Below are 57671 nucleotides of genomic sequence, written 5' to 3' on the forward strand. Positions count from 1 at the left end.
ATGGAAAATTTTTGGACTCACTGTCTCGAACGCTTTAAAAAAGAGCTCTCCGCTCAGCAATTTAATACCTGGATTAAGCCACTTAGGTTCGAACACGACCAAGATAAAATTAAAATATTAGCCCCCAATAAGTTTGTGCAACAGTGGGTAAAAGATCGCTTTGCACAAAAAATTGAATTACTAGCTAAAGAACTGCTACCCCAGGTCACTAAAGTAGAATTCGCTATACGCGCTATTAAAGAATCTATATTGCCTAAAAAAGAGGCAGTTTTATCAAAAGCTTTAGCCATATCTCCCCAAAACAATGTAGCCGATGCACCCCCTCATGAAACAACCAAAAAAAGTGCGGGTGGCACGCTCAAAGAAGTCAAAGCATCTGGTCTGAATCCTCAATTTACATTTGAAAGCTTTGTGACAGGCAAAGCCAATCAATTAGCTTGCGCTGCAGCAATGCAAGTAGCTGAAAATCCAGGCAAAGCATATAACCCGCTTTTTATATATGGCGGCGTGGGCTTAGGTAAGACGCACTTAATTCAAGCGATTGGTAATCATTTAAAACATATCCAGCCTGACGCAAAAATTAAATATCTTCACGCCGAGCGCTACGTATCCGATGTAGTTAAAGCTTATGAAAATAAAGCTTTCGATGCTTTCAAAAAAAATTATCATTCATTAGATTTGCTATTGATTGATGATATTCAGTTTTTTTCGAAAAAAAATCGCACGCAAGAAGAATTCTTTTATGCATTCAATGCACTGATTGAAAATAAAAAACAAATTATTATTACATGCGACAGCTATCCAAAAGAAATTGAAGGTGTCGATGAGCGCTTGAGAACCCGATTTAGCTGGGGACTTACAGTGGCAATTGAACCGCCTGAACTTGAAATGCGCGTTGCCATTCTGCTAAAAAAAGCAGAAGAAAATAAAATGAAAATTTCTGAAGAGGTTGCATTCTTTATTGCAAAACAAATTCGCTCTAACGTGCGGGAATTAGAAGGCGCATTAAATAGAATATTAGCGATGTCTAATTTTACAAAGTCAGCGATTGATATTCATTTAGCCAAAGATGCATTGAAAGATTTAATTGCAGTACGCGGACGTCAAGTGAGTGTTGAGAACATCCAAAAAACAGTGGCCGAGTATTTTAAAATTAAAATATCTGACATGTTAAGTAAAAAACGTTCGCGCAATTATTCAAAACCAAGACAGCTTGCTATGGCATTAACAAGAGAGCTAACTAATTTAAGCTTTCCAGAAATTGGTGAGGCTTATGGGGGTCGACACCACACAACCGTTATGCATGCATGTGAGGAAATTGAGCAATTACGCTTAAGCAATCAATCGATTGCACAAGACTTAGGAATACTTAAACAAGTACTCAAGGGCTAATTAAACCCTGTGGAATGGCTGTGGACGAGTTGTGGGTAAGTCGTATTTTTAAAAAATATGTGTTTTTTATCCACAATTCATCCACAGGTAATTACAATAGAAATGCATAGTTATTCACAAGATAACCATATGTTTATATTAAGGTTTATAAGGTTATCCATAGAAAACCTCACTATTATTACTATTATTAGATTTATATATTAAAAAACATTAAATAAAGAAGAACGATATGAATATAAAAATTAATCGAGATGCATTACTTAAACCTCTCGCTAATGTTGCAAGTATTGTGGAACGTAAACACGCACTTCCAATTCTTTCGAATATTTTAATTCAAGGTAAGGATGGTCAGGTGCAACTCACCGCTACTGATTTGGAGATGCAGGTATCTTTAAGTTTTAAAGCGGACTTAAAAGAAGAGATTGCTACTACCATATCTGCAAGAAAATTTTTTGACATCACAAGATCATTACCTGATGACTGTGTAATTGATATTGCAATTAAAGATAGCCGTGTTGCAGTTAAGGCTAATAAGAGTCGTTTTGCTATTCAAACATTACCCGCAAAAGATTATCCAGTAATGACAAAAGCCTCAAGTGAAGCTGTGGTAATTACAATTTCTCAAATTCAACTCAAACGTTTATTAAAGCAAGTTGAGTTTGCAATGGCACAACAAGATATTCGATATTATTTAAATGGTTTGTTATTTGAAGTGAACGGCAATCAACTTAATATTGTAGGCACTGATGGCCATCGTTTAAGTTTTACATCAATTCATTTAGATCAAAACTACAATAAAACAGAAGTGATTCTTCCTAGAAAAACAGTGATTGAATTAATTAAACTTCTTAACGAAACAGAAGAGTTGGTGTCAGTCGAGCTTTACAAGGGTCAAGTTAGTTTTAATTTTAATGACATACAGCTTATTTCAAAAGTTATTGATGGTAAATTCCCAGATTACACTCGTGTTATTCCTGAGGGGCACAACAACCAATTCACAATTGATCGATCACAGTTTTTAACCTCATTGCAGCGCGCATCAATTTTATCAAACGAAAAATATCGCGGCATTCGCATGATGATTGCAGATAATAATTTGAAGTTAATTAGCACAAATACAGAACAAGAAGAAGCTGAAGAGGAATTAGAAATCCAATACCAACAAGATCCTATTGATATTGGTTTTAATGTGACATACTTAATTGATGTGCTCACAAACATTCAAGAAGACAAAGTAACTCTAGCATTCTTGGATACGAATAGTAGTTGCCTATTTACAATACCGAACAATAATGACTATAAATATGTAGTCATGCCAATGCGCATTTAATTAAATTTAAAATAAAGAGAAACTCATGGCTCAAAAGATAGACAATCAAGAATACAACTCAGACAGCATTAAAATCTTAAAGGGATTGGATGCGGTAAGAAAAAGACCGGGTATGTATATCGGCGACACTTCAGATGGCAGCGGTCTTCATCATATGGTCTTCGAGGTGCTTGATAATGCGATTGATGAGTCTTTAGCGGGTCATTGCGACGATATTAAAATTATTATACATCCAGATAATTCTGTGAGCGTTTCAGATAACGGTCGCGGTATCCCAACAGACATTAAAGAAGACGACGAATTTAAACGATCTGCTGCTGAAATTGTAATGACAGAATTACACGCAGGTGGAAAGTTTGATCAAAACTCTTATAAAGTATCTGGTGGCTTACACGGTGTAGGTGTATCTGTAGTGAACGCGCTATCAGAATGGTTACGCTTAAAAGTTTGCCGTAATGGCAAGGTGTATCAAATGGAATTTAAACGTGGCGAACGTGTAGCTCCTTTGGTTGAAATGGGCACCACAGATCGTCGTGGAACAGAAGTTCATTTCTTCCCGTCAGCTGAAACATTTACCAATATAGATTTCCATTATGAAATTCTAGCTAAACGTATACGCGAATTATCATTTCTTAATAATGGCGTCAAAATGGAATTGATAGACCAAAGAAATAACAAGTCAGAAAACTTCGCATATTCAGGCGGGGTAAAAGGCTTTGTAGAATACATGAATCGATCTAAATCTGTGCTACATAAAAAACCATTTCATGCGATTGGCGAAAAAGAAGGTATTAGCGTTGAGGTGTCGATGCAATGGAATGATTCCTATGGAGAAAATGTCCAGTGCTTTACAAATAATATTCCTCAAAGAGACGGGGGCACACACTTAACAGGCCTGCGCACAGCCATGACAAGAACGCTCAATAATTTTATTGAGCAAAATGAGCTCGCTAAAAAAGCAAAAGTTGAAACAACAGGCGATGATATGCGAGAAGGCCTCACATGTATTCTTTCGGTAAAAGTGCCAGAGCCTAAATTTTCTTCACAAACAAAAGATAAATTGGTTTCAAGTGAAGTCCAACCTGTAGTATCTGACGTAGTTGCTTCAAAGCTCGCTGATTTCTTAGCCGAAAGCCCAGCAGATGCAAAAATTATTTGTAATAAAATTATTGATGCAGCTCGCGCTAGAGAGGCTGCACGTAAAGCACGTGATATGACAAGACGTAAAGGCGTTATGGATTCGATGGGCCTTCCGGGCAAATTGGCAGACTGCCAAGAAAAAGACCCGTCATTGTGCGAAATTTACTTAGTCGAGGGTGACTCTGCAGGAGGCTCAGCAAAGCAAGGCCGTGATCGAAAAAATCAAGCGATCTTGCCGTTAAAGGGAAAAATTCTAAATGTGGAGAAAGCGCGTTTTGATAAATTATTATCTTCACAAGAAATTGCAACCTTAATTACTGCGCTAGGTACTGGAATTGGTAAGGACGATTTTAATGTGGAGAAACTTCGCTATCATCGCATTATTATTATGACCGACGCTGACGTTGATGGCGCTCATATTCGTACCCTGCTATTAACTTTCTTCTATCGCCAAATGCCAGAGCTTGTAGAGCGAGGACATATTTATATTGCACAGCCGCCTCTTTTTAAAGTGAAACAAGGTAAGCATGAGCAATATCTCAAAGACGAACAAGAGCTTGACCAATACTTACTTGAATCTGCCATTAAAGATGCAACCTTGCTTACTAAAAAAGGCGGCAGCAATTTAACAGGCGATGCATTAGGGGAAATTGCAAGACAAATGGTGTTAACTGAAGCGGTCATTCGTCGCATTGCGCCGCATTATGATGAAGCGGTGTTACGCGCAATTCTTCATGTAGGCGCTATAGATTTAACAAGCGAGCCTAAGGTTGAAAAAGTCGCGCAAGCAATAAGAGAGCGCCTCATCAATAAGAGTACAGAAAAATCAGAAGTGATTGTATCGCTCGATGAAGAAACTAAAACTTATAAGCTAGCTGTTCATAAATTTGTTCATGGCAATTTAGAGAGCTGTGTGATTGATGCATTATTCTTGTCGAGTGGTGATTACCAGCAACTATTAAAAACATCACAAATGTTAGATGGTCTTGTGGGTGGGGGCGCTGTAATTCAACGCGGAGAAAAATCAGAATCAATTTCTAATTTTAAAGAAGCGCTTGATTGGTTGTTAGGCGAAGCAAAACATAATTTAAATATTCAGCGCTATAAAGGTCTGGGAGAAATGAATCCAGAACAACTTTGGGAAACAACGATGGATCCTAATGTACGTCGCTTACTTAAAGTACAAATTGATGATGCTATTTCAGCAGATGAAATATTTTCAACGCTCATGGGAGACCAGGTTGAGCCGAGACGTGCATTTATTGAAAATAATGCATTAGGAGCAAGTAACCTCGATATTTAGTTTTGGTTAATTTATGACGCTAAGTGAATTAAGATTTGTGGTGGCTTTGGCTAAAGAGAAAAATTTTAGACGTGCCGCAAACAAATGTTTTGTGAGTCAGCCAGCATTAAGCTTAGCAATTAAAAAATTAGAAGAAGAGCTTAATGTTTCCTTGTTTGAGAGAAGTCGCACCGAAGTTACTATCACTGAAATTGGCGAAAAGATTGTTGAGCAAGCCAATATTATTTTAGAGCAAGTTGAAAAGATAAAATCATTCGCCAAATCTGGCGGCGACCCTCTAGATGGATTAATTAAAGCTGGAATGATTCATTCGGTCGGCCCTTACTTGTTGCCGCAAATTATTCCTATCTTAAGAAAAATCGCGCCAAAAATGCCCCTTGAGGTCGAAGAAAATATTACCGCGAGTCTGGAGCTACAATTAAAAAATGGACAAATTGACGCAGCGATTGTGGCGTTGCCGTTTAACATTCCAGGTATACATGTTTTGCCGCTTTATAAAGAAGAGTTTGTCGTCGCTGTTCCGAACAATCATCCTTGGGCATCACGTAAAAATATTCACCCAAAAGAATTAAGCGACGAAAAAGTATTGCTTTTAAATAGTGGGCATTGCTTTAGTTTACAAGTGGTTGAGTCATGCCCAGATTTATCGAAAAAAGGAGAGGTGCTACAAGGTAATTCACTTGAAACAATTCGTAATATGGTGGCATCGAATTTGGGGATTACAGTGTTGCCGAAAAGTGCAACATCAGATCGCTACCAAAATCATTTAATAAAAGTCATTCCTTTTATTAAGCCTGTTCCTTCACGAACAATTGCCATTGCCTATCGAAAAAGTTTTGTGCGAATGAACGCTGTAGAAAAAATCTCAGAAGCAATACGATTGATTAAAACAGATACGATTGAAATTATATAAGAAGCGTTATTTATAGGTAACGCTTCTTAATATGGATAAGCGATTAACGAGCCGCGCGTCTTCTTTTTGGAGCCGCTTTACGTTTAGCTGGTTTTTTTGCAGCAACTTTACGAGCTGGTTTACGTCTAGCAGCTGGTTTTTTTGCAGCAGGTGATCTTGCAGGAGCTTTCTTAGAACCAAGACCTAAAACAGATTTGAGTGGGCATGAAGCTAAAACACCAGTGCCTAATAAGAAAACACCAACGACTTCATCAACAATACCATATTCAAAAACAGAGTAACCACCAATTGCTTGACCTAATACAGCAGCGCCAACAGCAATACGAACTACTCTTTCTAAACCTTTAACATTCGTCTTCATTTACTATCCTTTTTTATTAAGAGGAGTTTGCATCATAAACGAATTAAAAAATTTAGGAAATACTTTTTTTAGTGCCTGACAGCAAAATCCAGCCTTCGCGCTCAATAGGTTTGTTTAAATTAAACCATGTGCTATATATTTGAGTCAGCATCTCGACTTGTTCTTTCAATATACCAGATAACGCAATTTTTCCTTCTGGCCTGCAAGCCTTTGCTATGATGGGTGCCAGGACGGATAGCGCGCTTGATAAAATATTTGCAACCACTATATCAGCTTCAAAAGTTAGTGACGACTCTGAATTGTAAAATTGAATATCGACATGATTTTCTTGTGCATTATGTTTGCTTGCAATAATGGCTTGAGGATCAATATCAACACCTATTACTTCTTTTGCACCACATTTTTTTGCTGCAATAGACAAAATACCTGAACCACATCCGTAATCTAAAACACGATCATTAATATTCACTTCATTAATAAGCCACTCTAAGCATAAGTGTGTTGTAGGGTGACTTCCTGTACCAAATGCTAATCCAGGATCTAAGGTAATATTGATGGCATCAGGATTGGGTGAAGTATGCCAACTTGGTACGATCCAAAGCTTATCAAAAACACTGATGGGTTCAAATTGTGATTGAGTCAAAGCAACCCAATTTTGTTCTTCGACAGATTCAACTGTGAAATCAATATTAGATAAACCGGTAATAGTTTTCAGTTCATTGATGATAGTGTCGATAGATACATCGGCATTAAAAAGAGATTCAACCGTATTGTGTTGCCATATTGTGTTGCTTGGAATGTTAGGCTCACCAAAAAGTGCTTCTTCATTTTCACTATTAAGATAAGAGTCTTCGATAGAACATGAAAGAGCGCCGAGTTCAATTAAAGCATCACTCATGCTATGTGCATATGCTGCACTTGCTCGGATTTTAAGATTAATCCAAGCGGCCATTTATTTTTTTTGTATGCCGAGTTTTTTTTCTAAGTAATGAATGCTGACGCCGCCATTATTAAATGCAAGATCAGCCATGAGGTCTTTGTGTAAAGGAATATTTGTTTTAATGCCTTCGACGACCATTTCAGATAAAGCAACACGCATTCTCGCAATTGCTTGATCGCGCGTATCAGCATAGGTAATTAATTTACCGATCATAGAGTCATAATTGGAAGGGACTGTGTAGCCCCCGTAGGTATGAGTATCTACTCGCACGCCAGGGCCTCCAGGCATATGAAATGTAGTAACTTTTCCTGGAGATGGGACAAAGCTATAAGGATCTTCGGCATTAATTCGACATTCAATTGCATGGCCTTTAAAGACAATGTCTTTTTGTTTAAACGGTAATTTTTCACCGGCAGCAATCTTGATTTGTTGTTGAACAATATCAATGCCTGTTATGAATTCAGTGACAGGGTGTTCAACTTGTAATCGTGTATTCATTTCAATGAAATAAAATTCATTATTTTCATATAAGAACTCAAAAGTACCAGCACCACGATAGTTAATTTTTCGGCATGCTTCCGCACAGCGCTCACCAATTTTTTCACGAATTTTTTGTGATAAACCAGGCGCAGGGGCTTCTTCAATAATTTTTTGGTGGCGACGCTGAAGTGAGCAATCACGCTCACCAAGATATACAGCATTACCGTGCTCATCAGAAAGAACTTGAAATTCAATATGACGCGGCTTTTCTAAAAATTTTTCCATATACACAACAGGGTTGCCAAAAGCAGCTTGTGCTTCCTGTTTCGTCATATTCACTGAAGCAATTAAAGCAGCCTCCGTATGAACTACGCGCATGCCCCTGCCACCACCACCACCAGCAGCTTTAATAATGATGGGGTAACCAATTTTTTTAGCAATGGTGATTATTTCTTTGGGTTCATCAGGAAGTGCACCTTCAGATCCAGGAACACAAGGCACGCCTGCTTCTTTCATGGCATTTTTTGCGCTGACTTTGTCGCCCATGAGACGAATCGTTTCTGGACGAGGACCAATAAATACAAAACCACTTTGTTGAACCCGCTCAGCAAAATCTGCATTCTCAGACAAGAAGCCATAGCCAGGATGGATGGCTTCTGCATCTGTTACTTCTGCAGCGCTAATGACAGCCGGGATATTTAAATAACTTTGCGCAGAGGGTGCTGGACCAATACATACTGATTCATCAGACAATTTGACGTATTTTGCATCTCGGTCTGCTTCGGAGTGGACGGTCACTGTTTTAATGCCAAGCTCGCGACATGCGCGCAATACTCTCAGTGCTATTTCGCCGCGATTAGCGATCAGTATTTTTTCAAACATAAAATAAGTTAGCCGATAATAAAGAGAGTTTCGCCGTATTCGACGGGCTGGCCATTTTCAACCAAAATCTTTTTAATCGTGCCAGTAGCATCAGCCTCAATTTCATTAAGTAATTTCATAGCCTCAATGATACAAAGAGTGTCACCTTTAGTAACTTTAGATCCTACATCGACAAAAACTTTCGCATCAGGCGAAGGCGAGCGATAGAATGTTCCCACCATAGGCGAATTTACTGCATGACCATCTATTTTTTCTGCAACAGGTTTAGTTTCTGAAGTGGCTCCTTCTGATGGAGCAGCCATTTGAGGCTGATGGCTCATTTGTTGAGGCGCTTGTATATAGTGTGTCATCGGTGTTGCTTGGTTCATAAGTTGCCGGCTGATTTTTACCTTTTCCTCACCCTCGGTGAGTTCAAGTTCGGCGATACCAGACTCTTCTACTAAATCGATTAATTTTTTAAGTTTGCGTAAATCCATAATGACCTCTTTTTAAAACTTTAAGCGTTAATTGCAAAATTAAGGGCTGCTATATAACCATCTGCACCTAGGCCGCTAATAACTGCGACTGCGATATCAGAAAAATAGGAGTGATGCCTAAAAGGCTCCCTTGCATATACATTAGATAAATGAACTTCAATAAATGGTACTTTGACAGCAGAGAGTGCGTCACGCATTGCAACGGATGTGTGGGTATAAGCTGCCGGATTAATAATTAGAAAATCAACTTTGTCATTGTGAAGCGACTGTATTTTGTTTACCAAGTCTCCTTCGCTATTGCTTTGCATCGTTTCAAGCTTAATGGACTTCGCTGATGCTATGGTTTTTAACGCTTGATCGATGTCTTCTAAGGTCTGTTTGCCGTAGTGTTGTGGCTCACGCTCACCTAGGAGATTTAGGTTGGGCCCATGCAAAACTAAGATTGATTTTGTTGCCATGTGTCGCGTTTTTCTTGAATCTATGGAAGTTAATTTTGCCGAAAATAACGTTTTTTGTCTACAAATTAGACGAAATTAAGGAAAATTAAAGGTTTTTTGAGGGTTGCAATAAAGGCTTGGTTATGGCATCCAATTGGTCTTTGTGTACGCGACCGAGAATTGTTTTTTGGATGTTACCTTCTGAATTGATGATTACAGTATAAGGCAAAATACCCTCCTTGTTCCCTAAATTTTTACTCAAAATCACCCCTTTATCTTCATCTACAAATATAGGATAAGTTACTTTGGTCTTTTTAAGATAGGATTGCACGGCTTTTTCCTCATCAATCGCGATGCCAACCACCACAAGGTTTTTAGACTTATTTTCAGTATAGAAATTAGATAATTCAGGCATTTCTTCGCGACAAGGCTCACACCAGGTTGCCCAAAAATTGAGCACAATGGTTTTATGTTGAAATTGTTTGAGGTTTTGAGGCTTGCCATCAGGATCATTTATGACCGATGCAAATAATGGGGCAGATGAGGAGCTGATTTTTTCTGCAGGTTTTAAAAAAATGCGAGAAAAAGAAAAACCTAAAAAAATAATAGCAACCACATAGATGGTTATATGTAGTTTAGTTTTATTGATTTTCATGTTGGAGCGTTTTAAGGTGATCTAGCATTTGGGATGCATTCTTGAAGCCTACAATTCTAAAAGTTCGTAATTCGTTATGCTGCTTATCAAAAAATAATATGGCTGGCGGGCCGTAAAGATTGAAATGTTTTAATAGGGCTTTATGTTGAGTAGTATTTTGAGTGACGTCAACTTGAAGCAAGCTATATTCATTAAGATATTCTTTGACCTTTGAGTTATTGAAAGTAAGTTTTTCGTATTCTTTACAAGATACGCACCAATCCGCATAAAAATCTAGCATGATCATTTTGTTATCGCGCTGATTTAGTTCGCGAGATAAATCATCAAGACTTTGAATTTGCTTAAAGGGTAAAACAGAAACGTGATTAGGTTTCGTGGTAATAGAAATGTTCTCATCATCAGATATATTCATTTTTTGAAGTGTTAGTCCAAAAAGTAAAATCGAAGCAATAAGTGTTACAAAGGCCAGTAGATGAACCCAAGACATCGATTTATATTTGAAGCGACGAACTGCAAAAAATAAATAAATTGAGAGTGCGAGCAATAAAGCGCTGTAAGCAATTTGATCGGTATTTTCAGGGAAAAGCGGGCTCATGATAAATAGGCCCATGGCAATTAATATAAAGCCAATCAGCTCTTTAATAATAATCATCCAATGACCACGCTTAGGCAGCCATTGATCGGAAAAAATACCAATGAGAAGAAGCGGTATGCTCATGCCAATAGAAAGTGTAAATAAAGCTATGCCGCCTAAGACAAAATCTCTTGATTGATTGATATAGATAATTGCTCCTGCCAGAGGAGGTGCAATGCAGGGGCTCAATACAAGCGATGAGATCATTCCGATAATAAATACATTAAGATACCTACCTCCTTCTACGCGAAGGATAGATGTCGCAATAAAATTTTCAATGAAGTGAGGTAATTTGAGAGCATATAAATCAAACATAGAAAGTGCTAAAAGAATAAAAACAACACCGAGAACAATCATGAGCAAAGGACTTTGAATACTTGACGTAATTAAATTGCCTGACAATCCCGCAAAAATACCTATCAAGGTATAAGTAAAAGAAACGCCACCCACATAACTGAAAGATAGAAAAAAATCTTTTAAGCGCGTTTGATGAGAGGGACGCTTATGTGAAGCAAAAATAATACTTGATAAAATAGGAATCATGGGAAGAACACAAGGCGTTAAAGAAAGCAAAAGCCCCGCAATAAAAAACCCTAACAAGATAAGACCAATATGTTGTGACTGCAATAAAAATTGCATCGTATCAACTTCAGAATTAGAGCTGGTCGCGTTTAAGGTTTTAGTTTGAATGCTATCGAACTTAAATTCTTTTGAAATAGGAGCGTAACAAAGACCTTTTTGGCTGCATCCTTGATAAGTGAGGCTTATTTTTTTTGGTGGATGAGTTGGATCGAATGGAATAGAAGCATTTAAGGTGCTATGGTAAATTTCTGTTTTTCCGAAATGAGGGTCTGTTTTAATTTCTGCAGTTGGCAAAAGGATTTGATTTTGAGGAACATGATCAAATTCAACTTTTAATTTGTTGCGATAAAGATAATAGTCTTTCGCAATAAAGAATGCTGCCTCGATGGATTGAGAATTTTTTTTGATTGTTAATTGAAAAGCTTCGTCAGGCTGTAGGAAAGCATTTTTATCTTTTAAGAATAAAGATTCGTCAGCATTTGCGATGTTGATGAGTAAGCCGATAAAAAATAAACTAAACAAAATTGTTATTTTTTTTGATAAAGAAAAAATACGGCTAAACATGAATAATGACCTTTAATTAATTAAGAAGTAGTAGGTTGGAGTTAAATCATCACAAAATCGTTCCTTAAGTATGATTCAATCAAGCTCTTAAGCACAACGATCATTTATTACATATAATTCTAACTAAATTAATAGAATAACCTAATGCGATTACTTTTTACTATTCTTTTATTATCCTTCCCAGTCATTGAGATATGGGGCATTTTTAAACTAAGCGCTCTTTATGGGTGGTGGTTTTTTCTTTATATGATTTTAGTTACTTACCTTGGTTGGCGATTAATCAAAGAGGAAAAACAGTTAGTTTTTGCAAAGCTAATGGGTGCTATGACTCAAGGTGGCAATCCAATTAAAGCCATGATTGGTAGTGCACGTAATTTATTTGCAGGTATCTTATTTATTATCCCTGGCGTAATTACAGATTCCTTAGCGGTCATATTGTTGCTTATTCCTATTAAAAATAACTCTTCTCAAAATGTTCATCCATCAGAAGATGATGTGATCGAAGGTGAGTATCGTCGTGATGATGAGCTTTTAAAATAATGAGTTACTCCATCAAACTGTTACCAAGTGGCCACGTTTTTCAGGCTAAAGGAAGTCAAACCATTGTAGAGGCTGCTATAGATGCAGGTGTTCATCTGCCTTATGGTTGTCGAAATGGTGCGTGTGGCGCATGCAAAGGTAAGGTGGTTGAAGGAAAGGTGCATTTAGAAGATTATCAGTCATCCGTGATTTCAGAAGAAGAAATTAAAAATGGTATGACATTGTTTTGCAGGGCTATGGCCATAGAAGATTTAACTATTGAAATTAAAGAGCTGGCCATTGTTAATAATATAAGACCTAAAATCTTTCCAGTTCGTGTTGAAGCTTTAGAAAAGTTGACGCATGACGTCATGCTAATGAAACTCAAGCTTCCAAGCACAGACAAACTGCAATTTGTAGCTGGACAATATTTAGAGTTTTTACTTAAAGATGGAAAGAGGAGAGCATTTTCAATTGCCAGCCCTTCTCATGAGTCTTCCTTGCTTGAGATACATCTCAGACTCATCCCAGGGGGAGAGTTTACAGAATATGTATTTCAAGAAATGAAAGAAAAATCTATTTTGCGCGTGGAAGGACCTTTCGGTAATTTTTTCTTGCGTGAAGACTCTATGAAAACTATTATTTTTGTAGCTGGTGGAACGGGCTTTGCACCGATTAAGGGCATGATCGAAGAGTCCATTCAAAAAGGCATGAAGCGGCCCATTAAGCTTTATCGGGGCGCGCGAGCATTGGAAGATTTATATATGAATACGTTATGCAAAGAATGGGCAAACGAATTTTCGCATATTGAATATATCCCTGTTCTTTCTGAGTCTCCTGAGGAAGATTTCTGGCATGGGCGAAATGGATTAGTGCATGAAGCCGTATTAAAAGATTTTGTAAATTTAAATGACTATCAATTGTACTGCTGTGGTGCTCCTCAGATGGTAGAAGTGGCACATGAGGCATTTATTAAAGCAGGGCTGCCGGAGGATGAGTTTTATTCAGATGCTTTTACGTTTGCAGCACCCGTAAAAAAATAAACAGGCATAAAAAAAGGCGCTAAAAGCGCCTTTTTCTTTGATACAGAGAAGCAAATTACTTAGCAGCTTTAGCATCAGCAGTTGGTTTAGCAGCTTTAGCAGCAAATGCGTTTAATGAAAGTGCGAATAAACCTGCAACTAATGAAGCAAATAACTTAGACATGTAATTTCCTTAAATATAAAATGAAATAAAATATGTATCAAACTGTAATAATACTGATACACATCAACCGTGTATAAATCACGATTTGCGCGAATTATACATGAGCCATAATTTTTATCTACAAAAAAACGACTGAATGTTAAGGACTTAATTTTTCGGGAAAAGTTCCTCGAAGCCTAAAGAGCTTAAGAATAAAGCAGTGCTAATTAAAACGACTTTTCAAAACAGCATTATAAAACTCAATCATAGATTGCTTCACAGACTCCCTAGCTAAATTAATAGTATCAAAAAATTGTTCGAGGTGTCCTAAAAGCGAAGCATAAACTTCGTGATCAAAGTAAGAGTTTACGAGAAAACCAATTCCAAAAAAAATTAAAGTAATAAAAGATTGGATTATTAAATGACGAGGTAATTCTTTAATGAAAGGATTATTTCTTTTACCTATTTTCTTAAATTTAAAATTTTTAAAATGAAAAAGGTAATAACTTAAAATTTGAAATGTAGTGATTGGTAAAAGCCAAGTGTAATTAAGGTCACTTAAGCCCATTCCAAAGGACAAAATCATACTTACGAGCCATCCAAGCTTTCCAATAAGTTTCATATGCGGCATATTGAATTAAAGACTCGCCAATTTAACATCTGAGTTATATCGCACAATCCAAAATGCGCAGATGTAATCGAAGGATTTGAAACTAGTGATCGATTGTCTCTAAAAGCTTTTTCATCATAGATTGATCAGAAGGCTCATCCGACGAAAAAGTCATAAAAGATTCTCTCTCAAGAACATTCACCATTCTCGGATGATTTACGATAAAAAGAACGTCCTTTAAAAAACTCATATCTTTTAAGCGATTTAAACGAACGAACTCTTTACATGCCTCAGAGCTTGTAATAAGAATTGCTGAAATATGAATTTTTTCAGAGAAAGCTTTAAGTAAATCTAAATTAGTTTGCGGAAATGTGCGGGTATAACATTCTGCGTATGTAACTTCAGCACCTCGCGCTCTTAATATTTCAGCTAAAGTTTCGCGGCCGCCCTCACCCCTAAAGATTACAATTTTTTTATTCTTAATATCATTCATTTCTTTGGTGGCAAGCAAACCTTCGCTATCGAAGTTCTCATCTGGTATGAGAACATGATTTACATCAAATAATTTCAGTGCTTTTTGAGTGGAGGGACCAATTGCTGCAAACTTTGTTGATTCGGGCAATGAATGAAAGGCATGTTTGACAGCTGGCATTCCAAATTGCACTGCGTTAGAGCTAATAAAAATAGCCCAATCATATTCATTTAATTTTAAAACGATATTTTGAAAAGTTTCGTTTTGACTTTTTGATTTGATTTCAAGCAAGGGAAACTCGATAGGATGTCCTTGATGTTCATTGACTAAGGCTTTGATCTCACCTGTTTGATGAGAAGGCCGTGTAATCACAATACCAGTTTGATGGAGTTCTTTTTTACTCATATTACAAGACTCGCTAATATTTTATCGGCGCCTTGATCAAGCAGTTGCTTAGCAAGTTTTTCACCAAGCTTTTCAGCATCTGCAATAGAGCCTTCAATTTTATCTTTAATCATTTCTTTTCCATCTATAGAAGCTACAAAACCTTGAAGCTTAAGAATTTTATTTTCAATAATTGCATGCGCACCCAGAGGCACATTGCAACTGCCACCCAAAGTTCTGCTCATAGCCCTTTCGGCTAAAACGCAATAAGCCGACTCTTGGTGATGAAGTGGTTTTAATAGCTCAATAAGGTCGGAACGCACTTTTAATATTTCGATAGCAAGTGCGCCTTGCCCAACAGCAGGAATTGAATTTTCAGGAGACATATACTGTCGAATACGGTTTTTTAATTTAAGATGAATAAGCCCTGCTGCTGCCAATATAATGCCTTGATATTGTTTTTTATCGAGCTTTCTTAAGCGTGTTTGGAGATTGCCTCTTAATGGCTCAATCATAAGCTCAGGGAATCGACGTTGTAATTGACTTTGTCGGCGAAGACTTGAAGTGCCTACAATACTTCCCGGCGGCAACATTTCGAGTGCACCAAAATCATTAGAAATAAATGCATCTCGTGCATCTTCTCTTTTACCAATAGCTGCAATCATAAATTCATCGCTTAAATGCATAGGCAAGTCTTTAAGTGAATGCACTGCAATATCAGCTTCTTTATTTTGAAGAGCCACTTCTAATTCTTTAATAAAGAGGCCCTTGCCACCAATTTTGGAGAGAGATTTATTAAGTGTTTTATCGCCTTGAGTTGTCATGCCAAGAATAGTGACTTCTAATCTTGGATATAAAGATACAAGTTCCGATTTGATATATTCGGCTTGCCACATTGCAAGGTCACTTTCGCGCGTCGCGATGGTTATGTGTGTAGGCTGGGTCATAGTTGAATTTAAAACGAATGTCCTATTTTATCATAAGCTAGGCCATTGAAAATTTAGAAAATCATAAGCTTTAGCATATACTTTCAACTATGGCTAAAAAAGATATAAAAAAAGCGAATTGGTCAGGCAGATTTAATGAGCCTGTGACTGAACTCGTCAAAAGATTTACAGCTTCTATAGGTTTTGATCAAAAACTAGGTCTTTATGATATTGAAGGTTCAGTGGCACATGCTGAAATGCTAGCTGCACAGAAAATCATCACACAAAAAGACTTAAAAGCGATTCAAAGCGGATTACAAAGTATTCAAAAAGAAATTTTAGCTGGTACCTTTAAGTGGTCTTTAGATTTAGAAGACGTACATTTGAATATTGAGAAAAGGTTGACTGATAAAATTGGCGAAGCAGGTAAGAAATTACATACAGGCAGATCGAGAAATGACCAGGTCGCAACTGATTTGAGATTATGGCTAAGAGAAACCATAGATCAAACGATTCAAAAAATTAAAACACTTCAGTTATCCGTCGTTCAGTTAGCAGATAAGCACCAAAAAACAATTATGCCCGGATTCACTCATCTGCAAGTCGCGCAGCCTGTGACTTTTGGTCATCATTTAATGGCTTATTATGAGATGCTGCAAAGAGATCTGACAAGATTTGAAGATGCTAGAAAAAGAATGAATCAATTACCTTTGGGTGCGGCAGCACTTGCCGGGACAAGTTATCCCATCGATAGAAATAGGGTTGCTAAAAAACTGAAATTTGACGGCGTCTGTGAGAATTCACTAGATGCAGTTTCAGATAGAGATTTTGCAATTGAATTTACTTTTGCAGCATCTTTACTTATGACTCATTTATCAAGATTTTCAGAAGAACTCATCATGTGGTCGAGCCCCATGTTTGGATTCGTTGAAATCGCTGATGGATTTTGTACCGGATCATCCATCATGCCGCAGAAAAAAAATCCAGATGTACCTGAATTGGTGAGAGGAAAAACAGGCAGAGTCACCGGCCATTTAATGAGCCTTCTCATGCTTATGAAAGCGCAGCCACTTGCTTACAATAAAGACAATCAAGAAGACAAAGAGCCCCTTTTTGATACTGCAAATACTATTTTAGATGTGCTGACTATCTATGCAGACATGCTGAAAAGTATTTCGGTCAATGAAAAAAATATGAAGGAAGCTGCTTTAAAAGGTTACGCGACTGCAACAGATTTAGCAGACTATCTTGTGATTAAAGGAGTGGCATTTAGAGATGCGCATGAAATTGTTGCAAAAGCCGTAAGCACAGCTATTAAAAAGAAATGTGATTTATCAGATCTGAAGATAGATGAATTGAAAAAATTTAGTAAAATGATTTCAAGTGATGTATATAGTCATCTAACGCTTGAAGGTTCAATTAAATCTAGAAATCACACTGGCGGCACGTCTTTTGAGCAAGTCAAAAAATCGATTGAAAAAGCAAAAAAAAGATTAAAACAATAATTGTTTTAGTTATTTGCTTGCTTTACAGGCCAGCCCCCACCTAAAGATTTAAACAATTCAACGCTCGCAATTAATCTTAATTGTCTTTTTTGAATATATGAAATCGACGCATCATTGAAAACACGCTGCGCGTCTAGATATTCCAAGTAACTTGAATAGCCAGCTTTGTAACGATTCGAAGCAATATCCATAGCTTTTTTCGCCGCATCTTGTGTGAGTTTTAAATCATTTTCTTGTTCGGTATATTCTTTTAAAGATACAAGTGCATTATTTACCTCTTTAAAAGCATTTTGTATAGAAGACTCATAATAGCTAAGCGCTTGTTTTTGTTTGGCTGTTGCTTGACTCACTCTTGCTTGAGCTCTTCCTGAGTCAAAAATTGGAAGTGTCAAGCCTAAGCCTATCCCCCAAATGTCTGAACCAGTTTTATTAATATTTTTTAATTCAGCACTCTCTCTTCCAAAATTTGCCGTAAGGATAATATTTGGAAAAAGCGCTGCTCTAGCCACACCAATATTTGCATTAGCTGCAATCATTATTTGTTCAGCTTCTTTTATGTCTGGCCTTGATTCCAAAAGCGATGAGGGCATATTAGCTGGCGGTATTGGAGGTGTGACTAAAGCATCTATTCTATTTTCAGGAATATTTAAATTCATATCGCCTGACAAAAGAACAAGCTGATTAGAAACGACTTCACGTTGACGAATAAGATCACTTAGCTGAGCTGATAGATTATTAAAAGCCGCTTCAGCTTGATGAAGATCGAGTGCAGATATAAGTCCGCTCTCTAAACGCTTTTTAGTGAGCTCTAAATTTTCTTTACGATATCCAACATTATCTTTTAAAGCCAATATTTGTGAATCGATGCTTCGCAATAACAAGTAATTGCTTGCAAGAGTACTTTGTAAACTTAATACCACAGTGTCTTTTGAATATTGAGATGAAATATATTCAGCACGAGCTGATTCTTTCGCTCGACGTAATCTTCCCCAAAAATCTAGCTCAAATGATGTGCCGAGTTGAATATTGAAATTTTTACGGAAGGGTTTTACAAAATTTGAGGGCACAATACCAGTTTCAGTGGCTTTAGTTCGATTTCCCTGAGACGTTAAATCTACCGAGGGTATCAGAGCCGCTCCTATTTGTTTTAGGTATGCATCAGCTTCTTCCAGGCGTGCAATCGCTGCGTTAACATCTACATTTTTGTCTAATGCTTTGTCCATTAGCTCATCAAGTGCTGGGTCCTGATAAAGCTTCCACCAATTATTTAAATCCGCAACTAAATTGTCTTTATTGATTTCATGGTGATAAGCGTTGGGCAGATTTATTTCTGGACGTTTGTAGTCAGGCCCAACTAGAGTGCAACTTGCAACCAAAATTAGCGATACTAAAAATATGATTTTCATATTTTATTTTTTAAACTCTTCAGCAATTTTGATATAAGTGCCAATACGATCTTTTTGATGTTTACTTAACCATACAAAAAATAGTGGAATAAAAATAGTTGCAATAAAGGTTGCTAATATCATGCCGCCAAAAACACCAGTCCCCATAGATTGACGCGCCGCTGCACCCGCACCCGTTGCAAAAACAAGAGGCACAATACCAAAAACGAAAGCCATCGATGTCATCACAATAGGTCTAAAACGGAGGCGCGCAGCTTCAACCGCAGCCTCCATGAGGGGCATACCCTCTTCCATTTTTTGACTCGCAAATTCAACAATTAAGATTGCATTTTTAGCAGCGAGACCAATTAAGGTGATTAAGCCAATCTGAAAATAAATATCATTTGGCATACCGCGCACCAGAATAGCAATGAGCGCGCCAGTCATTGCAAATGGCACAGCCATAATTACTGCGAGAGGAAGTGCCCATGTTTCAAACTGTGCGGCTAAAATCAGAAACACCATAATAATGGCGAAGCCAAACGCGAAGAGCGCCGCAGAACCTGCGCGCTTTTCTTGGTAGGCTTGTCCTGTCCAAGCCATTTGATAGCCCTCAGGTAAACTTTCCTTTGCAATTTTTTCAACAAGCTTAATGGTGTCGCCCGAACTAACACCAGGGGCTCCTCCTGCTAAGACTTTTGCCGAGAGAAGTCCGTTAAAACGTTCGAGTTGTTCAGCACCTACAATACTATTGACTATGCTAATCGCTGAGAGGGGAATCATAGCGCCTGCATTTGATCGCACATACACTTTACCGAGATCATCTGGACTCATTCGATAAGGCGCTTCCGCTTGAAGCTGAACACGATAAGTTCTACCCGATTTATTAAAGTCATTAACATACAGTGAGCCCATAGTGCTTTGCAGCGTGTCATAAATACTCGAAATAGGGATGCCTAAGCTCATCGCTTTAGCTTCATCTACTTCAATAAAAAGTTGCGGTACAGTAGGCCTAAAAAAGGAATTAATGCCTATAAGACGTGGTTCTTTTTTAAGTGCTTCAATGAACAAATTCACTGCAGCAAATAAACGTAATGGGTCAGTGTCGCTTCTACTTTGGACATAAGTTTCCATACTACCTGAGCTGCCTAATCCACGAATTGAAGGAGGGTTAAATGCAATAGCAAGGCCATCGGGTTGCATCATACCAATACCAAAAAGTTTTTTTACAATATCACCTGCGGAGCTTTTTCGTTCCGCCCAATCTTTTAATCTTACAAACATCGTAGCTGCATTTGATTTGTTGCCGCCTCCGATCAAATCATATCCATTTACAGCAAACTGAAAAGTAGTTGCAGGATCCTTGGCAATTGCAGAACGAACATCTTCCGTTGTTTTAGAGGTGCGACTAATTGTAGCGCCATCCGGCAACATCACAGCTGTAATAACGTATCCTTGATCTTCGGAAGGTATAAAGCTCGTAGGCGTAAATTTAAAAAGGAATATAGAGGCAATCACAATCCCAACAAAAACAATGCCCCCAATAAAGCGGTGATGCAATGTGCTATTAACGACCTTAATATAAAAGTTGGTTAAGCGAGTAAATCCTCCATTAAAGCGATCAAAAAATTTTGAACGAATAGAGTTCGGATTTAAGATAATGGCACAGAGTGCCGGCGTCAGCGTGAGGGCCACAACACCAGATATCACAACAGCAATAGCAACTGTCACAGCAAATTGGCGATAGAGTTCTCCTGCGATACCACCCATAAATGCCACAGGCACAAATACAGCGCATAACACTAATACAATGGCAACGACTGCAGCAGAGACTTGTTCCATGGATTTAATAGCAGCTTTAATCGGAGAAAGTTTTTCTTCCGCCATTAAGCGTTCAATATTTTCTAAAACGACAATGGCATCATCGACCACAATACCTATAGACAAGACCATCGCGAAGAGTGTCAGCGTATTGATTGAGAAACCAAAAAGATATAGCCCTGCAAAAGTACCTATTAAAGATATAGGTACAGCGATAATAGGAATTAAAGTTGCACGCCAGTTTTGTAAAAATAGAAACACGACAATCACTACAAGAAGCATTGCTTCACCAAGCGTTTTAAAGACTTCTTTCATGGAAGCTTTTACAAAATTACTTGTGTCATAAGGAATTTCGAAATCCATTCCTTTAGGAAAGCGTCCTTTAAGTTCAGCCATTTTTTCTTTAATGCCCTTTGCTGTATCAAGAGCATTAGCGCCTGTCTGAAGGAAAATAGGAATACCTACGCCTGGTTTACCATTTAATGTTGTATTGATGTCGTAGGTTTGTGAACCCAATTCGACCCTTGCAATATCTTTAAGATAAAGAATACCGTTTGGCCCACCAGCTCTAACGATAATATTTCCAAATTCATTAGGATCAAGCAAGCGGCCTTTTGCATTGACTGTATATACTAGTTGTTGCTCATTTACAGAAGGTTCCTGACCAATTTTACCTGCCGCATATTGTGCATTTTGGCTTTGAATTGCAGCTGCGATGTCAGAAGTGGTGACATGTAGTTGCGCCATACGATCTGGTTTTAGCCAGATCCGCATAGAGTAATCGCGAGCACCAAAAATATTAGCATCACCAACACCTTTGACGCGTTTGATTTCATCTAATACATTTAGCGTTGCATAGTTACTTAAATAAAGCGGATCAAATTGTTTGTCTTTTGATGTGAGCATCACCACCAAAAGAATGTCATTTGATTTTTTTTGCACAATCACACCTGTGCGCCTTACCATTTCTGGTAATCGAGGAGAGGCGATGTTGACACGATTACTTACATTAAATGTAGCCTGATCAATGTTAGTGCCAATTTCAAAAGTAGCAGTAATGTTAAGTGTGCCGCTAGAGTCCGTGCTTGAATTAAAATAAAGAAGACCTTCAACGCCACTTAGCTGCTCTTCAATGGGGCCTGCAACTGTTTTCGAGAGTGTTTCGGCACTTGCACCTGGATAGTTCGCAGTGATAATGACTGTAGGTGGTGCAATTTGTGGATATTGTGCAATGGATAATTTAAGTGCAGCTGCAATACCAGCTAGAACAATAATGATTGAGATTACCGCAGCAAAAATTGGCCGCGTAATAAAAAATTTACTCATTATTTTTTGAAGCTAGGCATGTTAGTCACAGGCATGCCAGGACGTACTTTGATAAGATTGTCGATAATGACTTTATCGCCCGCTTGAAGACCGTTTAGAATAACCCAATCTCTACCTTTCCATTGGCCAGTAACAACAGGACGGGGTGTCGCTTGACTTTTTTCATTGACCACAAATACAAACTTACCTTGATCAGAATTAAGAACCGCTAACTGAGGCAGTAAAAATACACCATCTTTTTTGCCTATATTTACACGGACGCGCACAAATTGACCAGGTAAAATTTGACGCTCGTTATTTTCAAATGTTGCTCGGAGCTCTTGAGTGCCAAGCGATGGATTAATTTCGCTTGCGGCAAAGTTTATTTTGCCTTTTTTCGGGTATTCATTTCCATCAGAAAGGATCATTGAAACTTCCTGAATATTTTTTTCATTTAATGCACCACCCAATTGTTTAAGTTCATTATCCGAAAAACTAAAACGTACCCAAATTGGATTTACTTGCGCTAATGTCGTAAGCAGACTTGTATTCGCAGAAATGAGGGCGCCTTCAGAAAATTGAAAGCGACCAGAAATACCATCGACAGGCGCGGTGACATTAGTATAAGAAAGATTGAGTTCCGCCTGTCTTAAATTTGCTCGGCTTTGAGCGAGAGCAGCGATACTAATCGATTCGTCTGATGTTGCATTATCAAATTCACGCTGACTAATCGACCGAGATTCAATCAAACCCTCTAAACGTTTTTTCTCTCTCTTAGCTTGTTCGGCTCGTTCAAGGCTCTGATTATATTGAGCACGCGCTTGATTTAAGGCTATTTTATATGGCTCGGGATCAATATTGAATAAAGTTTGACCCGCTTTAACCGCAGAGCCTTCATTGTATTTACGTTTTAATAAAATACCGCCAACACGAGGTCTAATTTCAACTTCTTTAGCGCCCTCTGTTTGGCCCACAGCTTCGGCTGAAATAGGGACGCTCGAAGGTGCCATTTCTAGCATCGTTACAGGCAATACAAAATTAGGTGGCATACCACTTTGCTCAGGGGGCTTCTGGCAGCCAACCAAGATAAGCAGTATAAGAAGGGGAGGTAAAATAGATCTTAATGGCGCGAGATGGCTTAACAACTGAAACCCCAACTTTAAAAATATGGATAAAGGAAATGTATCTTAAATCTGACTATATTTTACTCTGAAACGTGGGCGCAGGGGATTAAGCCAAAGTTTTTTTAAAGCTTTAAATATTAAATCTAGTTCTTAAATTTTGTAGATAAATAAATGAGGTAAGAGCCAATGATGATATCAAGTAAAATCCATACTATTATTGGAAAGTGAAATGGAAGGAAAGGATTGTCTATAATTAACACGCTAATTAAAAAAGCGATATGGGGTGTATTAAGCTTTACCCATTTGTTAAGCAGAATAAATCCGACGCCAATAAAAACTATAACTCTAAAATAATCATAAAAACTTTCAGGCAATGGAAAGGCTGCAACAAAATAGAGTAAGGCAATAGCCCTTTCCATAAATATTATTTTTTTTACATTACTTAACATAATCAATAGCAGCTTCTAATGTATCAAAACTTGGGATAATTTTATCTAACCCAGAAATAGTAATAACCATATTCACATCAGACTGAGTTCCAAATAATGCAAACTTACCTTTGCGGGCGTTAATTGCTTTAACGTTAGATATTAAGAGCCTTATACCGATTGAAGATATATAAGGTACCTTTGACATATCCGCGATAATGGACTCTCTTGGAGATGCTGTCATACCAGAAAATTTCGTTTCTATTTGCCCAACACCTTCAATATCAAGTCGTCCCGATAATGTTATTTTTGTAATCGAGCCATTGATTTGTTCTTCACTAATTTCCATATAATCACCTTTTAAGTTGTAAAGTTTTGTTATGTATTAATTTTAAAAGTCATAATTTTCAATGCATTAAATTAGGCTAATAGCCTAATAAATCAAAGATAGCTTAAACAAGAAAATAACACAATTTATCTGTAAATTCGATGTTATATTTGCATCATTAACTAAAGAATAATAAGAAAAATAAGCTTTATTGTCATAAATTTATAATACTTTCTAAATTAGTATGAGCTTAATATGAAAGCACTAAAGATTAATTTAACTAAGAATATTTCCGACCTCACTATGTTAGTTACTAAGCTCGAGAAATTTTTTGAAGAAAATAATATTTCTAGTATTTCAATGCCAATGACTTTAATTTTAGAAGAGCTTTATACAAATACTATTACACACGGAGCTTCCGATGGGCGTGATATTTTCATAGAAGTCAATTTAGGTATTGATAAAAATGAATTAGTTATGACTTATAAAGATAATGGAATACCATTTAATGTGCTTGAGCTTCCAGGCCCAGATTTGACTGCATCAATAGAAAACAGAGAGGTTGGGGGTCTTGGCGTTCATTATGTAAAAACTCTTACGGATTCTGTTGAATATGAGTACTTAGAAAAGCAAAATGTATTAAAAATGAAGAAAAAATTAAGTAACTAGTCTTGTGGCATGAATTCTTCGAATAAGCCAAATAATTCTCTCAAAAATACTCGTAGAAACAAAGAGCATCTGTCTTTCTTCTAAGTTTATTGATTGATCGTTTAGTAAAGAGTCTCTAATTTTTTCCATAAGATCACTGCGGTCTGAAGTTAAACTGACTAATAATTCATCATCATTATCCTTCGTAATCAGAGAGTCATTAAGTAAAGTTAAGATGAGATGAAGGCTTTCTACCATTGAGCTCGCAAGCCCTTTTTGAAAATTATGTGTGGCCTCAATATTTTGTTCAAAACTATAGAGCCCATTAACAAGAGAAATCATATCCTCGTTTCTGCTTTGAATTGAAAATAAGCTCTCAGTATTATTATCATTCTTATTTAAAGAGGTAGTCTCTGAGATAAATAATTTTGTTTTATTTAATAAGTCTAAAGTTAACTCATGCCTTGTATTTAATTGAATAGTAACAACTCTCTCATGCTCAACTCTAACTGGCTCAAGATAATCGACTAGGCTCTCAATAAGTCTATTTTGTTCTTTCGAGACCAATATTAAAGCTGTTTCAGTATTGTCAGAAGATTCAGGATAAATAAAATGTAGCTTAAATAAATTCTCTTCCTCGGATTCGGGGCTAAGGTAATTAAGTAACAAAATAATCTTATTTTGAAATAAAGCTACAACAAGTCCGCCGGATAATTGTAAAGCTAGGTAGACGAGAGACAACATGAAAGATGCGTTGATTGTTAAATGGATAGTATTAAAAAATCCAAAGAGTTTCGAGGGCTCTAACCAGGTCAGTGGATATAGGACTAAGCTACCTAAAAGTTTTGAAAGAAAGCAATAAATAGCGATTTGTTTTTTTTTGCCCTCCAGGTGAGAAGCAAAAAATAAGACACTTAACCCAGAACCAATATTAGCGCCGAAAACTAAAATCATAGCTTCATTAAAATGTATGATGCCTGCCATATTTAATGCAACTGCAAGAATGGCAACACTTGAAGATGATTGCACTATCAATGCAGAAAAAATTCCAATCAGTAAACCTATCAAGCTTGACTCAGCGGAAAATATAAAAAACTCTCTGGCCCAGGTCGATGTGTTTAAAACATGTCCTGTTTCTTTAATGAGCCCTAGCCCAAATAAAAGTAAGCCAAACGCAAGAAATACAGCTGCAATTTGTTTAGCTTTAATATCTTTAGTGAGATTAAGTAGATGCATCAATCCAACTATCCCAAGCGAAAAGAAACTAGCAGTTTTTATATCGATAGATACTAAAAAGACTAGCAATGCTGTTCCTGACCCTGACCAGGCAACCATTGCTAAAGCTCGATTGATAGTTAAAGCTCCAGAATTCAAAAGCCCTAAACATAAAAAAGTTGCTGCGCTAGTGCTCTGAGTGATGACACCTAAAAAAGATCCAGTCAAAGCACTTGAGAATGGCCCGCGAGTAAAATTGATTAATATCGAACGCAACTTACCAGAAAAAATAGGTTGCATACTGGCAGAAAGGTAATGTAACCCAGTAAAAAAAAATCCAAGTCCAGCCAAGAATGAAATAATTTGCATCATACTAAACGTTATTCAGAAGAAACTCTAAGGGCTTTAAATAAGTTGATAAATGATAAAAATAAAGCAAATAAGATAACTAAGATTAGAAATTGTCTTAATTGATGATAGCGAATTTCGAAATCATTTTTGACTTTTAATTGCAATGCGAAATATGTCTCATTAATTTCTTGATTGATAATAAATAATTTATTTTCAATATTTTTAGTGAGACCCATAGTTTTTTTATCTAATAAAATTCCTTCTGTTAATGAAAGAGAGCTATATTCACTCAAGAGATCTCTATATTGATTGATTATAATTAAGGAGTCTATTTTTAGATTAGTGATGTTCTTTAGAGCCAAGATCGCGGTTTTATCGTTTTCTATGTTTTCTAAATTTTCTTGAAATGCTGAAACTTTTTTCTCAAACAAACTCTTATATTTAATTTTTGTTTCTTTGTCACGGGCACGAGTAATAATATTTTTCCATTCCTGATCTGCAGATTTTAAATTAAGCTGTGCAAGTGATAGTTGCTCAGAAATATTTTTTAGTGCCTCTACTTTTAATAAATTTTGATTGTATTCTCGTTCCATCTTCCATATAGCAAAAAGTGAAGCGATGCCCATCACGGCTATTAAAAATACAATTGTGATGGTAGATGAAATTAGTTTTTGTCTAAATAGCGATTTATTATTTAATTGACCCAATTCAAGCACCTTAATTGTATGTTTAGTTTATCGATTAAAAAACCAAGCCCTTAGAGACTTATAGTAATATTAAATTAATGTGACAATATTGATTGTTACATTTATATGACATAAATTTAGAGAAAATTATGGCGAGTATCGAACAAGCACAAAAACTTATCTTAGAGCTTTTAAAGGATTTTGAAGAAGACACTTTAGAAATTTTAAGACATAGCCCCGTCGCCGTGAGGATCATGAGGGTATCTGATCGCCATATCACTTTTGCCAACCCTCGATATATGGAAATGTTTAAAGTCAAAGAAAAGGATCTTCAAACTTTAACACCTCTTCAGGTATATCAACATAAAGATGATTTTGAGGCGCTCAGTATCCGTATAAACGCCCAAGAAAATATTGTAGATGAGGTGTTAGCAATGAAAACCCTGACTGGGGATTTATTGCAAGTTATGGGGTCATTTCATCATATGAAATATCTTGATCAAGAGGTTGTTGTTGCATGGTTTTACGATGTGACAGCGGCCCATCAGGCAAAACAACTTGCCGAAGATGCGGCAAAAATGAAAAGTGAATTTTTAGCCAACATGAGCCATGAAATTAGAACTCCTATGAACGGAGTTATAGGAATGGCTCATTTAGCCCTAAAGACAGACTTAAATCCAAGGCAACGAGATTATGTGCTTAAGATTCAGCAGGCAGGCAAACATCTTTTAGGCATTATTAATGATATTTTAGATTTTTCTAAGATTGAAGCAGGCAAGTTAACTATAGAAGAAGTAAGTTTTGATATTGATGAAATGATGTCAAATATATCGAGCATGATTAGCCAAAAATGCTCAGAAAAAAATTTAGAACTTATTTTTAAATTGCCTGGTGATCTTCCTCACAAACTCATTGGCGACCCTTTAAGGCTTTCCCAAATTCTTATTAACTATGGAAATAATGCAATTAAATTCACAGAAAAAGGTGAAGTAATAATTTCGGCAGACATTCTTGAACAAGATGACGAAACTATTTTTCTAAAATTTAATGTTTCTGATACAGGCATTGGATTAACGCCAGAACAAAAAGGGAAATTATTTCAGTCATTTCAGCAAGCTGATACTTCGACCTCGCGTAAATTTGGTGGCACCGGTTTAGGGCTTGCCATATCAAAACAGTTAGCCAATCTGATGGGGGGTGACGTAGGTGTTGATAGTGAATTTGGCAGAGGTAGTACATTTTGGTTTACGGCTAAATTTAAACTCGATAAAACCATAACAAAGAGAGTTTTATTTAAAGAGGATTTAAGTAGTAAATCTGTTTTAGTGATTGACGATAATGAGTCTGCAAGATTAATCATTGAAGATATGTTAATTGCAATGTCACTTAAGGTGGTTGCATCAGAATCAGCAGAAAAAGGCTTGCAAGCAATTATTGACGCGGATAAACAAGGGTCACCTTTTGATATGATTTTTGTTGACTGGCATATGCCAGCAGGAATGAACGGTATCGAATTTGTGAAAGCATTAAAAAAATTGATTATTAGCAAAAAACCACCGTGTGTTCTTGTAACGGGTTATGCAAAAGATGACGTAATAAATGATGCAACAATTGAAGGCATAGAGCATGTGATCGCCAAACCAATTAATGCTTCTTTACTATTTGAAACTATCTTAAGTATTTTCAATTTAGAAGCCCCAGAACATAACGCACAAAAAACTCATAGCAACCATACAAAAATAGATCTCAATAGCCTTAAGGGCGCAAGAATACTCCTTGCAGAAGATAATTTACTCAATCAACAGATTGCAACTGAGATATTAGAAGATGAAGGATTTGTTGTAGAAATAGCAAACAATGGGCAAGAGGCTGTCAATATGGCAAATAAATCTCAATACGATATTGTGTTAATGGATATGCAAATGCCTATTATGGACGGACTTGAAGCAACGAAAACAATCCGCCAAAAATTTTCTAATAATGCTTTACCTATTTTAGCAATGACAGCTAACGCATCTGATGCAGACAGATATAAGTGTTTAGAAGCGGGGATGAATGCTCATATTACAAAGCCTATTGATCCAAATTTATTGTTTGCTGGACTAGCTAAATGGATTAAGGGAAAAAATTCAAATCTAATAAATGATGAAAAGACCGTAATCAGCGCAAAAGAAGAAATACAGGTTCCAGAAATTAATGGGGTAGATTCTCGTTTAGGACTTCAGGTTGCGGCAGGGAAAGTTTCTCTCTATATAAAAATGTTAAAAACATTTTCTGCTGATCAAATAAATGCAGTGAGTGATATTAAAAGGGCTCTAGATATAAGTGATTATTTAACAGCTCAAAGAGTAGCTCATACTCTCAAAGGAACATGTGGCAGCATAGGCGCAACTGAAATACAAAAAATAGCAGGTGAAGTTGAAGGTCAATGTCTGGACAAAATACCACTTGAGAAAATTATTAAAAATCTTGACCTAATTCAGCCTAAATTAATAAGCATTATTGATAGCATTAAAAAAACTTTGCCCGAGGATAAAAAATTAACTTCAATAACAATCTTTGACGATAGCCAAATTAAACTATTAATTAATAAATTATCAGAATTATTAGCAAACGACGATACTGAGGCAAATGATTTGCTTGAAAAGTCACAAGACGTTTTTATCCAATATTTTGGCAAAGAAATGTTTAGTAAAATTTCTGATGCATTACGAAATTTTGATTTCGAATCAGCATTAAATTTAGCAAATGAAAAGTTAGTTAAATAATGATTACAAAATCAACTATATTGGTGGTAGATGATACACCGGCTAATCTTCAATTAATGAGTGGGCTCCTCCAGGATGACTACAAAGTAAAAGCAGCAACAAGCGGCGAAAAAGCTTTAAAAATTGCTTTTACAGATCCGCAGCCAGATCTTATTTTATTGGATATCATGATGCCAGAAATGGATGGTTATGAAGTTTGTAAGCGGCTTAAGGCAGATGAAAAAACTAATCAAATACCTATTATATTTCTAACCGCTAAGGCGGAAACACAGGATGAAGCATTAGGTCTTTCATTAGGGGCTGTCGATTACATTACAAAACCTGTAAGCCCTCCAATTGCTATAGCTAGAATAAAAACGCATATTGAACTTTATCGCCAAAAAAGAGAATTAATTGAAAGTCAGCGATTACTTGCAGAAGAAATTAATGAGGCAGCTATCTATATTAGGAGTTTATTGCCATTACCATTAGAAGGAAAAGTGAAAACTTCTTGGCAACATATCCCGTGTTCATCTCTTGGAGGTGATGCTCTTGGATATCACTGGATTGATGAAGAGCACTTAGGTATATACTTAGTGGATGTTTGTGGTCATGGCGTAGGAGCCGCAATCTTATGCATATCCGCTATCAATGCGATTCGTTCACAATCTCTCACAGATACAAATTTTAAGAGCCCAGCTTCTGTTTTAAAGGGCTTAAATGAAGCCTTTCCCATGGAAGATCAGAATAATAAATATTTTACTATCTGGTATGGCGTCTATCATAAGAAAAATCATGAATTAATTTTTTCAAGTGCTGGTCATCCTCATGCAATTTTATTTACGGGAAGTGATTTAAATAATAAAACACTTAAAACTTTAACTTCTGGAGGATTGGCAATTGGTATGATGGGAGATATCATTTTTAATGAAACTATTGTGCCATTAAATAATTTCAATAAGCTTTATGTGTTTAGTGATGGAGTTTACGAAATTACACAAAAAGATGGCAAAGAAATGAACTTAGATGACTATACCCAGCTTATGAAAGAGTATTTTAGTGATTTGGAATTGCTTGAATCAGAAAAAGTTTTAGAAAAAATTAAAAGCTTAAAAAATGAAATCGGACCATTTGATGATGATTTCTCCCTTGTTGAATTAATTATTAACGCTACTTAAAATATGATAAAAATATTTTTACTTATTTTTTATCTCCTTCTTTCTTTACAAGCTAACGCGAATGAAGAAATGCAGCCTATTGCTAATCTCGAAGATCTTAAAAATAAAAAAATTGGAGTCATGCTGGGATCAACGCATGATGCATTTGCTCACAAACAATATCCTGAAGCTGATATTCTGCAGTACAAAAGTCCTGCTGATGTTCTGCTAGGAGTGAAATCAGGAAAAGTTGATGTGGGTATATACAATAGTGTTTCACTCACAGAAATATTAAAACTAAATCCTGACTTAGGTGTAATAGATAAGCCTTTTGAATTTAGCCCTGTAGGTTTTGGTTTTAATAAAAAAAATGTCGAGTTACATGCGCAATTTAATACTTTCTTTCAAACTATAAAAGATAGCGGTGTCTATGCAGACATGATTGAAAGGTGGACTAAAAAAGGCATTACTGATATGCCTAAAATAGATACTCCAAATAAAAATGGTTTATTGGTGGCAGGCCATATAAGTGACGGTGGACTCCCATTTGTTACCTTACGCAATAATGAAAATATTGGTTTGAACATTGAGCTTGCCAAAAGATTTGCTGCATACCTAGGTAAAGATATTCGATTTGACGATATGGAGTTTGGCGGGCTTATTCCTTCTCTCAATACAGGTAAAATTGATTTTATTGCTGTTACTTTGATGTTTACAGAGGAGCGAAAACAAAAAATTAATTTTGGAGAACCTTATTATGAAATTGGAATGAGTGCTTTTGCGCTCAAAAAAAATATAGCTGCCTTTAAGCAGGAAAAAAAGAATGATTCAAACGCGCCAACATTTCTAGAGGGGCTAGCAAATAACTTTCAAAGTAATTTAATTCAAGAAAAGCGTTATTTACTTCTTTGGGATGGATTAAAAACCACAATCATTATTTCAATTTTAGCAACAATTTTTGGTACTTTTTTGGGAGGTATAGTTTGCTTCTTAAGGATGTCAAAAAATAAATTCCTCAATATTCCTGCGAAGATATATATCAGTATTTTAAGAGGCACCCCAGTTCTTGTAATATTGATGATTATCTTTTATGTGGTGTTTGCATCAGTAAATATTAATCCTATTATTGTTGCAACCATTGCATTTGGAATGAATTGTGGTGCTTATGCTGCTGAAATCTTTAGAAGTGGTATTGAAGGAATAGAAAAAGGCCAAACGGAAGCAGGCATTGCTATGGGGTTTAATAAAATAAAAACCTTCATTTATATTATCCTTCCCCAAACCATTAGAAGAATTCTTCCAATTTATAAAGGTGAAATTATCACATTAGTCAAAATGACTTCAATTGTTGGTTATATTGCGGTCCAAGACTTAACTAAAGCGAGTGATATTATAAGAAGTCGAACATTTGATGCATTTTTCCCATTAATTTTGATTGCAATTTTGTATTTCCTAATCTCATTAATTCTCATCCAATCTTTAGATTATCTTGAAAAAATTACAGATCCAAAATATAAACGTAAAGTTAAAACGAAATCATGATTAAAGTTGAAAATCTTTCTAAAAAATACGGCGATCTAGTTGTATTAAAAAATATTTCTACAGAAATAAAAAAAGGCGAGGTTGTCTCAATTATTGGACCATCTGGCACCGGCAAAAGTACCTTTCTTAGGTGTCTTAACCTTCTTGATGAACCGAGTGGAGGAAGTATTTTTATTGATGGCGAAAATATTCTAGATAAAAAGGTTGATGTATCCAAAATACGTCAAAAAATGAATATGGTATTTCAGTCATTTAACTTATTTTCTCATCTGTCTGTTATAGAAAATCTTACTTTAGGACCCATTAAGCTTAAGGGGATATCTAAAGAAGCAGCAGAAAATAAATCAATGGATCTATTAAGACTCGTTGGACTCGCTGAAAAAGCAGAAAGCTATCCAGACGAGCTTTCCGGGGGACAAAAGCAGCGTGTTGCCATTGCTCGATGTCTTGCAATGGAGCCAGAAATTATTTTATTTGATGAGCCAACTTCAGCCCTTGATCCAACAATGGTAAGCGAAGTGCTATCAGTAATTCGTCGTTTAGCTAAAGAGGGTATGACAATGGCTATTGTCACACATGAGATGGCATTCGCGAGGGATGTTTCTAATCGAGTTTTTTATATGGATCAGGGCCTAATATACGAAGAAGGTTCACCAAAGCAAATTTTCGATGCGCCAAAAAAAGAAAGAACCAAAGTATTTATTAATCGTATTAGAAACCTTGTATCTAAAATAAAAACACAAGATTTTGATTTTTATGCGCTTAACGGAGAAATCGAAGGTTTTTGTGAAAAGCAATTAATTTCAAAATTAATGCGAACTAATTTACTTCGAGTAGTTGAAGAACTGCTTATTCTATACAAACCTTACTTAAGCAAAATTGAATTAGAACTGGAAATTGCTCATTCTGAGAAAACCAATCAACTTTCATTAATTTGCCAAACCAAAGGTAAGAAATTTAATCCATTAGACAATAAAGATTTAGAAGATGATATTGGAATAAAAATTATTCGCAAATTTACTGAGGTTGTTGAGTTTAAATGGGCAGACAATCAAAATAGACTAGAGCTATTATTTATAAACTAAAGCAATAGATCGATTATTGATTAATAGAAAGTAAATCATGAGCAAGCATTTTAAGTTGTTAATTTTTTTTATGTTTGCATTATTTTTATCCTTGATAGTAGCAGGGTGCAGCGATAAAGAAAAAGTTGTTATTACCAATATTAAGCAATTAAATGATAAAGAATTTGGAATTCCCACAGGCACAGTCGCTGATAAGCTTGTGCTGTCAGTATTTCCAAATACAAAATTTCAATATTATAATTCGGTCCTTGATGCAGCTATTGCTGTAAAACAAGGAAAAGTTGATGCTGCAGCCTATGATGAACCAATATTAAGAAATATAGCAGCAAAAAATCCTGGTTTAATTGTACTTTCCGAAATGATCACCAAGGATGATTACGGATTTGCAGTTCGTTTAGAAGATAGCGATTTAAAAAATACGATTGATGGAGTTATTAAAGATCTAAAAATAAATGGTGATTATGAGCAGATGCTTAAGCGCTGGTTGCCAAAAGAAGGGCAGCCCAAAGCAATGCCCCAAATAGAAACAGGCAATAATGGTACATTGAGGTTTGGCACTTCATCAGTTACCGAACCTTTTTCATTTGTTGATGAATCTCAGAAAGTGGTAGGCATTGATATAGAAATTGCATCACTGGTAGCTAAAAAACTTAATAAAAAATTAGAAATAGTTAATATGGAATTTGGCTCATTGATTCCAGCATTAGCCTCAAAGAAAGTAGATATGATTGGCGCATGCATTACTATTACTGAAGAACGATCTAAAAAAGTGTTATTTTCCAGCCCATATTACACGGGTGGAATTGCTGCAATTGTAAATAAATAATTATTTATTTAAGATAATAGATGAGCTAAGCCAAAAGCCGCCGAAGAAGCAATGCCACCAATCAAAAGGGTTTGCATCGCTGAGCGCCCTTGATTCACCCCTGTAAACCTACCTTTAATCCAACCAAAAAGTACCAGTGCAATACTCGTTGCAATAACTGACATTTTTAGTGCGGACATGATGTCAGATATAAAGAAATAAGGCATCAAGGGAATGAGCCCACCTACAATATAAGAGGTTGCAATAGTGGACGCACTGATCATGGCTCTTTTTGGGTCAGGCTTTTCTAAATTTAATTCAAATTTCATCATGAATTTTAGCCAGCGTTCACGATTAGAAGTGATGGACTTAACGACTGTTTTAAGCGCGCTCCCTTTGAGCCCATATTCTGAAAGTATTTCTTCAACTTCTGAAATTTCACGCTCACGTAAATGTTTAATTTCATAGGCTTCACGTTTTAATTCAGAATCATAATGTTCAATATCAGTTTTACCAGCAAGATATCCGCCTAAACCCATTGCAATAGACCCCGCCGCAACTTCGGCTAAGCCTGCTGTTACAATAATTGTTGAAGAATCAACAGCTGCAGATAAGCCTGCAGCAAGAGCAAATGGAACAGTAAGGCCATCCGCCATACCAATCACAATATCTCGAACTACTGCTGTTGAGGTGAAGTGTGTTTCAGAGTGATGCGAATGATGGTCGTTTGACATGAATATCTCTTTAAATTTTATGTTAATGACAGTTAAAAATACTATATATTAGATTTTGTAATTTAAATATATAAGGATTAAAAAATGAAACAATGTACCTACAATGTATTAGCTTTATTAGTGTTTGCTTTGTCTTTTTCTTATGTCCCCACAGCCGCGTTTCAATATCATTGCGTCTATGATGGCGTGACAACTTTTAATGTGCCTATTTTTATATTCCAACAAGTTTTTTTAGCCACAATTCTTTTCATCATTGGTCGTTTTGGTTTTAGAGATGGCAAAATGGTCTGCTGGATGTCGTGTAGCCAAAAAAATAAGAAAAAGAAAAAATAGTTAATCAAGTTTAGCTTTATGTTTTGACTGCCTTTTAAACTTTGTTTTATCTTTTTCCACTTTAGGTTTAAAAGGCAAGTCAGCACGGAAAAGAGCGTAATGTGTCTGAGAGCGCAGCTTAAGTTTACGGATTTGCTTCATAAAGCATTACGCAATAATATCTAATACGCCCCGCGTAATAAACTCAATTGCCATAGAACCTAAAAGTAAACCCATGATACGGGTAACTATTTTTGTACCTACAGCACCAATCACTCTAGAAATACTTTCAGCAAAACTTAAGGTAAGCCAAATTGTTAGAGATACGAAAATACATGGGAGCACTAGAAAAGATAGATTTACAAAATTAGGGGCTTGGTGAGCAGCAATAATCATATTGCTAATCGCCCCGGGCCCTGCTAAGAGAGGAATGCTAAGTGGGACAAAAGCAATTAATTCTTTTTCTGACTTACTATTTTGTGTAGATTCCATAATTTGATTTCGTCCTAACATCATGTATATGGCCATGATCAGAAGAAGAATACCGCCGCAAATCTGAAAACTTGGCATAGAAATGCCAAAGATATTTAAGATTTTATCTCCGAGAAAAAGTGAAACTACAAGAATGATAAAGACAGTTAAAGCTGTCATCTTGGCTACATTTTTTTTATTAATGTTTTTATGTTGACCCGTTAAACTCAAGTAAATCGGCAAGCAACCTGGGGGGTCAACAATTGCTATCATAGCGATTGTCGTTTTTATTATAAAAGTCCACTCAATCATGATTTATTCCTTATTTAAAATGTCATAACGTCTAAGTATGGTTGCAGCAATAAGCACGCAAATAACTCTTAAAAGCTAACCGTGGTTTCAATCTGTAAATAACGTAATTTTTTTGCAATACCTTCAAGAACTTCCTTGCTGATGCGTCCCAAGCGCTTTGCTTGAGGTTGCAACGAAGGTCTAGCAAGCCCATAAATATGTACACCTTGGATATCACTTTTGATTTCGCTCATTAATTGCACATAAGCATCAATATCTTTTTCGCTTGGATTCTTATCATCAATGCTGAAAATACAGGTTTGAACAAAAGTTGGACAGGCAGTTGCACAGTTTTTAAGTCGTTCCAAGATTTGATGGCGCTTTAGATTGACTTGATTAATTATTTGAATACTTTCTTCTGTGACAGCATCAACCTTAAACCAAACTTCACCATTTATTTCTTTTAACATCTCCACGCTTTTAATCACAGGGGATTGATGCATTAAACTTCCGTTAGTTATAAGACGTAATTTAATTTTATGGAGTAAGTTAAATTCTTCGAGTACCTTTTTAACAATTAAAATAATTTGTGGAAATTCTTCGGCACTTGTAGGTTCTCCATTACCTGAAAAAGCAATGTCTTTTAGATGACGATCTTCAATGGCTACATTTTTTTCCATATAATCACCATGAATGATTTCATGAAGAAAAAAACGTAGTTCATCTTCAAGCACATCGAGCTCAATAGGGGGAGGTGAGCCACGGGTAAGATTTGGAATTTCACAATAAATGCATTGCCAATTACAAGCATTATTTACATTTAAGTTGACACCAATTGATAATCCGCCGGCACGTCTTGAAATAACAGAATAAATATATTTAAGACCACTTAATTCCCGGCTGTGATCATGAATACTAAGATACTGCTTAGATACGCTCATATTTATTTAAGGGAGTTGAGGCGGTCTATTAACGCAGACAAGTCATAGCCAGCAATCTGAGCTTTGCTTAAAATTTCATCAATAGGTAATATTTTTGCATGTGACAAAGCCCAAAGCGTTGAGCACCGAGTACCTGTTCGGCAATAAGCAAAGACAGGTTTTTGAGCTACTTCAAAGTTACAACTAAATTGCGCAATATCGCCATCGGAAATTTGCCCGCCAATTACAGGCTGATGGATGGCTTTGATGCCTAAATTTTGAGCCTCTTTTTCAATAGTTGAAAAAGCTAGTTGTCCTTCGGATTCTTGATCAGGGCGATTACAAAAAATAGTTTTGTAGCCTTGTGCTTGAATTTCTTTTAAGTCTTCAATCGTGATTTGATCAGAGACGGTAAGTTCGTTATTTATTTTTGCAAATTTCATAATTTCATTCTACTTTAAAAAAATACTCAATAGGTCATTTAAGAATCGCTGACCTAGAAGTGTTGGCTTAATCATTTCATGATCCTTGATAATCAGTTTTTTATCTATCGCAGTTTTGAGTTCTTTATTAATAGATGAAATATTTAAACCTGTTTTTTCTTCGAAACTTTGAATGCTAAATCCATCAATAAGACGTAAATGATTCATCATAAATTCAAAAACTAAATCATTTTCATGAATAATCGTTTCTGATTCAATCATATTTTGCATTTTTATATGTTCCATATATTGTTTCGGATTTTTATATCGACTCTCGCGAATCATCTTGTCATGAAAAGTTAGCTTGCTATGAGCACCCGCTCCTATACCTAGATAATCACCAAACTGCCAATAATTAAGATTATGTTGGCATTGTGATTTAGGTTTTGCAAAAGCAGATGTTTCATAATGCTCATAACCATGCTGGCTTAAAATATCTTCAATAGTTTCCTGCATTACTGCACTTTCATCATCGAGCGGTAATTTGGGGGGATGTTTAAAAAAGAATGTATTAGGCTCAATCGTTAAATGATAAAAAGATAAGTGCTGTGTATTAAAAGAAGTCGCAGTTTTGGCATCGTCTATCGCTTCATCTAATGTTTGCTGAGGTAATGCATACATTAAATCTAAATTCACTTCATCAAAATGACGCATTGCAATTTCAATACCTTTTTTGGCTTCACTGCTATCGTGGATACGACCTAATGCTTTCAGATGGGTATTATTAAATGATTGAATGCCTAAAGATACTCTTGTGACGCCAGCATCTTTATATCCTTCAAAATGATTGGTATCTATAGTTCCTGGATTGGCTTCAAGTGTAATTTCGGCATCATACAAAATAGGCGTCAGTGCACGAACCTGACTTAAAATTTTCTGAATAGCTTTCCCACTAAACAAACTTGGGGTGCCACCTCCAAAAAAAATGGAGTGAATTTTTCTTCCCCAAATCATAGGTAATGAAAACTCAAGATCCTTAATAAGCGCATCCACATACATGGATTCTAAATCAGTAAAATTTTGAGCTTCTTTATGTTCGTGCGAATTAAAATCACAATAGGGACATTTTTTGACACACCAAGGGATGTGAATGTAAAGCGAGAGTGGGGGTGGCATGGCGAGTCTTGATGTTTGACTCATAGAAGACTTATTTATTTTTTAAGTATGGATTAATAAGATCATCAACCATTTGATGAAGCGCTTCTTTCATTTGCTTTTCAGAGACTTCCATTAAAAGACCATCTTCAATAGCGTCTTGAGAAAGCTGCTTTAATTCATCAAAGTTTTCTTTCATGACTTTAATTTTTTCTGTACATGACACGACGGATTTATCGTCACGAATCCAAGTAGGCCATTTATTTTTTAATTTATCCATAAATCTGATTCAGTTTTAATTTAAGTTTATGTAACGCTTGTCCGCGATGACTAATTCGATTTTTGACGTCTGATGGTAATTCTGCCACAGCTTTTTCAGTCATATGATCTAAAAATAAGGGGTCATAACCAAACCCACCAGAGCCTCTGGGGGATTTTAAAATCTCCCCATGCCATGTTCCTTCAACAACAATAGGTTCAGGATCAAATTCATGTTTTACAAAGACAATGACACAAGTGTAATGTGCTTTTCGATTCGATTCGTTTTCTAAACTTTTTAAAAGTTTTTCATTATTTTTTTGATCTGATGAAGGTTCACCTGCGAATCGGGCCGATAAGACACCAGGTTTGCCGTCCAAGACATCCACGCAAATACCTGAATCATCTGCAATGGCAGGTAATTTAGACAAGCGACTTGCATGTCTTGCTTTAACAAGTGCATTCTCAAGGAATGTATAAAAAGGCTCTTCAGCGGCATCAATTTTAAAATGTGATTGAGGAAGTATCTCAACGTTCATATCTTCTAAGATCGATTGAATTTCGATGAGTTTTTTGGCATTGCTTGTTGCAATGACGATTTGATTCTTCATGAAATTACTTTAAAACATTTTTTTGTAATTGAATGAGCTCTTTAATGCCCTGTGCAGCAAGGTCAGACATCTGGTCCATCATTTCACGCGAAAAAGGTGTTCCTTCTGCAGTACCTTGAATTTCCACAAAACCTCCTGAGCCCGTCATGACAATATTCATGTCTGTGTCACAACTTGAATCTTCACTGTAATCTAAATCTAATAGTGGGTTTCCTTCGTGGAGCCCTACAGAGATGGCTGCCACAGAATCAATGAGCGGCGATTCTGAAATGAGTTTTTTATCCATCAGATGTTTAATAGCGTCATGCACCGCGACATAAGCCCCTGTAATGCTAGCCGTGCGTGTGCCACCATCGGCTTGAATGACATCGCAATCAATTTGAATGGTGCGTTCGCCCAGTTTTTTTAAATCAATAATCGCACGCAAGCTACGCCCAATAAGACGTTGTATTTCTTGCGTCCGACCAGATTGTTTTCCGCGCGCCGCCTCTCTATCCATTCTCGATCCTGTCGATCTTGGGAGCATGCCATATTCAGCCGTAATCCAACCTTGACTTTGACCCTTTAAAAAAGAAGGTACTTTTTCATCAATACTTGCAGTGCACAGCACATGCGTGTCACCGAATTTAATCAAGACGGAGCCTTCTGCATGTTTTGTGTAATGCCTAATAATTTCAACCGGTCTTAATTGGTTGTGAGCGCGTTGATTTAATCTCATAGTCTTCTTCCTCGATAGAAGCAGTCATTATAAGCTAGCTTTAATTGATTGATATCTTGTCATTTAAAGGTTTTAGTCGCAAATGCAACTATAGATTGATAAAATGACATTTAAACATCGAATTGGATACCTTATGGCTTTAAGTATGACCGGTTTTTCCTTCAAAGAAGCAGATACTCAGCAAGGTATCTTGCTCCTTGAATTTCGGTCTTTAAATAATCGATATCTAGAACTCCAGGTTAAATTGGATGAGTCTTTAAGATCTTTCGAACCTATGATTCGAGATCTGATATCTGCCGAAATTAAAAGAGGTAAAGTAGATTGCAGAATCTATTTCAAATCTAAAACACATGCACTTGATGTTAAAAATGTAGATCCAGCGAAGTTAAAACAACTCGCTAGCTCAGTCGATGAAATTGCAAAACATTTCTCCCATGTACAACCGATTAATGCCCTCGACATCTTAAAAACGAGTGAAATCATGCACGACCAATCCGTGGACATGAATATGCTCGAACAAGATCTTAAAAAAAATCTCAAAGAAGCCTTATTAGAAATTCAATTATCTAAAGCGCGTGAAGGTGAAAAATTACAAAAGATTTTATTGGATAAATTAAAAGATATTGAGGTACTCGTAGGCGAAGCTAAAAAAATCCTACCCATTTTAATCAAAGATTATCAAACTAAGATTGAAGATAAATTTAAGCAAGCTTTGATCGCGATCGATGATGATCGATTGAAGCAAGAGTTTCTTATCTTTATTCAAAAGATGGATATTGATGAAGAGCTTAATAGAATTACATCCCATATTGATGAAGTTAGACGTTTACTTAAAACTGATGGGGCCATTGGTAAAAAACTAGACTTTATGATGCAAGAACTAAATCGTGAGGCGAATACTTTAGGTTCGAAATCCATTTCACCTAAAACGTCACAAATATCAGTGGATTTAAAAGTTTTGATTGAGCAAATGCGCGAACAAATTCAGAATATTGAATAATAACGACTAAAGAATATCTATGAGCCAAGCCCATTTATTTATTATTGCAGCAGCTTCCGGTGCCGGTAAGACGACACTTGTAAAAGCCCTGTTAAATAAAGACAGAGATCTTCAAGCTTCTGTGTCTCACACAACCCGTAAACCCCGGCCAGGTGAAGTTGATGGTGTGGATTATCATTTTGTTGATGAAGTAACCTTTATAGATTTGAAGAAGAAAGGTGAATTTTTAGAATCTGCCGAATGCCATGGTGGTATGTATGGCACAAGTAAAAAATCAGTACAGTCCATTCTCGATCAAAAAAAAGATGTGATTCTAGAAATCGATTGGCAAGGCGCCCAGGCTCTCAAAGCCCAATTTAAGGAGGCTGTATCAATCTTTGTATTGCCACCTTCTGTTGAAACGCTTGCAGAAAGATTAAATAACCGCGGACATGATAGTGAAGAAACGATTGCAATGAGACTTGCTGCCGCGCGAGAAGAGATGAGCCATGTAGATGAGTTCGATTATGTTACAATCAACGATGACTTTGAAGTAGCGCTCCACGATCTTATGGCTATTATTCGATCCACTCGATTAATGTGTCATATTCAGCTTACACGACATAGCCACTTAATTAAAAACTTGACTTGAAATTTGGAGAAATAACATGGCACGAATTACAGTAGATGATTGTTTAGAGATGATTCCTAATCGCTTTAAACTTACTTTAGCTGCCGCTTACCGCGCAAGACAATTAGCTAACGGTGCTGAAGCTTTAGTAAGCACGCATGGCTTAAGAGATAAGCCTACGGTATTAGCATTAAGAGAAATCGCAGCAGGTAAAGTTGGCCTTGATATCTTAAATAGAAAAACAACATACTAAATTTCTTAAATAGGGCTTAAAGCCCCCTCAAGAGAAAAAGACCATGGCTAGTACCGCTCATTTTAATAAAGCGGATGCTCAAAAAACACCGCCACTTCCGTTACTGCCTGTCGATAACGAAGCGTCGGAACTCACAATCCTCCTTAAGACTTATTTAAAAACGAAAGATATCCAGAAGATATGGGATGCCTATCGATTTAGTGAAGAAGCACATCACGGCCAATCCAGAAGAAGTGGTGAGCCGTACATTGTGCACCCTGTTGCTGTCGCATGTACTTTAGCTAAGCTTCATCTTGATGCCCCTACAATTCTTGCAGCCCTTCTTCATGATGTTGTTGAAGATACAACCATTACCAATAAAGAAATTGAAAAAAAATTTGGTAAACAAGTCTCTGTATTAGTCGACGGTTTATCTAAGCTCGACAAAATTGAATTTCAAGATGCGACAGAAGCGCAAGCCGAAAATTTTAGAAAAATGTTACTGGCAATGTCAAATGACGTTCGTGTTATTTTAGTAAAGTTAGCTGATCGTCTTCATAATATGCAAACGTTAGATGTTTTAAGACCTGAAAAACAAAAACGTATCGCGCAAGAAACTCATGATATTTATGCACCTATTGCAAATCGATTAGGTTTAAATGCCATTTATCAAGAGCTTGAAGATTTAAGTTTTAAACACCTCTACCCCATGCGCTATCGTGCGATTCAAAAAGCTATGAAAGCTTCTCGAGGCAATCGTCGCGAAGTCGTTGAGAAAATTACGGCAGCTATCCAACAAAAATTAACTGAGATGAAAATGGATGCAGAAGTCTCAGGGCGAGAAAAAAATACTTATAGTATTTATAAAAAGATGAGCGAAAAAAGCATGTCTTTTGCACAAATCAACGACATCTATGCCTTTAGGATTATTGTGAAAGAAGCGAATGATGCTTATTCTGCATTAGGCGCATTACATAGCTTATATAAACCTCTTCCAGGGAAATTCAAAGATTACATTGCCATTCCAAAAGCTAATGGCTATCAATCTCTTCATACAAGTTTATTTGGACCTTTCGGCACCCCTATTGAAGTGCAAATTCGTAGTGAAAAAATGCACAAACTTGCAGAAGCAGGCGTCGCAGCGCATTGGCTTTATAAAACGAAAGACGCACACCTTACTGAACTTCAACAGCAAACGCATCAGTGGTTAAAACGTCTTTTAGAGATTCAATCAGATAGCGCTGATTCACTGGAATTCTTAGAGCATTTAAAAGTTGATCTTTTCCCTGACGAAGTTTATGTGTTCACCCCTAAAGGAAAAATTCTAGCATTGCCAAAAGGTTCAACAGCAGTTGACTTTGCATACGCGGTGCATAGTGATGTAGGTAATTGTTGCGTGGCTGCAAAATACAATCAAGAACTTGTCCCTCTTCGTGCCGAAGTCCATAACGGCGATCACATAGAAATTATTACAGCCCCTCTAGCTAAACCTAATCCTGCATGGCTTAATTTTGTGATTACAGGAAAAGCAAGATCACACATTAGACAATATTTAAAATCGATTGAATCAGAAGAGTCTTCGAGACTTGGCGAAGGTATGCTTAATCAAGCACTCAAGGCCCTTCATATCAGCCCGTCATCGATCAAAGAATCTCATTGGAAAAAATTAATCAGTGATTATGGCGTTAAAACCAAAGAAGAGATTTTGGCTGAAATTGGTTTAGGAAAGCGTATGAACGTTATGGTGGCTCATCAATTGATTAGTTTTATGGATGGGGTGAGCCATGTTAAAGGCAAACATAAGCAATTGGACGTCATCACCATTAAAGGTTCTGAGAGTATGGCGATTCAATTGGCAATATGTTGTCATCCAATTCCAGGCGATCCTATTTTAGGATTTATTAACAAAGACAAAGGGCTTGTTGTTCACACCCATGATTGCTTAGCGATTCGTAAATTCAAACTTGATCCTGATAAATGGCTTGATGTTGAATGGGATCCAAATCCAGATCGATTATTTAAAGTCAATTTACAAATTATGGTATTAAATGAGCGCGGCATGCTCGCTAAAATTTCATCCGTGATTGCAGAATCAGATTCAAATATCGATAATGTGAATGTTGAAGAATCCGATGGTGGACACTTTGTAAATGTTAACTTTATTGTGCAGGTTCACAACCGTATTCATTTGGCAGATCTCATGCGAAACTTAAGAAAGATTAGTGATATTTCTAGAATTAGCCGCGTCAAGATGAAAACCTTTTAAGCAACTTATTAAAAAAGAAAGACTTAAGAAATGACAAAAGAAATTATTCAAACTACAAATGCCCCAGAGGCGATTGGTACATATTCTCAAGCTGTCAAAACAGGCAATACTATCTACTTATCAGGGCAAATTGCACTCGATCCCCAGTCTATGAAGTTAGTTGAGGGCATTGAGGCACAAATTCATCAGGTGTTTAAGAATTTAAAATCAGTCGTTGAAGCTTCTGGTGCTCAATTAAGTGACATCGTTAAAATAAATATATATTTAACAGATTTGTCGCATTTTGCTTTGGTCAATACCATCATGGGCGAATATTTTACGAAACCCTACCCAGCAAGAGCTGCGGTAGGTGTTGCATCGCTTCCTAGAAATGCACTTATTGAAGCTGATGGTGTTGTTGTTATTTAAATTATTTCTATTTAAGAGTATTTCAATCTGACTTCTCTAGCCGAGCTTAAGCTTTTTACCCCTTCAGTATTAAATAAGCTCAAAAAATTGGGCGTTGAAGATGTATTTAGTTTAGCTATGTATCTTCCAATTCGTTATATCGATGAAACTATCGTGACACCTATTCGTAATATTCAAATGGGTGAGCTATCTCAAATAGAAGCAGAAGTCATCAGAGCTGAAATTGTTTATAAGCCCAAAAAAATGCTTCTCGTACAAGTTAAAGATGCATCTGGAAGTTTGCAGCTTAGATTTTTACATTTTTATCCAAGCCAAATGAAAATGTTTGAAGCGGGTAATCGCATTCGTATTTTAGGAGAGGCTCGACATAATTTATTTGCATTCGAGATGATTCATCCACAATGTAAATTAATCAGAGACAGCGATGTCTTGCCTCAGTCATTAACGCCTATTTATTCATTAGTTGCAGGTGTGGGACAAAAAACAGTCAAAGATGCGATTGATAAGTTGTTTCATCACTTTGATTTAAAAACTTATTTAAAAGATTTATTTTTACCATTTATTTATGAGAAATTACACTTACCAAATCTTTATGAAAGTGTAGAAAGTATTCATCACCCAAAAGATTTTAAAGAAGTTGCCAGCCATGAGACTTTTACAAGTAAACCTTATCAAAGAATTATCTTTGATGAATTTTTAGCGCAACAATTATCTTTGAGATCTAATTATCTAATAAGGCGAGCACTTTCAGCTATGCCATTCAAAGCCAAAAATAAACTCACAAATATTTTTGTGGATAAGCTTGAATTTGAGTTAACCGGGGCACAAAAAAAAGTCATTCAAGAAATTAAAAATGATCTTGATAAAAATTATCCAATGCAAAGACTATTACAAGGTGATGTAGGCAGTGGTAAAACAGTAGTAGCGACTATCGCAGCTTTACAAGTGATCGAAAATGGAAGTCAGGTGGCTTTTATGGCGCCTACTGAAATTTTAGCGGAACAACATTATCGAAAACTGAGCAAATGGTTAACCCCTTTAAACATAAAAGTTGCATGGCTAACAGGCAGCCAGTCCAAAAAAGACCGAGAGGTTTCTTTAAGTTTGACGCAATCCGGAGAAGCAAATATTGTAGTGGGTACACATGCACTTTTTCAAGACCATGTCATTTTTAAAAAGTTAGGCCTAAGTATTATTGATGAACAACATCGATTTGGTGTTGAACAAAGATTAGCGTTACGAAAAAAAGGTCAATTAGATAAAGTAATTGAACCTCATCAATTGATGATGAGTGCTACACCCATTCCAAGAACACTTTCTATGAGTTATTTTGCAGATCTTGATGTGTCTATTATTGATGAATTGCCTAAAGGCCGTGAAGCGATTGTGACAAAACTTTTTTCAGAAGATCGACGCGATGAAATTTTAAAAAGAGTGCATGAGGTGTGTCATACAGGTGCTCAAGTATACTGGGTATGCCCTTTGATTGAAGAAAGTGAAGTATTGCAACTTCAAACCGCAGAAGAAACATATTTAAATATGCAGTCTCATTTTCAAGATTTGAAAGTGGGCCTGGTCCACGGGCGAATGAAGTCATCAGAAAAACAAAAAGTCATGTCTGATTTTGTGAAGGGTGATATTCAATTATTAGTTGCGACTACAGTGATTGAAGTAGGTGTTGATGTACCTAATGCGACATTAATGGTGATTGAAAATGCAGAGCGTATGGGTCTTTCACAATTACATCAGCTTCGAGGTCGCGTGGGGCGTGGCTCACTAAAAAGTACATGTATATTATTATTTCAAAAAAAATTATCAGAGCTTGCACGACAAAGACTCAAAGTTATTTTTGAAAATACGGATGGATTTATCATTGCCCAAGAAGACTTAAATATAAGAGGGCCTGGAGAGTTTTTAGGGGTGCGTCAAAGTGGCGTACCTATGTTACGTATTGCTAATCTCAATCGCGATTTTAAATTATTAGAAGAAGCCAAGGCGATTGCTGACCAGTTATTGGAAGATAATCCGGAAGCTTCTCATCTTCATTTAAAACGCTGGCTGAGTCACGCAAATGAAAGAGTAAAGGTATAAAAATGGTTTGGTTAAAATCACCTACAGCTGAAGGTAGCGAATTTTCATGGTTGACAGAAGAAGGTTCTTTAACAGAACGATTACAAAAAGAATTTAATGATGTCAAAGTTGATGTCGTTTATGAAGGCGCAGCTTTAGAAAAAACAACAGATTATATTCGTGAAGTATTAATCAAAAGTCATGGTGAACCTATGATTTTTGCAAGAACACAATTAAAAGTAAGTCATCTCGGTGATGCCTGGATATGTTTAAAAACACTTGGCCAACAATCACTTGCTAATATTTTATTCAAAGACTCTGATATTTCTAGACTTTCACTTTTATATCGAATCTGTGAGCCAGGAGATATTTTATATACATATATAAAATCGCTTGGATATGTTGATAAAGAGATTTTATGGGTGCGCCAAGCAGAATGGGAAAGGCACGGAAAGAGTATTTTTCTAACCGAAGTATTTTTACCAAATCTTTTCAATCAACTATGAAGTTGATGTGAGTCTAATGATTTAAGTTATAATTTTTCTTTAAATTTTTTCAAAGTATTTTTCCAAAAATCGTGAGCTTGTCTAGAAAACTCCCTTTTTATTTTGATTTGCCCAAAGCTATTGCGATTTCAATGGCGATTCATATCATTTTAATGATAGGTTTGCCTGAACTTAATAAACCACTATTAATACCTCAAGAAATGAGCGTGACAATTTCAAGTTCACCTATCCAACAACCAATCGAAAAAATTGAAACACCTCAGCCCGTTAAAAAAGTTGAGCCTATTCAGAAAAAAATTACACCGATCATCGATAAAAATGCAATATCAGTTGCGGAACCAACACCGAAAGAAGTGGCTCCAGCTCCACCAGCAGAAACTGTTTCAAAAATACCTAATATTGTGCCTCAAGAGCAATTAACTCAGTATTTAGAAAGTTATAGTAGCCTTCTTGCAAATGCGATAGCAAAATATAAGCAATACCCTAAAATCGCTCAAATGCGCGGCTGGCAAGGGACCGTCATTGCAGACCTTGAGATTGATAGCAAAGGCACTGTGATTAGTATTAAGATTAAAAAAAGTAGTACATATGAAGTTTTAGATAATGAAGCACTCGAGATGATTAGAAAGGCTTCCCCATTTCCAGCGCCACCCGAAAGTCTCCGGGGCAAAAATTTTAACGTGCTTGTCCCTATTTCATTCAAACTCGAATAGTCGGATTAAATTTAGAGATGCATCTTTATATTCGTCTTATGCGTCTTGATAAACCCATTGGTATTTTTTTATTGCTATGGCCAACTTTATGGGGGCTTTTCATTGCTGCAGATGGACATCCAAGTATTCAACACCTCATTATTTTTATTTTAGGCACAGTATTTATGCGTTCAGCTGGCTGTGTCGCCAATGATATTCTGGATCGTAGATTTGATTCTTCAGTTACACGAACAAAGTTACGCCCACTCGCTAATCAATCAATCCCAGTTAAAAATGCATTTTTTTTATTGATCACTTTGTTATTAGGTGCGTTCATATGCGTTTTATTTTTAAATGAAAATGCATTTTACTTTTCATTAGTCGCTCTATTTTTGGCGCTTACTTATCCATTAACAAAAAGATTTTTTGTGATGCCACAAGCCTATTTGGGTTTAAGTTTTGGTATGGGCATTCCTATGGCTTTTGTTGCAAATAATATTTCCTTATCTTTGACAGCATGGTTGCTATTTTTAGCCAATGTATTTTGGGCGATTGCTTACGACACGCTTTATGCAGTGACGGATAAAAATGACGATTTAAAAATTGGCATTCGTTCTTCAGCTATTTGGTTTGGGAATTATTTGAAAGAAGCCATCATGTTCTGTTATACCTGTATGATGGGATGCTTGATTTGGGTGGGACAGTTAGAAAATTTTGGCTGGCCTTTTTATGGGTTTTTGATGGTGAGCCTCATTTTTATTGGGCTTCTTTATCGCCAAATCCTGACGCTTAATCCAAAAGCCTGTTTTGATGCATTTTTAAGCAATAACTATCTAGGTGCGTTTGTCTTTTTAGGGATATTTTTTCACTATCTTCATGTGAACTAAATCATTAATAAAATTGACAAAACAGGCACTTTTGGCATAGAATTCACCTCTTTTTTTAAATTTATAGCGCAAAAGTTGGTATTGAAATGAAGACATTTTCAGCAAAATCCCATGAAGTAAAACACGATTGGTTCGTTGTAGACGGAACTGACGCAGTATTGGGTAGATTAGCAAGTGCGATTGCACATCGATTACGTGGCAAACATAAAGCCATTTATACGCCGCACGTAGATACGGGTGATTACATTGTTGTGATCAACGCGGAAAAGATTAAAGTAACGGGTAATAAAGGTGACGGAAAACTTTACCATCGCCATTCAGGTTATCCAGGCGGCATTTCAACAACGAACTTCTCTAAGATGCAAGACCGTTTTCCAGGCCGCGCTTTAGAAAAGGCAGTGAAAGGAATGTTACCAAAAGGACCTTTGGGTTATGCCATGATTAAAAAGATGAAAGTCTATACAGGCCCAACCCATGATCATGTGGCACAACAACCACAACCATTAAGCATATAGTTAAGGAAACACTATGATAGGTAAATACAATTACGGAACAGGTCGCAGAAAGAGCTCAGTAGCTCGCGTGTTCATGAAGCCAGGTAAAGGCGTAATCACTGTGAACGACAAACCTGCGGATGAATATTTTTCACGTTATACCTCCCGTATGATTTTTCGCCAACCACTCGACTTAACCAACACGTTAAGCACATTTGATATCAATGTGAACGTTATTGGTGGCGGTGAATCTGGTCAAGCAGGTGCCGTGCGTCATGGCATTACACGTGCGTTGATTGACTATGATACAAATTTAAAAAGTACGCTTTCGCAAGCTGGCTTTGTAACACGTGATGCACGCGAAGTTGAGCGTAAAAAAGTGGGTCTTCGAAAAGCTCGTAGACGTAAACAATTCTCGAAACGTTAATTGTTTCAAGTTCCAAAGAGCAAAAAGGCCGCTTTCAAGCGGCTTTTTTGTTATATAGAGTTAAATAAATTTTGTTAGTATGGTTTTTAAGGATTAAAACTTCTTTTAAATTAAAGGTGCCAAGTGATGAGTAATAAGTCCAAGATTAAAGTAGGCGTGGTCGGTGCAACTGGTTATACCGGCGTTGAGCTATTAAGAATTCTAGTCAAACATCCTCATGTGACAATTCAGGCTGTGACGTCCAGAGCAGAGGCTGGTTTATCGATTGCGACCTTATTTCCAAGCTTGAGAGGTCTCATTGATCTTAAATTTGAAGATCCGAAGGCAGCTAATTTAACGAATTGTGACCTCGTTTTTTTTGCAACGCCTAATGGTATTGCCATGCAAGAAGTACCAGCACTTCTTAAAGCTGGGGTAAAAGTGATCGATTTGGCAGCTGATTTTAGGCTAAAAGACGCTAACGTCTGGGAAAAGTGGTATAAAATGCCGCATTCATGTAGCGATCTACTTAAAGAAGCTGTTTACGGCCTACCGGAGATGAATAGAGAAAAGATTAAAAAGGCATCACTTGTGGCTAATCCTGGCTGTTATCCCACAGCCATTCAATTGGGATTTATCCCATTAATTGAATCAGGCGTGATTGATCTTGATGATTTAATTGCAGATGCGAAATCAGGCGTATCTGGAGCTGGCAGAAAAGCTGAAGTCCATGCATTGATGGCGGAAGCTTCTGATAACTTTAAGGCATACGGAGTAGAGGGGCATAGACATTTACCCGAAATCACGCAAGGACTCAGCAGTGTTGCGAATCAAGCAGTGCATTTAACTTTTGTACCTCATTTAACGCCTATGATTAGAGGTATTCACGCGACACTTTATGCAACGCTTACTAAAAAAACAGATATACAAGCACTTTTTGAATCAAGATATAAAAACGAGTCTTTTGTAGACGTTATGCCAAAAGGGTCTCATCCAGAAACAAGATCTGTAAGAGGCTCAAATCAATGTCGCATTAGTATCCATCAGCCGCAAGGAAGCCATAAGGTTGTGATTTTATCTGTCATTGATAATCTCGTGAAAGGCGCGGCAGGACAGGCTGTTCAGAACATGAATCTAATGTTTGATTTTCCAGAGATTTCTGGACTTGATCTTGTGCCCTTGATGCCATAAAGTGTTGTTTCTATGAGAAAAGTTAAGCGAACCTATACCAAATATTTTGGTGTCACCCGCCGAAGAATGCGTATTAAAACAGGCGCTTCTTGGCACACCTATTTGATGATTGCAGCATTCTCATTTATAGGTGGCGCAGGATTTACTTATTGGGAATTAAATGGCGGTTCAGTGATTGGCTTTATTTCAAAAATTGAAGCATTAGAAGCTGAGAATCAGTCCATACAAGGCCAGTTGTTACAACAAAAAATTGAGATCCAGCTCAAATCGATTTCAGGCGATAAAGTTTCAGGCGATATTTCTAAGCTTCAAGAAGAAAACAATAAGCTAAAAGAAGACATTCTTTTTTACGAAAAAATTGTAGGCAAGAAACGATAAAGGAAATTTCATGTTTTTTAATAAAAAAAATAAAGCGCGTACGATTGATACACTTATTGATAAAGACATTTCGGTACGCGGCAATGTGACGTATTCAGGTGGTATTCGTGTGGATGGTTCAATTCAAGGCAACCTCACTGAACTTCCAGGCACAGCAGGTACTCTTATTATGGGTAATAAAAGCCGCATTAAGGGAAATATTTCTGCACATACGGCAATTATTGGCGGAGACGTGAACGGTAATATTATATGTGCTGAATATTTAGAGCTTCATGCTAATGCTAGAATTATGGGTGATATCGAATATAAGGTGATAGAAATTCACGCAGGTGCTAAAGTGTATGGACGGCTTAAAGAGGTAGCTAAAGATTATCAGTCACAAAAAAAGAAATAATGAGGAGTCAATATTATGAATCAAATCGTTGAATCAAAAGAAATGGAAATGCCAACCCCACTTATTTTTACAGATAATGCTGTAAAAAAGGTGAAGGCATTGATTGAAGAAGAGGGCCAGCCAGAGCTGAAGCTTCGCGTATTTGTAAGCGGTGGCGGATGTTCAGGATTTCAATATGGATTTACATTTGAAGAAACTACAAATGAAGATGATACGCAAGTCACAAAAGATTCAGTGACTTTGCTCATTGATCCTATGAGTTTGCAATATTTAATGGGTGCTGAAATCGACTATCAAGACAGTGTTCAAGGTTCACAATTCGTTATTAAGAATCCAAACGCACAAACAACATGCGGTTGCGGTTCTTCCTTCTCAGCTTAAAACTACTTACTTTTAGGAACGTCGCGCCGAGCTTTACCTGTGTAAACTTGGCGTGGTCTGCCAATTTTATTGCCAGGCTGCCCTAACATTTCATTCCATTGAGCTACCCAGCCTGCTGTTCTTGCAAGCGCAAATACGGCAGTAAACATCGAATTAGGAATACCCATAGCCCGCATCACAATGCCAGAATAAAAATCCACATTCGGATAAAGCTTTTTCTCAATGAAGTATTCATCCTCAAGTGCAATTTGTTCTAACTTCATTGCAAGCTTGAAAATAGGATCATCTTTTAAACCAAGTTCATTTAGCACTTCATGGCAGGTTTTGCGCATGATTTCTGCACGAGGATCTTTGTTGCGATAAATGCGATGGCCAAACCCCATCATACGGAATGAGTCATCTTTATCTTTTGCACGCTTGATGAATGCACCAATACGACTTTCATCCTCAATTTCTTCGAGCATTTTCAAAGTAGCTTCATTTGCGCCGCCGTGCGCTGGACCCCAAAGAGATGCAATACCTGCAGCGATACATGCGAAAGGATTAGCGCCTGAAGAGCCCGCGAGTCTCACTGTGGAAGTTGATGCATTTTGTTCATGGTCTGCATGAAGAATTAAAATGCGCTCAAACGCTTTAGCAAGTACTGGGTTAATTTTGTATTCTTCACATGGCGTTGCAAACATCATATGCATAAAATTCTCTGCATAACTTAAATGATTTTGCGGGTAGGTAAATGGTTGTCCTGAACGATATTTGAAACTCCATGCTGCTATCGTAGGAACCTTTGCTAATAATTGGTGCGCCGCAATTAAACGATGCTTGGCGTCTGAGACATCCATACTATCATTATAGAATGCAGACATAGAGCCTACGACACCGACCATGACTGCCATAGGATGCGCATCACGTCTAAACCCACGAAAAATATTATTGAGTTGATCGTGGAGCATTGTATGGCGTGTAATGGTGGTCGAAAATGTTTCTTTTTCTTGGGGCTTTGGCAATTCGCCGTGCATCAAGAGATAAGCCACATCTAAAAAATCATAATGTTCTGCAAGTTGTTCAATAGGATAACCACGATAAAGAAGAAGACCTTTTTCGCCATCAATAAAAGTGATTTCAGAGCTACACGAAGCCGTCGACATAAAACCAGGGTCATAACTAAATACTTGATGAGTCCCTAATTGGCGAATATCAATCGCATCGTTACCCATAGTACTTTTTACCAAAGGCAATTCTATGGATGTTGATTCTTGATCGAAGTTTAATGTGACTTTAGTTGATTTCATTTTTGAAAATAAAATTAATTATTAATGAATTATAACTTCTCAGAACACTTTTGCTAGCGCTATCTTTATATGGGATAAAGCGCACCTAAAATGCGCAAGCCTTTAGCGCCAGTAACTTGAGGTAAGTTACCTGGTTTTGAAAACAGTGTTTGTTTCGCAAGCCATGCAAATGCCGCGGCCTCTACATGTTGTGTCGACAGGCCAAGAGCATCCGTGAGTTGAATTTTTACTTGAGGCATTAATGACTTTAATCGCTCAACTAAGAAACTATTTAAAGCACCACCACCACAGAGATAAATTTCTGAGATATTTGCGTGATGTGTTTTTATGGCGTTTGAAATACTCAATGCGGTTAGTTCTAATAGCGTTCTTTGGATATCTTGAATGGAGTAAGATTTTTGTAAGTGTTTATTGAGCCAAGCTTCATTAAAGTGATCACGACCTGTGCTTTTAGGCGCAGTTTTTTCAAAATAAGTGTCATTAAAAAATGCATCAAGGAGCATTTGAATAAGCTGACCTTCCCTTGCCCAAGAACCATCTTCATCAAATGCTTTAAGAAGATGCTTTTGACTCCAGTGATCTAATAAAATATTGCCAGGTCCACTATCAAAGCCTGATGTGGAAGTTTCGGGATTTAATATGGTGATATTGGCAATCCCACCGATATTCACAATCGCGCGATGAATCGTTGGGTGCGAAAAAATTTCTTTATGAAATGCGGGCACTAAGGGAGCGCCTTGTCCCCCTGCTGCAATATCTCGGCTTCGAAAATCCGCAATCACATTGATATGGCAAAGCTCAGCTAAGAGCGCAGGATTTCCAATTTGTAAGGTGAAGCCTTTTTGTGGCTGATGGCGAATGGTTTGTCCATGAAACCCAATCGCTTTGATATCTTTGGATGAAGTACCTGTTTTTTTAAGCAAAGCTTCAATAGCTTGATAGGCTTTTTGGCTCACTATATTGCCTGCAATGAGGCTATCTTCCAGCTCATTGGTATATGGTAAATGAAGCCCTAGAAGGCTTTTTTTCAATGTATCTTCGTAGGCGACATAACTATGACCCATCATTTTGATGTCTTGAGGTGAGTCACCAAAACTAACAAGCACAGCATCCATCCCATCAAGGCTGGTGCCAGACATAAGACCTATAAATAATTCATTCATGTGTAGGATTGTAAATGGTTTATTTCCGCTATTTTCCATATTGGTAAAATAATTTAGGCTAAAATGATGGCAATCATTAAACTTCAATAAAACCATTCGGAAATATTTGTGGCTACTGAAATCAATCAAGCGTTAGCACTCATTAAACGAGGCGCCGAAGAAATTCTTCTAGAAGAAGAGCTTCTCGAAAAACTTAAAAAAGGTCAGCCTTTAAGAGTCAAGGCGGGCTTTGATCCTACAGCCCCTGACCTTCATTTAGGCCATACCGTTTTATTAAATAAACTCAGACAATTTCAGGACTTAGGCCATCACGTTTTATTTTTAATTGGTGACTTCACGGGCATGATTGGTGACCCGACAGGCAAAAGTGCAACACGCCCTCCTTTGTCTCAAGATGAAGTGAAAAAAAATGCTGAGAGCTATGCTGAGCAAGTTTTTAAAATATTAAAGCGCGATCAAACCGAGGTCGTTTTTAATTCAAAGTGGCTGACTGATTTAGGTGCAGCCGGCATGCTCAAATTAGCTGCAAGTCATACCGTTGCTCGTATGTTAGAGCGTGATGATTTTAGTAAACGATATAAAAACAATCAACCTATTGCTATCCATGAGTTTCTTTACCCTCTTCTTCAGGGTTATGACTCTGTCGCATTGAAAGCAGACGTAGAGTTAGGCGGTACTGATCAAAAATTTAATTTATTAATGGGGCGGGAGTTACAAAAGCAATCAGGTCAATCGCCTCAGTGTGTGATTACCATGCCCCTTCTCGAAGGCTTGGATGGCGTTCAAAAAATGTCTAAATCGCTGGGTAATTACATCGGAATTAATGAAGCGCCTGAAATAATTTTCGCAAAAATTATGTCCATTTCAGATGAATTAATGTGGCGATATATTGAGCTACTTTCTTTTACATCAATGGATGAGATTGCTGAATGGAAAGCGAATGTCAAAGCAGGCCAAAATCCTCGCGATATTAAAGTCACTTTTGCTCAAGAAATTGTAGCGCGCTTTCATTCAAAAGAGGCGGCTATTGAGGCCCTAGAAAATTTCCAGACACGCTCTAAAGGAGGCATTCCAGACAATGTCCCTGAGGTAAATATTACGATTCAAGCAGATACGATTGGCATTTTGCAGCTTCTTAAAGAGGCCTCGCTTGTGGCGAGTACATCAGAAGCCATGCGCCTCATCGAGGGCGGCGGGATCAAAATTGACGGAGAGCGTCTTGAAGATGGTAAAAAAATGATTTCTAAAAATAGTGAATTTGTGGCCCAGGTGGGCAAGCGAAAATTCGCGAAGATTAAAGTTCTTTAATGTGATGGATCATATTGATTTTGAATGAAGTTTTGATTTCAATTATCTGAATTTATTGATATAATTCGGCATGAAAATATTGATGGGCTTTAAGCCCATTTTTTGTTTCTGCAACTTGGGGAATTTTAGGAAATCAGCCTTGTAAGATGGAAAAGCTTGAAACATTAATTGAAAAAACCGTTCAGCAGCTCGGCTATGAATTGGTAGATTTGGAGATTTCAAATCGAGGAAAGCTTTTGCGTGTTTATATTGATAAGCCTGATTCAGTGACGATTGATGATTGCACTTTAGTGAGCAACCATTTAGGTCACGTTCTTACCGTAGAGCAGGATTTAGATTACGACCGACTAGAGGTGTCATCCCCTGGTATGGATCGCGTGTTAAAGAAATTAGCTGATTTTGAACGCTTTAAAGGTGAGCGAGCTTCTGTGAAGCTAAGAATGCCTTTAGATGCGCGTAAAAATTTTTTAGGCACGATTGATGGAACAGAAAAAGATACTGTTCTTTTATTGTGCGAGGGTGAGCTCTATCGCTTCGCTTTATCCAATATTGATAAAGCTCGATTGAGCCCAGAATTTAAACGTTAGAAAATGAGTTGCGGAGATTGAAATGAGTCGCGAGATTTTATTGTTAGTAGATGCTTTAGCCCATGAAAAAAATGTGAACAAAGATGTGGTCTTTGAGGCACTTGAATCAGCCTTGGCTTCAGCTACAAAGAAAAAAAATACAGAAGATATTGATGTGCGCGTAGAAATCGATCGTGACACAGGCGAATATAAATCTTTTAGACGTTGGACGTTTTTAAATGATGAGCTCATTGAAAATGAAGATGCTCAAATTTCTCTTTTAGATCCTCGCGCTGAAGGCAAAGCTGAAAACGATACGATCGAAGTTCCTCTCGAATCGATTGAGTTTGGACGAATCGGTGCACAAGCTGCAAAACAAGTCATCTTGCAAAAAGTACGCGAAGCGGAAAGAGAACAAATTTTAGAAGATTTCTTAGGTCGCAATGAAAAATTAGTGACTGGTGTGATCAAACGCATGGATCGAGGTAATGGCATCATTGAAGTGGGTCGTATTGAAGCGGTACTTCCTCGCGATCAAATGATTCCTAAAGAAAATTTACGTATCGGCGACCGTGTGAGAGCTTATCTGACAAGCGTTGAAAGAAGTCATCGCGGGCCACAGCTTATTTTATCTAGAACAGCACCTGAATTTCTTGTGCGTTTATTTGAACTTGAAGTGCCAGAAATTGAAGAGGGATTATTAGAAATCAAATCTGCATCTCGTGATCCAGGATTGCGTTCAAAAATTGCTGTGAAAGCAAACGATCAAAGAATTGATCCAGTAGGCACTTGTGTGGGCATGCGAGGATCAAGAGTTCAAGCAGTGACAGGCGAACTTGCAGGAGAGCGAGTAGACATTGTTTTATGGTCCATGGAGCCAGCACAGTTTGTCATCAATGCGATGGCGCCGGCTGAAGTCTCAAGTATTGTGGTTGATGAAGAAAAGCATAGTATGGATGTTGTGGTGAATGAAGAAAATTTAGCGCAAGCGATTGGGCGAAATGGACAAAACGTTCGTCTTGCGTCTGAGCTTACAGGTTGGAATATCAATATTCTGACAGAAGAAGAATCTTCTAAGAAAAATGAAGAAGAATATGCAAGTACGAGCCAATTATTTATGGCGAAACTTGATGTGGATGAAGATGTGGCTGACATTCTTGTACAAGAAGGATTTAGCACGCTAGAAGAAATTGCTTATGTGCCATTACAAGAGATGGTGGA

Annotated in this window: 59 protein-coding genes (1 of these 59 running past the window's edge); 32 read left to right on the forward strand and 27 right to left on the reverse strand. The window is 36.9% G+C overall.

Features of this window, described 5'->3' with window-relative positions:
- The 4 genes from dnaA to FIT70_RS00020 all read left to right on the forward strand — a co-directional run bounded on the left by dnaA (window position 1) and on the right by FIT70_RS00020 (window position 6078).
- On the forward strand, window positions 1-1392 hold the full coding sequence (dnaA, locus tag FIT70_RS00005; protein WP_139909441.1) for a chromosomal replication initiator protein DnaA: 1392 nt from the start codon (window positions 1-3) through the stop codon (window positions 1390-1392).
- A 229-nt stretch (window positions 1393-1621) separates the two neighbouring features.
- Window positions 1622-2722, forward strand: a complete 1101-nt coding sequence (gene dnaN, locus FIT70_RS00010) for a DNA polymerase III subunit beta (RefSeq protein WP_139866542.1) — start codon at window positions 1622-1624, stop codon at window positions 2720-2722.
- Between the two features lie 25 nt (window positions 2723-2747).
- Entirely contained in the window at window positions 2748-5165 is a 2418-nt protein-coding gene (gene gyrB, locus FIT70_RS00015) for a DNA topoisomerase (ATP-hydrolyzing) subunit B (protein WP_139930204.1), read from the forward strand.
- A 13-nt stretch (window positions 5166-5178) separates the two neighbouring features.
- Entirely contained in the window at window positions 5179-6078 is a 900-nt protein-coding gene (locus FIT70_RS00020; protein ID WP_139930206.1) for a LysR substrate-binding domain-containing protein, read from the forward strand.
- Window positions 6079-6121: 43 nt separating this feature from the next.
- Here FIT70_RS00020 and FIT70_RS00025 read toward each other — a convergent pair whose 3' ends face one another.
- From FIT70_RS00025 to dsbD, 7 genes are all read right to left on the reverse strand, one after another.
- Window positions 6122-6439, reverse strand: a complete 318-nt coding sequence (locus FIT70_RS00025) for a YgaP family membrane protein (protein WP_139866549.1) — start codon at window positions 6437-6439, stop codon at window positions 6122-6124.
- A gap of 52 nt (window positions 6440-6491) precedes the next feature.
- A complete protein-coding gene (gene prmA / locus FIT70_RS00030) occupies window positions 6492-7391 on the reverse strand; it encodes a 50S ribosomal protein L11 methyltransferase (RefSeq protein WP_139930208.1) in 900 nt (299 codons plus the stop codon).
- Window positions 7392-8741 (reverse strand): acetyl-CoA carboxylase biotin carboxylase subunit, encoded by a 1350-nt coding sequence (accC, locus tag FIT70_RS00035; RefSeq protein WP_139930210.1) that lies wholly within the window; start codon window positions 8739-8741, stop codon window positions 7392-7394.
- 8 nt (window positions 8742-8749) lie between these two features.
- The gene (gene accB / locus FIT70_RS00040) at window positions 8750-9217 is read right to left on the reverse strand and encodes an acetyl-CoA carboxylase biotin carboxyl carrier protein (protein ID WP_139875256.1); all 468 of its coding nucleotides are present in this window, start codon (window positions 9215-9217) and stop codon (window positions 8750-8752) included.
- 20 nt (window positions 9218-9237) lie between these two features.
- Window positions 9238-9675: a type II 3-dehydroquinate dehydratase gene (aroQ, locus tag FIT70_RS00045; protein ID WP_139866557.1), complete on the reverse strand. Its 438-nt coding sequence runs from the start codon at window positions 9673-9675 to the stop codon at window positions 9238-9240.
- An 85-nt stretch (window positions 9676-9760) separates the two neighbouring features.
- Window positions 9761-10309, reverse strand: a complete 549-nt coding sequence (locus tag FIT70_RS00050; protein ID WP_139930211.1) for a TlpA disulfide reductase family protein — start codon at window positions 10307-10309, stop codon at window positions 9761-9763.
- Window positions 10296-12089, reverse strand: a complete 1794-nt coding sequence (gene dsbD / locus FIT70_RS00055; RefSeq protein WP_139930213.1) for a protein-disulfide reductase DsbD — start codon at window positions 12087-12089, stop codon at window positions 10296-10298. Before dsbD ends, FIT70_RS00050 begins: the two co-directional genes overlap by 14 nt.
- Before the next feature lie 144 nt (window positions 12090-12233).
- Here dsbD and FIT70_RS00060 point away from each other — a divergent pair, with 144 nt between their 5' ends.
- The gene (locus FIT70_RS00060) at window positions 12234-12629 is read left to right on the forward strand and encodes an FxsA family protein (RefSeq protein WP_139869882.1); all 396 of its coding nucleotides are present in this window, start codon (window positions 12234-12236) and stop codon (window positions 12627-12629) included.
- Entirely contained in the window at window positions 12629-13651 is a 1023-nt protein-coding gene (locus FIT70_RS00065) for a CDP-6-deoxy-delta-3,4-glucoseen reductase (protein ID WP_139927995.1), read from the forward strand. Before FIT70_RS00060 ends, FIT70_RS00065 begins: the two co-directional genes overlap by 1 nt.
- 365 nt (window positions 13652-14016) lie before the next feature.
- On the opposite strand, the gene FIT70_RS00070 is transcribed toward FIT70_RS00065, so the two are convergent.
- The 3 genes from FIT70_RS00070 to hemC all read right to left on the reverse strand — a co-directional run bounded on the left by FIT70_RS00070 (window position 14017) and on the right by hemC (window position 16206).
- The gene (locus FIT70_RS00070) at window positions 14017-14424 is read right to left on the reverse strand and encodes a hypothetical protein (RefSeq protein WP_139930215.1); all 408 of its coding nucleotides are present in this window, start codon (window positions 14422-14424) and stop codon (window positions 14017-14019) included.
- Between the two features lie 82 nt (window positions 14425-14506).
- Complete coding sequence (locus FIT70_RS00075) at window positions 14507-15280, reverse strand: uroporphyrinogen-III synthase (protein ID WP_139928002.1); 774 nt, start codon at window positions 15278-15280, stop codon at window positions 14507-14509.
- Complete coding sequence (hemC, locus tag FIT70_RS00080; protein WP_139930217.1) at window positions 15277-16206, reverse strand: hydroxymethylbilane synthase; 930 nt, start codon at window positions 16204-16206, stop codon at window positions 15277-15279. The genes FIT70_RS00075 and hemC overlap by 4 nt, the downstream gene beginning before the upstream one ends.
- 89 nt (window positions 16207-16295) lie before the next feature.
- Between hemC and argH the strand changes: the two genes are divergently transcribed.
- A complete protein-coding gene (gene argH / locus FIT70_RS00085) occupies window positions 16296-17690 on the forward strand; it encodes an argininosuccinate lyase (RefSeq protein ID WP_139930219.1) in 1395 nt (464 codons plus the stop codon).
- A 5-nt stretch (window positions 17691-17695) separates the two neighbouring features.
- Here the strand turns inward: argH and FIT70_RS00090 are convergent, their stop codons facing one another.
- The 5 genes from FIT70_RS00090 to FIT70_RS00110 form a co-directional block, all read right to left on the reverse strand.
- Window positions 17696-19096: an efflux transporter outer membrane subunit gene (locus FIT70_RS00090; RefSeq protein WP_139930221.1), complete on the reverse strand. Its 1401-nt coding sequence runs from the start codon at window positions 19094-19096 to the stop codon at window positions 17696-17698.
- Window positions 19097-19099: 3 nt separating this feature from the next.
- Window positions 19100-22222, reverse strand: a complete 3123-nt coding sequence (locus FIT70_RS00095; protein ID WP_139930223.1) for an efflux RND transporter permease subunit — start codon at window positions 22220-22222, stop codon at window positions 19100-19102.
- Window positions 22222-23346, reverse strand: coding sequence for an efflux RND transporter periplasmic adaptor subunit (locus FIT70_RS00100; protein WP_420897684.1), 1125 nt, complete (start codon window positions 23344-23346; stop codon window positions 22222-22224). The genes FIT70_RS00095 and FIT70_RS00100 overlap by 1 nt, the downstream gene beginning before the upstream one ends.
- A 122-nt stretch (window positions 23347-23468) precedes the next feature.
- Complete coding sequence (locus tag FIT70_RS00105) at window positions 23469-23774, reverse strand: DUF6804 family protein (protein ID WP_139930225.1); 306 nt, start codon at window positions 23772-23774, stop codon at window positions 23469-23471.
- A complete protein-coding gene (locus tag FIT70_RS00110; protein WP_139930227.1) occupies window positions 23764-24102 on the reverse strand; it encodes an STAS domain-containing protein in 339 nt (112 codons plus the stop codon). The genes FIT70_RS00105 and FIT70_RS00110 overlap by 11 nt, the downstream gene beginning before the upstream one ends.
- Window positions 24103-24336: 234 nt before the next feature.
- Here FIT70_RS00110 and FIT70_RS00115 point away from each other — a divergent pair, with 234 nt between their 5' ends.
- Window positions 24337-24750: an ATP-binding protein gene (locus tag FIT70_RS00115; protein ID WP_139930229.1), complete on the forward strand. Its 414-nt coding sequence runs from the start codon at window positions 24337-24339 to the stop codon at window positions 24748-24750.
- Here the strand turns inward: FIT70_RS00115 and FIT70_RS00120 are convergent.
- Together FIT70_RS00120 and FIT70_RS00125 are read right to left on the reverse strand one after the other, a co-directional pair.
- Window positions 24739-26316: a Na/Pi symporter gene (locus FIT70_RS00120; RefSeq protein ID WP_139930231.1), complete on the reverse strand. Its 1578-nt coding sequence runs from the start codon at window positions 26314-26316 to the stop codon at window positions 24739-24741. The two genes, FIT70_RS00115 and FIT70_RS00120, sit on opposite strands and share 12 nt — an antisense overlap.
- An 8-nt stretch (window positions 26317-26324) precedes the next feature.
- Window positions 26325-27002 (reverse strand): hypothetical protein, encoded by a 678-nt coding sequence (locus FIT70_RS00125; RefSeq protein ID WP_139930233.1) that lies wholly within the window; start codon window positions 27000-27002, stop codon window positions 26325-26327.
- 128 nt (window positions 27003-27130) lie between these two features.
- Here FIT70_RS00125 and FIT70_RS00130 point away from each other — a divergent pair, with 128 nt between their 5' ends.
- From FIT70_RS00130 to FIT70_RS00150, 5 genes are all read left to right on the forward strand, one after another.
- Window positions 27131-29749, forward strand: coding sequence for a response regulator (locus tag FIT70_RS00130; RefSeq protein ID WP_139930235.1), 2619 nt, complete (start codon window positions 27131-27133; stop codon window positions 29747-29749).
- The gene (locus FIT70_RS06950; RefSeq protein ID WP_139930237.1) at window positions 29749-30906 is read left to right on the forward strand and encodes a PP2C family protein-serine/threonine phosphatase; all 1158 of its coding nucleotides are present in this window, start codon (window positions 29749-29751) and stop codon (window positions 30904-30906) included. The genes FIT70_RS00130 and FIT70_RS06950 overlap by 1 nt, the downstream gene beginning before the upstream one ends.
- A gap of 3 nt (window positions 30907-30909) precedes the next feature.
- On the forward strand, window positions 30910-32427 hold the full coding sequence (locus tag FIT70_RS00140; protein WP_139930239.1) for an ABC transporter substrate-binding protein/permease: 1518 nt from the start codon (window positions 30910-30912) through the stop codon (window positions 32425-32427).
- Window positions 32424-33512 (forward strand): amino acid ABC transporter ATP-binding protein, encoded by a 1089-nt coding sequence (locus tag FIT70_RS00145; RefSeq protein WP_139930241.1) that lies wholly within the window; start codon window positions 32424-32426, stop codon window positions 33510-33512. The genes FIT70_RS00140 and FIT70_RS00145 overlap by 4 nt, the downstream gene beginning before the upstream one ends.
- A 70-nt stretch (window positions 33513-33582) precedes the next feature.
- Window positions 33583-34338 carry a transporter substrate-binding domain-containing protein gene (locus FIT70_RS00150; RefSeq protein WP_223257734.1) on the forward strand — a complete coding sequence of 252 codons (756 nt, stop codon included), beginning with the start codon at window positions 33583-33585 and terminating at the stop codon, window positions 34336-34338.
- Window positions 34339-34346: 8 nt separating this feature from the next.
- Here FIT70_RS00150 and FIT70_RS00155 read toward each other — a convergent pair whose 3' ends face one another.
- On the reverse strand, window positions 34347-35051 hold the full coding sequence (locus FIT70_RS00155; RefSeq protein ID WP_139930245.1) for a VIT1/CCC1 transporter family protein: 705 nt from the start codon (window positions 35049-35051) through the stop codon (window positions 34347-34349).
- Between the two features lie 84 nt (window positions 35052-35135).
- Between FIT70_RS00155 and FIT70_RS00160 the strand changes: the two genes are divergently transcribed.
- The gene (locus tag FIT70_RS00160; protein WP_139930247.1) at window positions 35136-35384 is read left to right on the forward strand and encodes a hypothetical protein; all 249 of its coding nucleotides are present in this window, start codon (window positions 35136-35138) and stop codon (window positions 35382-35384) included.
- Window positions 35385-35531: 147 nt separating this feature from the next.
- Here the strand turns inward: FIT70_RS00160 and FIT70_RS00165 are convergent, their stop codons facing one another.
- From FIT70_RS00165 to rph, 7 genes are all read right to left on the reverse strand, one after another.
- The gene (locus tag FIT70_RS00165) at window positions 35532-36146 is read right to left on the reverse strand and encodes a MarC family protein (protein ID WP_139874102.1); all 615 of its coding nucleotides are present in this window, start codon (window positions 36144-36146) and stop codon (window positions 35532-35534) included.
- A 68-nt stretch (window positions 36147-36214) separates the two neighbouring features.
- On the reverse strand, window positions 36215-37066 hold the full coding sequence (locus FIT70_RS00170) for a radical SAM protein (protein ID WP_139930249.1): 852 nt from the start codon (window positions 37064-37066) through the stop codon (window positions 36215-36217).
- A 2-nt stretch (window positions 37067-37068) separates the two neighbouring features.
- On the reverse strand, window positions 37069-37488 hold the full coding sequence (locus tag FIT70_RS00175) for a protein tyrosine phosphatase family protein (protein WP_139930251.1): 420 nt from the start codon (window positions 37486-37488) through the stop codon (window positions 37069-37071).
- A 9-nt stretch (window positions 37489-37497) separates the two neighbouring features.
- Window positions 37498-38667, reverse strand: coding sequence for a radical SAM family heme chaperone HemW (hemW, locus tag FIT70_RS00180; protein WP_139874105.1), 1170 nt, complete (start codon window positions 38665-38667; stop codon window positions 37498-37500).
- Window positions 38668-38674: 7 nt separating this feature from the next.
- Window positions 38675-38902, reverse strand: coding sequence for a hypothetical protein (locus FIT70_RS00185; protein WP_139866589.1), 228 nt, complete (start codon window positions 38900-38902; stop codon window positions 38675-38677).
- Window positions 38895-39491 (reverse strand): RdgB/HAM1 family non-canonical purine NTP pyrophosphatase, encoded by a 597-nt coding sequence (gene rdgB / locus FIT70_RS00190; RefSeq protein WP_139874106.1) that lies wholly within the window; start codon window positions 39489-39491, stop codon window positions 38895-38897. Before rdgB ends, FIT70_RS00185 begins: the two co-directional genes overlap by 8 nt.
- Window positions 39492-39495: 4 nt before the next feature.
- Window positions 39496-40209 (reverse strand): ribonuclease PH, encoded by a 714-nt coding sequence (gene rph / locus FIT70_RS00195; RefSeq protein WP_139869894.1) that lies wholly within the window; start codon window positions 40207-40209, stop codon window positions 39496-39498.
- Window positions 40210-40312: 103 nt separating this feature from the next.
- Between rph and FIT70_RS00200 the strand changes: the two genes are divergently transcribed.
- The 15 genes from FIT70_RS00200 (at window position 40313) to erpA (ending at window position 52124) form a co-directional block, all read left to right on the forward strand.
- The gene (locus tag FIT70_RS00200) at window positions 40313-41209 is read left to right on the forward strand and encodes a YicC/YloC family endoribonuclease (RefSeq protein ID WP_139874107.1); all 897 of its coding nucleotides are present in this window, start codon (window positions 40313-40315) and stop codon (window positions 41207-41209) included.
- Between the two features lie 19 nt (window positions 41210-41228).
- Complete coding sequence (gmk, locus tag FIT70_RS00205) at window positions 41229-41840, forward strand: guanylate kinase (protein ID WP_139874108.1); 612 nt, start codon at window positions 41229-41231, stop codon at window positions 41838-41840.
- A gap of 16 nt (window positions 41841-41856) precedes the next feature.
- On the forward strand, window positions 41857-42072 hold the full coding sequence (rpoZ, locus tag FIT70_RS00210; RefSeq protein WP_046486627.1) for a DNA-directed RNA polymerase subunit omega: 216 nt from the start codon (window positions 41857-41859) through the stop codon (window positions 42070-42072).
- 43 nt (window positions 42073-42115) lie between these two features.
- Window positions 42116-44317, forward strand: coding sequence for a RelA/SpoT family protein (locus tag FIT70_RS00215; RefSeq protein ID WP_139874109.1), 2202 nt, complete (start codon window positions 42116-42118; stop codon window positions 44315-44317).
- A gap of 30 nt (window positions 44318-44347) precedes the next feature.
- Window positions 44348-44725, forward strand: coding sequence for a RidA family protein (locus FIT70_RS00220; RefSeq protein ID WP_139866601.1), 378 nt, complete (start codon window positions 44348-44350; stop codon window positions 44723-44725).
- 27 nt (window positions 44726-44752) lie between these two features.
- Window positions 44753-46816 (forward strand): ATP-dependent DNA helicase RecG, encoded by a 2064-nt coding sequence (recG, locus tag FIT70_RS00225; RefSeq protein WP_139930253.1) that lies wholly within the window; start codon window positions 44753-44755, stop codon window positions 46814-46816.
- Window positions 46817-46818: 2 nt separating this feature from the next.
- The gene (locus FIT70_RS00230) at window positions 46819-47301 is read left to right on the forward strand and encodes a chorismate--pyruvate lyase family protein (protein ID WP_139930255.1); all 483 of its coding nucleotides are present in this window, start codon (window positions 46819-46821) and stop codon (window positions 47299-47301) included.
- 77 nt (window positions 47302-47378) lie between these two features.
- Complete coding sequence (locus FIT70_RS00235; RefSeq protein WP_223257735.1) at window positions 47379-48014, forward strand: energy transducer TonB; 636 nt, start codon at window positions 47379-47381, stop codon at window positions 48012-48014.
- 38 nt (window positions 48015-48052) lie between these two features.
- A complete protein-coding gene (gene ubiA / locus FIT70_RS00240) occupies window positions 48053-48880 on the forward strand; it encodes a 4-hydroxybenzoate octaprenyltransferase (RefSeq protein ID WP_420897685.1) in 828 nt (275 codons plus the stop codon).
- Window positions 48881-48966: 86 nt separating this feature from the next.
- Complete coding sequence (gene rplM, locus FIT70_RS00245; protein ID WP_139866609.1) at window positions 48967-49395, forward strand: 50S ribosomal protein L13; 429 nt, start codon at window positions 48967-48969, stop codon at window positions 49393-49395.
- Window positions 49396-49408: 13 nt separating this feature from the next.
- On the forward strand, window positions 49409-49801 hold the full coding sequence (rpsI, locus tag FIT70_RS00250) for a 30S ribosomal protein S9 (RefSeq protein ID WP_046486649.1): 393 nt from the start codon (window positions 49409-49411) through the stop codon (window positions 49799-49801).
- A 126-nt stretch (window positions 49802-49927) separates the two neighbouring features.
- A complete protein-coding gene (gene argC / locus FIT70_RS00255; RefSeq protein WP_139930259.1) occupies window positions 49928-50971 on the forward strand; it encodes an N-acetyl-gamma-glutamyl-phosphate reductase in 1044 nt (347 codons plus the stop codon).
- 12 nt (window positions 50972-50983) lie between these two features.
- Complete coding sequence (locus FIT70_RS00260; protein WP_139870916.1) at window positions 50984-51349, forward strand: hypothetical protein; 366 nt, start codon at window positions 50984-50986, stop codon at window positions 51347-51349.
- A gap of 10 nt (window positions 51350-51359) precedes the next feature.
- The gene (locus FIT70_RS00265; protein ID WP_139866615.1) at window positions 51360-51743 is read left to right on the forward strand and encodes a bactofilin family protein; all 384 of its coding nucleotides are present in this window, start codon (window positions 51360-51362) and stop codon (window positions 51741-51743) included.
- A 15-nt stretch (window positions 51744-51758) separates the two neighbouring features.
- On the forward strand, window positions 51759-52124 hold the full coding sequence (gene erpA, locus FIT70_RS00270; RefSeq protein ID WP_046486655.1) for an iron-sulfur cluster insertion protein ErpA: 366 nt from the start codon (window positions 51759-51761) through the stop codon (window positions 52122-52124).
- Between the two features lie 2 nt (window positions 52125-52126).
- On the opposite strand, the gene gltA is transcribed toward erpA, so the two are convergent.
- Window positions 52127-53413, reverse strand: coding sequence for a citrate synthase (gene gltA / locus FIT70_RS00275; protein WP_139866617.1), 1287 nt, complete (start codon window positions 53411-53413; stop codon window positions 52127-52129).
- Between the two features lie 65 nt (window positions 53414-53478).
- Window positions 53479-54576, reverse strand: coding sequence for an anhydro-N-acetylmuramic acid kinase (locus FIT70_RS00280; protein ID WP_139930261.1), 1098 nt, complete (start codon window positions 54574-54576; stop codon window positions 53479-53481).
- A gap of 108 nt (window positions 54577-54684) precedes the next feature.
- Between FIT70_RS00280 and tyrS the strand changes: the two genes are divergently transcribed.
- From tyrS to nusA, 3 genes are all read left to right on the forward strand, one after another.
- A complete protein-coding gene (gene tyrS, locus FIT70_RS00285; protein ID WP_139874117.1) occupies window positions 54685-55884 on the forward strand; it encodes a tyrosine--tRNA ligase in 1200 nt (399 codons plus the stop codon).
- 146 nt (window positions 55885-56030) lie between these two features.
- Window positions 56031-56471 (forward strand): ribosome maturation factor RimP, encoded by a 441-nt coding sequence (gene rimP / locus FIT70_RS00290; protein ID WP_139869909.1) that lies wholly within the window; start codon window positions 56031-56033, stop codon window positions 56469-56471.
- 22 nt (window positions 56472-56493) lie between these two features.
- Window positions 56494-57671 carry the 5' portion of a transcription termination factor NusA gene (gene nusA / locus FIT70_RS00295; RefSeq protein ID WP_139866625.1) on the forward strand. Its footprint extends 289 nt past the window's final position, so the window shows 1178 of its 1467 coding nt (coding positions 1-1178); its start codon is at window positions 56494-56496; its stop codon lies beyond the right edge, outside the window.

Source organism: Candidatus Methylopumilus universalis (genome assembly GCF_006364435.1).
Classification (GTDB): Bacteria; Pseudomonadota; Gammaproteobacteria; order Burkholderiales; family Methylophilaceae; genus Methylopumilus; species Methylopumilus universalis.

What these genes read in the sequence shown, in the direction of transcription:
- dnaA (WP_139909441.1), top strand. Translation starts at nt 1, where the DNA reads ATGGAAAATTTTTGGACTCACTGTCTCGAACGCTTTAAAAAAGAGCTC.
- dnaN (WP_139866542.1), top strand. Translation starts at nt 1,622, where the DNA reads ATGAATATAAAAATTAATCGAGATGCATTACTTAAACCTCTCGCTAAT.
- gyrB (WP_139930204.1), top strand. Translation starts at nt 2,748, where the DNA reads ATGGCTCAAAAGATAGACAATCAAGAATACAACTCAGACAGCATTAAA.
- FIT70_RS00020 (WP_139930206.1), top strand. Translation starts at nt 5,179, where the DNA reads ATGACGCTAAGTGAATTAAGATTTGTGGTGGCTTTGGCTAAAGAGAAA.
- FIT70_RS00025 (WP_139866549.1), bottom strand. Translation starts at nt 6,439, where the DNA reads ATGAAGACGAATGTTAAAGGTTTAGAAAGAGTAGTTCGTATTGCTGTT.
- prmA (WP_139930208.1), bottom strand. Translation starts at nt 7,391, where the DNA reads ATGGCCGCTTGGATTAATCTTAAAATCCGAGCAAGTGCAGCATATGCA.
- accC (WP_139930210.1), bottom strand. Translation starts at nt 8,741, where the DNA reads ATGTTTGAAAAAATACTGATCGCTAATCGCGGCGAAATAGCACTGAGA.
- accB (WP_139875256.1), bottom strand. Translation starts at nt 9,217, where the DNA reads ATGGATTTACGCAAACTTAAAAAATTAATCGATTTAGTAGAAGAGTCT.
- aroQ (WP_139866557.1), bottom strand. Translation starts at nt 9,675, where the DNA reads ATGGCAACAAAATCAATCTTAGTTTTGCATGGGCCCAACCTAAATCTC.
- FIT70_RS00050 (WP_139930211.1), bottom strand. Translation starts at nt 10,309, where the DNA reads ATGAAAATCAATAAAACTAAACTACATATAACCATCTATGTGGTTGCT.
- dsbD (WP_139930213.1), bottom strand. Translation starts at nt 12,089, where the DNA reads ATGTTTAGCCGTATTTTTTCTTTATCAAAAAAAATAACAATTTTGTTT.
- FIT70_RS00060 (WP_139869882.1), top strand. Translation starts at nt 12,234, where the DNA reads ATGCGATTACTTTTTACTATTCTTTTATTATCCTTCCCAGTCATTGAG.
- FIT70_RS00065 (WP_139927995.1), top strand. Translation starts at nt 12,629, where the DNA reads ATGAGTTACTCCATCAAACTGTTACCAAGTGGCCACGTTTTTCAGGCT.
- FIT70_RS00070 (WP_139930215.1), bottom strand. Translation starts at nt 14,424, where the DNA reads ATGCCGCATATGAAACTTATTGGAAAGCTTGGATGGCTCGTAAGTATG.
- FIT70_RS00075 (WP_139928002.1), bottom strand. Translation starts at nt 15,280, where the DNA reads ATGAGTAAAAAAGAACTCCATCAAACTGGTATTGTGATTACACGGCCT.
- hemC (WP_139930217.1), bottom strand. Translation starts at nt 16,206, where the DNA reads ATGACCCAGCCTACACACATAACCATCGCGACGCGCGAAAGTGACCTT.
- argH (WP_139930219.1), top strand. Translation starts at nt 16,296, where the DNA reads ATGGCTAAAAAAGATATAAAAAAAGCGAATTGGTCAGGCAGATTTAAT.
- FIT70_RS00090 (WP_139930221.1), bottom strand. Translation starts at nt 19,096, where the DNA reads ATGAAAATCATATTTTTAGTATCGCTAATTTTGGTTGCAAGTTGCACT.
- FIT70_RS00095 (WP_139930223.1), bottom strand. Translation starts at nt 22,222, where the DNA reads ATGAGTAAATTTTTTATTACGCGGCCAATTTTTGCTGCGGTAATCTCA.
- FIT70_RS00105 (WP_139930225.1), bottom strand. Translation starts at nt 23,774, where the DNA reads ATGTTAAGTAATGTAAAAAAAATAATATTTATGGAAAGGGCTATTGCC.
- FIT70_RS00110 (WP_139930227.1), bottom strand. Translation starts at nt 24,102, where the DNA reads ATGGAAATTAGTGAAGAACAAATCAATGGCTCGATTACAAAAATAACA.
- FIT70_RS00115 (WP_139930229.1), top strand. Translation starts at nt 24,337, where the DNA reads ATGAAAGCACTAAAGATTAATTTAACTAAGAATATTTCCGACCTCACT.
- FIT70_RS00120 (WP_139930231.1), bottom strand. Translation starts at nt 26,316, where the DNA reads ATGATGCAAATTATTTCATTCTTGGCTGGACTTGGATTTTTTTTTACT.
- FIT70_RS00130 (WP_139930235.1), top strand. Translation starts at nt 27,131, where the DNA reads ATGGCGAGTATCGAACAAGCACAAAAACTTATCTTAGAGCTTTTAAAG.
- FIT70_RS06950 (WP_139930237.1), top strand. Translation starts at nt 29,749, where the DNA reads ATGATTACAAAATCAACTATATTGGTGGTAGATGATACACCGGCTAAT.
- FIT70_RS00140 (WP_139930239.1), top strand. Translation starts at nt 30,910, where the DNA reads ATGATAAAAATATTTTTACTTATTTTTTATCTCCTTCTTTCTTTACAA.
- FIT70_RS00145 (WP_139930241.1), top strand. Translation starts at nt 32,424, where the DNA reads ATGATTAAAGTTGAAAATCTTTCTAAAAAATACGGCGATCTAGTTGTA.
- FIT70_RS00150 (WP_223257734.1), top strand. Translation starts at nt 33,583, where the DNA reads ATGTTTGCATTATTTTTATCCTTGATAGTAGCAGGGTGCAGCGATAAA.
- FIT70_RS00155 (WP_139930245.1), bottom strand. Translation starts at nt 35,051, where the DNA reads ATGTCAAACGACCATCATTCGCATCACTCTGAAACACACTTCACCTCA.
- FIT70_RS00160 (WP_139930247.1), top strand. Translation starts at nt 35,136, where the DNA reads ATGAAACAATGTACCTACAATGTATTAGCTTTATTAGTGTTTGCTTTG.
- FIT70_RS00165 (WP_139874102.1), bottom strand. Translation starts at nt 36,146, where the DNA reads ATGATTGAGTGGACTTTTATAATAAAAACGACAATCGCTATGATAGCA.
- FIT70_RS00170 (WP_139930249.1), bottom strand. Translation starts at nt 37,066, where the DNA reads ATGAGCGTATCTAAGCAGTATCTTAGTATTCATGATCACAGCCGGGAA.
- FIT70_RS00175 (WP_139930251.1), bottom strand. Translation starts at nt 37,488, where the DNA reads ATGAAATTTGCAAAAATAAATAACGAACTTACCGTCTCTGATCAAATC.
- hemW (WP_139874105.1), bottom strand. Translation starts at nt 38,667, where the DNA reads ATGAGTCAAACATCAAGACTCGCCATGCCACCCCCACTCTCGCTTTAC.
- FIT70_RS00185 (WP_139866589.1), bottom strand. Translation starts at nt 38,902, where the DNA reads ATGGATAAATTAAAAAATAAATGGCCTACTTGGATTCGTGACGATAAA.
- rdgB (WP_139874106.1), bottom strand. Translation starts at nt 39,491, where the DNA reads ATGAAGAATCAAATCGTCATTGCAACAAGCAATGCCAAAAAACTCATC.
- rph (WP_139869894.1), bottom strand. Translation starts at nt 40,209, where the DNA reads ATGAGATTAAATCAACGCGCTCACAACCAATTAAGACCGGTTGAAATT.
- FIT70_RS00200 (WP_139874107.1), top strand. Translation starts at nt 40,313, where the DNA reads ATGACATTTAAACATCGAATTGGATACCTTATGGCTTTAAGTATGACC.
- gmk (WP_139874108.1), top strand. Translation starts at nt 41,229, where the DNA reads ATGAGCCAAGCCCATTTATTTATTATTGCAGCAGCTTCCGGTGCCGGT.
- rpoZ (WP_046486627.1), top strand. Translation starts at nt 41,857, where the DNA reads ATGGCACGAATTACAGTAGATGATTGTTTAGAGATGATTCCTAATCGC.
- FIT70_RS00215 (WP_139874109.1), top strand. Translation starts at nt 42,116, where the DNA reads ATGGCTAGTACCGCTCATTTTAATAAAGCGGATGCTCAAAAAACACCG.
- FIT70_RS00220 (WP_139866601.1), top strand. Translation starts at nt 44,348, where the DNA reads ATGACAAAAGAAATTATTCAAACTACAAATGCCCCAGAGGCGATTGGT.
- FIT70_RS00230 (WP_139930255.1), top strand. Translation starts at nt 46,819, where the DNA reads ATGGTTTGGTTAAAATCACCTACAGCTGAAGGTAGCGAATTTTCATGG.
- ubiA (WP_420897685.1), top strand. Translation starts at nt 48,053, where the DNA reads ATGCGTCTTGATAAACCCATTGGTATTTTTTTATTGCTATGGCCAACT.
- rplM (WP_139866609.1), top strand. Translation starts at nt 48,967, where the DNA reads ATGAAGACATTTTCAGCAAAATCCCATGAAGTAAAACACGATTGGTTC.
- rpsI (WP_046486649.1), top strand. Translation starts at nt 49,409, where the DNA reads ATGATAGGTAAATACAATTACGGAACAGGTCGCAGAAAGAGCTCAGTA.
- argC (WP_139930259.1), top strand. Translation starts at nt 49,928, where the DNA reads ATGAGTAATAAGTCCAAGATTAAAGTAGGCGTGGTCGGTGCAACTGGT.
- FIT70_RS00260 (WP_139870916.1), top strand. Translation starts at nt 50,984, where the DNA reads ATGAGAAAAGTTAAGCGAACCTATACCAAATATTTTGGTGTCACCCGC.
- FIT70_RS00265 (WP_139866615.1), top strand. Translation starts at nt 51,360, where the DNA reads ATGTTTTTTAATAAAAAAAATAAAGCGCGTACGATTGATACACTTATT.
- erpA (WP_046486655.1), top strand. Translation starts at nt 51,759, where the DNA reads ATGAATCAAATCGTTGAATCAAAAGAAATGGAAATGCCAACCCCACTT.
- gltA (WP_139866617.1), bottom strand. Translation starts at nt 53,413, where the DNA reads ATGAAATCAACTAAAGTCACATTAAACTTCGATCAAGAATCAACATCC.
- FIT70_RS00280 (WP_139930261.1), bottom strand. Translation starts at nt 54,576, where the DNA reads ATGAATGAATTATTTATAGGTCTTATGTCTGGCACCAGCCTTGATGGG.
- rimP (WP_139869909.1), top strand. Translation starts at nt 56,031, where the DNA reads ATGGAAAAGCTTGAAACATTAATTGAAAAAACCGTTCAGCAGCTCGGC.